At 64.9% G+C, this 57193-nt stretch carries 50 protein-coding genes and 2 pseudogenes (1 of these 52 cut by a window edge); 26 read left to right on the plus strand and 26 right to left on the minus strand.

Features of this window, described 5'->3' with window-relative positions; genetic code table 11:
• Positions 1-540: 540 nt before the first annotated feature.
• Positions 541-2166 carry an FMN-binding glutamate synthase family protein gene (locus tag H8B02_RS03885; RefSeq protein ID WP_229164948.1) on the plus strand — a complete coding sequence of 542 codons (1626 nt, stop codon included), beginning with the start codon at positions 541-543 and terminating at the stop codon, positions 2164-2166.
• A 177-nt stretch (positions 2167-2343) separates the two neighbouring features.
• Here the strand turns inward: H8B02_RS03885 and H8B02_RS03890 are convergent, their stop codons facing one another.
• From H8B02_RS03890 to H8B02_RS03910, 5 genes are all read right to left on the minus strand, one after another.
• On the minus strand, positions 2344-3819 hold the full coding sequence (locus H8B02_RS03890; RefSeq protein ID WP_229164949.1) for an FAD-dependent monooxygenase: 1476 nt from the start codon (positions 3817-3819) through the stop codon (positions 2344-2346).
• A gap of 314 nt (positions 3820-4133) precedes the next feature.
• Positions 4134-6128, minus strand: a complete 1995-nt coding sequence (locus H8B02_RS03895; RefSeq protein ID WP_229164950.1) for a carbohydrate porin — start codon at positions 6126-6128, stop codon at positions 4134-4136.
• Positions 6129-6436: 308 nt separating this feature from the next.
• A complete protein-coding gene (locus tag H8B02_RS03900) occupies positions 6437-6676 on the minus strand; it encodes a hypothetical protein (protein ID WP_229164951.1) in 240 nt (79 codons plus the stop codon).
• Complete coding sequence (locus H8B02_RS03905) at positions 6673-8316, minus strand: NRAMP family divalent metal transporter (RefSeq protein ID WP_229164952.1); 1644 nt, start codon at positions 8314-8316, stop codon at positions 6673-6675. The genes H8B02_RS03900 and H8B02_RS03905 overlap by 4 nt, the downstream gene beginning before the upstream one ends.
• A gap of 175 nt (positions 8317-8491) precedes the next feature.
• Positions 8492-8782, minus strand: a complete 291-nt coding sequence (locus H8B02_RS03910; protein WP_229164953.1) for a hypothetical protein — start codon at positions 8780-8782, stop codon at positions 8492-8494.
• 337 nt (positions 8783-9119) lie between these two features.
• On the opposite strand from H8B02_RS03910, the gene H8B02_RS03915 reads away from it, so the two are divergent.
• The gene (locus tag H8B02_RS03915; protein ID WP_050403822.1) at positions 9120-9389 is read left to right on the plus strand and encodes a metal-sensing transcriptional repressor; all 270 of its coding nucleotides are present in this window, start codon (positions 9120-9122) and stop codon (positions 9387-9389) included.
• A 118-nt stretch (positions 9390-9507) separates the two neighbouring features.
• Here the strand turns inward: H8B02_RS03915 and H8B02_RS03920 are convergent, their stop codons facing one another.
• Together H8B02_RS03920 and H8B02_RS03925 are read right to left on the minus strand one after the other, a co-directional pair.
• The gene (locus tag H8B02_RS03920; RefSeq protein ID WP_176528638.1) at positions 9508-9771 is read right to left on the minus strand and encodes a hypothetical protein; all 264 of its coding nucleotides are present in this window, start codon (positions 9769-9771) and stop codon (positions 9508-9510) included.
• Positions 9772-9919: 148 nt separating this feature from the next.
• Complete coding sequence (locus tag H8B02_RS03925) at positions 9920-10726, minus strand: creatininase family protein (RefSeq protein WP_229164954.1); 807 nt, start codon at positions 10724-10726, stop codon at positions 9920-9922.
• Positions 10727-10871: 145 nt separating this feature from the next.
• Between H8B02_RS03925 and H8B02_RS03930 the strand changes: the two genes are divergently transcribed.
• The 7 genes from H8B02_RS03930 to H8B02_RS03960 all read left to right on the plus strand — a co-directional run bounded on the left by H8B02_RS03930 (position 10872) and on the right by H8B02_RS03960 (position 17118).
• The gene (locus H8B02_RS03930) at positions 10872-11903 is read left to right on the plus strand and encodes an ABC transporter substrate-binding protein (protein ID WP_229164955.1); all 1032 of its coding nucleotides are present in this window, start codon (positions 10872-10874) and stop codon (positions 11901-11903) included.
• A 16-nt stretch (positions 11904-11919) separates the two neighbouring features.
• On the plus strand, positions 11920-12723 hold the full coding sequence (locus H8B02_RS03935) for an ABC transporter ATP-binding protein (RefSeq protein WP_229164956.1): 804 nt from the start codon (positions 11920-11922) through the stop codon (positions 12721-12723).
• Complete coding sequence (locus tag H8B02_RS03940; protein ID WP_229164957.1) at positions 12720-13508, plus strand: ABC transporter permease; 789 nt, start codon at positions 12720-12722, stop codon at positions 13506-13508. Before H8B02_RS03935 ends, H8B02_RS03940 begins: the two co-directional genes overlap by 4 nt.
• Positions 13508-14491 (plus strand): 2-hydroxyacid dehydrogenase, encoded by a 984-nt coding sequence (locus tag H8B02_RS03945; protein ID WP_229164958.1) that lies wholly within the window; start codon positions 13508-13510, stop codon positions 14489-14491. Before H8B02_RS03940 ends, H8B02_RS03945 begins: the two co-directional genes overlap by 1 nt.
• The gene (locus H8B02_RS03950) at positions 14491-15186 is read left to right on the plus strand and encodes an AprI/Inh family metalloprotease inhibitor (RefSeq protein ID WP_229164959.1); all 696 of its coding nucleotides are present in this window, start codon (positions 14491-14493) and stop codon (positions 15184-15186) included. The genes H8B02_RS03945 and H8B02_RS03950 overlap by 1 nt, the downstream gene beginning before the upstream one ends.
• A gap of 176 nt (positions 15187-15362) precedes the next feature.
• Positions 15363-15749 carry a YciI family protein gene (locus H8B02_RS03955; protein WP_229164960.1) on the plus strand — a complete coding sequence of 129 codons (387 nt, stop codon included), beginning with the start codon at positions 15363-15365 and terminating at the stop codon, positions 15747-15749.
• Positions 15750-15834: 85 nt separating this feature from the next.
• Positions 15835-17118, plus strand: coding sequence for an RNA polymerase sigma factor (locus H8B02_RS03960; RefSeq protein WP_229164961.1), 1284 nt, complete (start codon positions 15835-15837; stop codon positions 17116-17118).
• Between the two features lie 20 nt (positions 17119-17138).
• On the opposite strand, the gene H8B02_RS03965 is transcribed toward H8B02_RS03960, so the two are convergent.
• Complete coding sequence (locus tag H8B02_RS03965; protein WP_229164962.1) at positions 17139-17576, minus strand: styrene oxide isomerase; 438 nt, start codon at positions 17574-17576, stop codon at positions 17139-17141.
• Positions 17577-17825: 249 nt separating this feature from the next.
• On the opposite strand from H8B02_RS03965, the gene H8B02_RS03970 reads away from it, so the two are divergent.
• Together H8B02_RS03970 and H8B02_RS03975 are read left to right on the plus strand one after the other, a co-directional pair.
• Positions 17826-18854 carry a putative zinc-binding metallopeptidase gene (locus H8B02_RS03970; protein WP_229164963.1) on the plus strand — a complete coding sequence of 343 codons (1029 nt, stop codon included), beginning with the start codon at positions 17826-17828 and terminating at the stop codon, positions 18852-18854.
• On the plus strand, positions 18851-19885 hold the full coding sequence (locus H8B02_RS03975) for a D-alanine--D-alanine ligase family protein (RefSeq protein ID WP_229164964.1): 1035 nt from the start codon (positions 18851-18853) through the stop codon (positions 19883-19885). Before H8B02_RS03970 ends, H8B02_RS03975 begins: the two co-directional genes overlap by 4 nt.
• Positions 19886-20532: 647 nt before the next feature.
• Here H8B02_RS03975 and H8B02_RS03980 read toward each other — a convergent pair.
• Complete coding sequence (locus H8B02_RS03980) at positions 20533-21171, minus strand: Crp/Fnr family transcriptional regulator (protein ID WP_229164965.1); 639 nt, start codon at positions 21169-21171, stop codon at positions 20533-20535.
• Between the two features lie 263 nt (positions 21172-21434).
• A complete protein-coding gene (locus H8B02_RS03985) occupies positions 21435-22406 on the minus strand; it encodes a lytic transglycosylase domain-containing protein (protein ID WP_229164966.1) in 972 nt (323 codons plus the stop codon).
• A gap of 187 nt (positions 22407-22593) precedes the next feature.
• Between H8B02_RS03985 and H8B02_RS03990 the strand changes: the two genes are divergently transcribed.
• Both H8B02_RS03990 and H8B02_RS03995 read left to right on the plus strand, forming a co-directional pair.
• Positions 22594-23586, plus strand: a complete 993-nt coding sequence (locus H8B02_RS03990; protein ID WP_229164967.1) for a L,D-transpeptidase family protein — start codon at positions 22594-22596, stop codon at positions 23584-23586.
• A 130-nt stretch (positions 23587-23716) separates the two neighbouring features.
• On the plus strand, positions 23717-25273 hold the full coding sequence (locus H8B02_RS03995; protein WP_229164968.1) for a serine hydrolase domain-containing protein: 1557 nt from the start codon (positions 23717-23719) through the stop codon (positions 25271-25273).
• Between the two features lie 426 nt (positions 25274-25699).
• Here the strand turns inward: H8B02_RS03995 and H8B02_RS04000 are convergent, their stop codons facing one another.
• On the minus strand, positions 25700-25876 hold the full coding sequence (locus tag H8B02_RS04000) for a hypothetical protein (protein WP_229164969.1): 177 nt from the start codon (positions 25874-25876) through the stop codon (positions 25700-25702).
• Between the two features lie 284 nt (positions 25877-26160).
• On the opposite strand from H8B02_RS04000, the gene H8B02_RS04005 reads away from it, so the two are divergent.
• Complete coding sequence (locus tag H8B02_RS04005; protein WP_229164970.1) at positions 26161-26367, plus strand: hypothetical protein; 207 nt, start codon at positions 26161-26163, stop codon at positions 26365-26367.
• A gap of 59 nt (positions 26368-26426) precedes the next feature.
• Here the strand turns inward: H8B02_RS04005 and H8B02_RS04010 are convergent, their stop codons facing one another.
• The 6 genes and pseudogenes from H8B02_RS04010 to H8B02_RS04030 form a co-directional block, all read right to left on the minus strand.
• Positions 26427-27182 (minus strand): GntR family transcriptional regulator, encoded by a 756-nt coding sequence (locus H8B02_RS04010; RefSeq protein WP_229164971.1) that lies wholly within the window; start codon positions 27180-27182, stop codon positions 26427-26429.
• Positions 27183-27188: 6 nt separating this feature from the next.
• Positions 27189-28169: a Gfo/Idh/MocA family protein gene (locus H8B02_RS04015; protein WP_229164972.1), complete on the minus strand. Its 981-nt coding sequence runs from the start codon at positions 28167-28169 to the stop codon at positions 27189-27191.
• Entirely contained in the window at positions 28166-28630 is a 465-nt protein-coding gene (locus H8B02_RS04020) for an NAD(P)-dependent oxidoreductase (protein WP_229164973.1), read from the minus strand. The genes H8B02_RS04015 and H8B02_RS04020 overlap by 4 nt, the downstream gene beginning before the upstream one ends.
• Positions 28631-28651: 21 nt before the next feature.
• Positions 28652-28873: pseudogene (locus H8B02_RS48790) on the minus strand (NAD(P)-binding domain-containing protein); the annotation flags it as partial.
• Positions 28874-28878: 5 nt separating this feature from the next.
• Positions 28879-29052 (minus strand): annotated as a pseudogene (locus H8B02_RS48795) (NAD(P)-binding domain-containing protein); the annotation flags it as partial.
• Between the two features lie 19 nt (positions 29053-29071).
• On the minus strand, positions 29072-30031 hold the full coding sequence (locus H8B02_RS04030) for a Bug family tripartite tricarboxylate transporter substrate binding protein (protein WP_229164975.1): 960 nt from the start codon (positions 30029-30031) through the stop codon (positions 29072-29074).
• Positions 30032-30167: 136 nt separating this feature from the next.
• Here H8B02_RS04030 and H8B02_RS04035 point away from each other — a divergent pair, with 136 nt between their 5' ends.
• The 3 genes from H8B02_RS04035 to H8B02_RS04045 all read left to right on the plus strand — a co-directional run bounded on the left by H8B02_RS04035 (position 30168) and on the right by H8B02_RS04045 (position 33355).
• Positions 30168-30557, plus strand: a complete 390-nt coding sequence (locus tag H8B02_RS04035) for a carboxymuconolactone decarboxylase family protein (RefSeq protein WP_229164976.1) — start codon at positions 30168-30170, stop codon at positions 30555-30557.
• Positions 30558-30617: 60 nt separating this feature from the next.
• Positions 30618-31979, plus strand: coding sequence for a 3-carboxy-cis,cis-muconate cycloisomerase (gene pcaB, locus H8B02_RS04040; protein ID WP_229164977.1), 1362 nt, complete (start codon positions 30618-30620; stop codon positions 31977-31979).
• Between the two features lie 119 nt (positions 31980-32098).
• Complete coding sequence (locus H8B02_RS04045; protein ID WP_229164978.1) at positions 32099-33355, plus strand: aminopeptidase; 1257 nt, start codon at positions 32099-32101, stop codon at positions 33353-33355.
• 196 nt (positions 33356-33551) lie between these two features.
• Here the strand turns inward: H8B02_RS04045 and H8B02_RS04050 are convergent, their stop codons facing one another.
• The 6 genes from H8B02_RS04050 to H8B02_RS04075 all read right to left on the minus strand — a co-directional run bounded on the left by H8B02_RS04050 (position 33552) and on the right by H8B02_RS04075 (position 39441).
• Positions 33552-34484 (minus strand): GNAT family N-acetyltransferase, encoded by a 933-nt coding sequence (locus H8B02_RS04050; RefSeq protein ID WP_229164979.1) that lies wholly within the window; start codon positions 34482-34484, stop codon positions 33552-33554.
• A gap of 11 nt (positions 34485-34495) precedes the next feature.
• Positions 34496-35545, minus strand: a complete 1050-nt coding sequence (locus H8B02_RS04055) for an amidohydrolase family protein (protein ID WP_229164980.1) — start codon at positions 35543-35545, stop codon at positions 34496-34498.
• Between the two features lie 81 nt (positions 35546-35626).
• Complete coding sequence (locus tag H8B02_RS04060) at positions 35627-37015, minus strand: MFS transporter (protein WP_229164981.1); 1389 nt, start codon at positions 37013-37015, stop codon at positions 35627-35629.
• Positions 37016-37049: 34 nt separating this feature from the next.
• Positions 37050-37511 carry a MerR family transcriptional regulator gene (locus tag H8B02_RS04065; protein ID WP_212311799.1) on the minus strand — a complete coding sequence of 154 codons (462 nt, stop codon included), beginning with the start codon at positions 37509-37511 and terminating at the stop codon, positions 37050-37052.
• On the minus strand, positions 37511-38506 hold the full coding sequence (locus tag H8B02_RS04070) for an aldo/keto reductase (protein ID WP_229164982.1): 996 nt from the start codon (positions 38504-38506) through the stop codon (positions 37511-37513). Before H8B02_RS04070 ends, H8B02_RS04065 begins: the two co-directional genes overlap by 1 nt.
• A gap of 119 nt (positions 38507-38625) precedes the next feature.
• A complete protein-coding gene (locus H8B02_RS04075) occupies positions 38626-39441 on the minus strand; it encodes an MBL fold metallo-hydrolase (protein WP_229164983.1) in 816 nt (271 codons plus the stop codon).
• 174 nt (positions 39442-39615) lie between these two features.
• On the opposite strand from H8B02_RS04075, the gene H8B02_RS04080 reads away from it, so the two are divergent.
• Positions 39616-40554 (plus strand): alpha/beta fold hydrolase, encoded by a 939-nt coding sequence (locus H8B02_RS04080; RefSeq protein WP_229164984.1) that lies wholly within the window; start codon positions 39616-39618, stop codon positions 40552-40554.
• Positions 40555-40562: 8 nt separating this feature from the next.
• Here H8B02_RS04080 and H8B02_RS04085 read toward each other — a convergent pair whose 3' ends face one another.
• Positions 40563-42083: a permease gene (locus tag H8B02_RS04085; RefSeq protein WP_229164985.1), complete on the minus strand. Its 1521-nt coding sequence runs from the start codon at positions 42081-42083 to the stop codon at positions 40563-40565.
• The gene (locus H8B02_RS04090) at positions 42080-42832 is read right to left on the minus strand and encodes an ABC transporter ATP-binding protein (RefSeq protein ID WP_092119695.1); all 753 of its coding nucleotides are present in this window, start codon (positions 42830-42832) and stop codon (positions 42080-42082) included. The genes H8B02_RS04085 and H8B02_RS04090 overlap by 4 nt, the downstream gene beginning before the upstream one ends.
• 293 nt (positions 42833-43125) lie before the next feature.
• On the opposite strand from H8B02_RS04090, the gene H8B02_RS04095 reads away from it, so the two are divergent.
• The 6 genes from H8B02_RS04095 (at position 43126) to H8B02_RS04120 (ending at position 50040) form a co-directional block, all read left to right on the plus strand.
• Positions 43126-44001: a branched-chain amino acid ABC transporter permease gene (locus H8B02_RS04095; RefSeq protein WP_229164986.1), complete on the plus strand. Its 876-nt coding sequence runs from the start codon at positions 43126-43128 to the stop codon at positions 43999-44001.
• 10 nt (positions 44002-44011) lie between these two features.
• Positions 44012-45163 (plus strand): branched-chain amino acid ABC transporter permease, encoded by a 1152-nt coding sequence (locus H8B02_RS04100; protein ID WP_229164987.1) that lies wholly within the window; start codon positions 44012-44014, stop codon positions 45161-45163.
• Positions 45160-45918, plus strand: a complete 759-nt coding sequence (locus H8B02_RS04105; protein ID WP_092119690.1) for an ABC transporter ATP-binding protein — start codon at positions 45160-45162, stop codon at positions 45916-45918. Before H8B02_RS04100 ends, H8B02_RS04105 begins: the two co-directional genes overlap by 4 nt.
• A gap of 10 nt (positions 45919-45928) precedes the next feature.
• On the plus strand, positions 45929-46708 hold the full coding sequence (locus H8B02_RS04110; RefSeq protein WP_173640269.1) for an ABC transporter ATP-binding protein: 780 nt from the start codon (positions 45929-45931) through the stop codon (positions 46706-46708).
• A gap of 156 nt (positions 46709-46864) precedes the next feature.
• The gene (locus H8B02_RS04115) at positions 46865-48703 is read left to right on the plus strand and encodes an AMP-dependent synthetase/ligase (RefSeq protein WP_229164988.1); all 1839 of its coding nucleotides are present in this window, start codon (positions 46865-46867) and stop codon (positions 48701-48703) included.
• Between the two features lie 137 nt (positions 48704-48840).
• Entirely contained in the window at positions 48841-50040 is a 1200-nt protein-coding gene (locus tag H8B02_RS04120) for an ABC transporter substrate-binding protein (RefSeq protein WP_229164989.1), read from the plus strand.
• 123 nt (positions 50041-50163) lie between these two features.
• On the opposite strand, the gene H8B02_RS04125 is transcribed toward H8B02_RS04120, so the two are convergent.
• The gene (locus H8B02_RS04125) at positions 50164-50916 is read right to left on the minus strand and encodes a transglutaminase-like cysteine peptidase (protein WP_229164990.1); all 753 of its coding nucleotides are present in this window, start codon (positions 50914-50916) and stop codon (positions 50164-50166) included.
• Positions 50917-51510: 594 nt separating this feature from the next.
• Here H8B02_RS04125 and H8B02_RS04130 point away from each other — a divergent pair.
• Positions 51511-55665 carry a VCBS domain-containing protein gene (locus H8B02_RS04130; RefSeq protein WP_229164991.1) on the plus strand — a complete coding sequence of 1385 codons (4155 nt, stop codon included), beginning with the start codon at positions 51511-51513 and terminating at the stop codon, positions 55663-55665.
• A 93-nt stretch (positions 55666-55758) separates the two neighbouring features.
• On the plus strand, positions 55759-57193 hold the 5' portion of the coding sequence (locus tag H8B02_RS04135; protein ID WP_229164992.1) for a CHASE2 domain-containing protein. It continues 800 nt past the right edge of the window; the window shows 1435 of its 2235 coding nt (coding positions 1-1435); it begins with the start codon at positions 55759-55761; the stop codon falls past the right edge of the window.

Consider the following 57193-nt stretch of genomic DNA (forward strand, 5'->3'; position numbering starts at 1 on the left):
AACCACAAATGCCAATTATTGGGCGATCCTGGAACGACGAGTCCCTGCAACAAGGTCCGCCGCGGCGTATGGGTCGCTGCTCCCGTGCGCAATTGCGCACTAGGCAGGGACGACGTGTTGGAGGGGCCGCGGACTCAACGGCGGGCGTCTCGAAGGATGGCCGCAGGCAAGCGACGCAGCAGGGCTTTCCCATATGCGATAGCCGCAGGCGTCTGTACGATTTCTGGATAATGGAAGAATGCCGCTGATTTGCCCGACGAGTCAAGTTGCCGTGTCCGCCGGCTACTTTGCATGGGGTTGTTTTCGATATTTTGGCAGTGCGCCCTGCCCGCAGGCGGGGGAGGGGGCGCAGTCTTTGTGGAGCTCCACTGCGTTGCACTGCAAAAGGCGATTTCGTTTCAATTTGACTGGTGCCGTACCCGCCCATCCGGGCGGTTGTCACATCTGTGACTGCTCGGCCGTATAACCGTAGTGCACTTGTTCCGCGAGTTGGATTAGCTTACGGCCGACAGGGTATTCAAGGCAGACCGGAGGGATTTGATGGATACGATGCTGCTTCCGTTCTCGCCGCGCTTCATCGTGCTGACGATCTGCGCCGTCGTCACCGCGCTTCTGCTGCTGGTCGGGATTTTCGACCACAAGGTTTTCAAGATCGTTGTGATCCCGCTGGCGATCTTCGGCGCGCTGACATTGCTCGGCATCCGCGACCTGACGCAGAAGAACCATGCCGTGCTGCGCAACTACCCGATCTCGGCGCATGTCCGCTTCCTGCTCGAGGAAATCCGCCCGGAGATGCGGCAGTATTTCTTCGAGAGCGAGAAGGACGGCATGCCGTTCTCCCGCGACACCCGCGCGGTGGTCTATCAGCGCGCCAAGATGGTGCTGGACAAGCGGCCGTTCGGCACCCAGGAGGACGTCTATCGCGAGGGCTATGAGTGGATGCACCACTCTGTGGCGCCGAAGCCGCGTGCCGACCAGAAATTCCGCATCACCATCGGCGGCCCCGACTGCACCAAGCCGTATTCGGCCTCGGTCTTCAACATCTCGGCGATGAGCTTCGGCGCGCTCAGCCCGAACGCGGTGCGGGCGCTGAATGCCGGCGCCAAGAAGGGCGGCTTCGCCCATGACACCGGCGAGGGCGGCGTCAGCCCCTATCACCGCGAGATGGGCGGCGACATCATCTGGGAGGTCGGCTCCGGTTATTTCGGCTGCCGTAACCGCGACGGCACCTTCAATCCGGAGCTGTTCGCAAGCGTCGCCGGCGACGATCAGATCAAGATGGTCGAGCTCAAGATCAGCCAGGGCGCCAAGCCCGGCCATGGCGGCGTGCTGCCGGCCGCGAAGGTCTCCGAGGAGATTTCCAAGATTCGGGGCGTGCCGATGGGCGAGGACTGCATCTCGCCGGCCTATCACAAGGCGTTCTCGACGCCGCTGCAGATGATGGAATTCGTGGCGCAGATGCGCAAATTGTCCGGCGGCAAGCCGGCTGGTTTCAAGATGTGCATCGGCCATCCCTGGGAGTTCCTGGCGATCTGCAAGGCGATGAAGGAGAGCGGGCTCTATCCCGACTTCATCGTGGTCGACGGCAATGAAGGCGGCACCGGCGCCGCGCCGCTCGAGTTCATGGACCATCTGGGCATGCCGATGCGCGAGGGCGTCAGTTTCGTCCACAACGCGCTGATCGGCATCGGCGCGCGCGATCGCATCAAGATCGGCGCCTCCGGCAAGATCGCGACCGCCTTCGACCTGGCGCGCGCGATGGCGATCGGGGCCGACTGGTGCAATTCGGCGCGCGGCTTCATGTTCGCGCTCGGCTGCATCCAGTCCCTGAGCTGCCACACCGATCGCTGCCCGACCGGCGTCACCTCGCAGGACCCGATCCGCAACCGCGCGCTCTACGTGCCGGACAAGATCGAGCGCGTGTACAACTACCACCACTCGACCCTGCACGCGCTGACCGAGCTGCTGGCTGCCGCCGGCCTCGAGCACACCAAGGATCTGCGCCCGATCCACTTCTCGCAGCGGAGCTCGACCACCGACGTCCGCACCTTCGCACAGCTCTATCCGGCGCTGCGCCCGGGCGAGCTGCTCGAAGGCACCCAGGATCCCCGCTTCCGCGACGCCTGGGCGATGGCGCGCGCGGATTCGTTCCAGCCGGCGGGGTAGGGGCTACGAATGCTCCAACCTCCCCTTGAAAAGGGGAGGTCGCTTTGCTCGCAGAGCAAAGCGGGTGGGGATCAGCTCTCTCCACAAGCAGCGCCGCCTGTGGCTGACCCCCATGTCGACCTTCCCCCTTTCAGGGGGAAGGAGAAGACGGATCCGGTGGCTCCATCCGGGCTACGCTCACTCTGCACTGCCAGGCGCGCCGAACCATTTGGTCAGTGCCTCGGCGAGGCCTAACTGGCCTCGGTCTCCGACCCACGCCACGTAGCCGTCGGGCCGGACCAGCACCGCGCCGGGTGCCGCAACCGTTCCGAGCGCGGGAAGCTCCCACGTGCCGACATACTCGGCATCGACCAGCTGAACCCGGTCAGCCCATCCCGCGATGTCGAAGCCGCCGGGCTCGCCAAAGTTAAGCAGCACCGGCCGCGCGCCGTGCAGCAGCGCGAAGACCCGCAGCGGGCCGCTCGTCGTCACCAGATCGAGATCGGGCATGCGGCGTCCCAGCAGCGGATGGCCATCGCCGAGATCGTAGTGCAGGTCGAGGCCCGACATCATCGCGGCGAATTTTCGGCGCGGCTCATCCATGCGCAGCAGTTCGGAGACGATCTCATGCAGCGCCTTGCTGCGCGCGTCGGTCCGGCTGAGCGCGACGTGCGCCATGGTGTTGCGCAGCACGCGGGCCGCGACGGGATGCCGCTCGGCCTGATAGCTGTCGAGCAGGCCGTCCGGCGATGTCAGCTTGACCACCTGGGCGAGCTTCCAGCCCAGGTTCACCGCGTCCTGCACGCCGATATTGAGGCCCTGTCCGCCCATCGGTGGATGCACATGAGCTGCATCGCCGGCCAGCAGCACGCGCTGCTTGCGGTAGGTCACCGCCTGCCGGGTCATGTCGGTGAACCGTGATATCCAGACCGGGCTGTGGATGCCGAAATCGGTGCCGTACACGGCGGCCAGCCGCTCGCTGACGTCACCCAGGGTCGGCTCCCTGTCCGTGCCGAGTTGCCGCTCGGTCAGCACGAGCCGCACCCGTTCGCCGTCTTCCACCTTGCCGATGGCATAGATGCCGGCGTCGTCCTGGCGAAAGCCCCATTCCGGTTCGTCTGATATCTCGGCCTCGGCGATCAGCCAGCTCTTGGTCGGATCCCATCCGGCGAATTCGATGCCGGCCGCCTTGCGGACGATGCTGCGGCCGCCGTCGCAGCCGACCAGATACCGTGCCCGAAGCACCTGGCCATCCGACAGCGCGACGTCGACGCCATCGTCGTCCTCCGTGAAGCCGGTCACGTCGCGCCCCCGCTTGATCGGCACCGCCAGTTGTTCGGCCCATTCGCCGAGCACGCGCTCGATATGGTTCTGCCGCAGCCCCAGTGTGAAATTGCGCCGGGTCGGGAAGTCGCTGATCTCGAGCGGAACCAGATGGGAGTGGAACAGCACCGCCGGATGGCGCGTCCCCAGCGCGACGAAGCGGTCGCCGATGCCGCGCTGGTCGAGCACCTCGATGGTGCGCGCGTGCAGACCGCCCGCCCGCGCGCCGATCAGGTCCGGATTCTCGCGCCGCTCGACAATCGCAACGTCAACGCCGGCCAGCGCCAGCTCGCAAGCCAGCGTCAGCCCGGTCGGCCCTCCGCCGGCAATCACCACAGCATGTTCCCGCATCGCGCACTCCTCCGTTCGATTGGGCGCGCGTTCTACGGGATGACCCCGGGCTTGCGGCAAGCCCGGGGGGTCTACATATATTTGAGTGGGGAGAGGGCTTTTGTTGCCCGAACCAATTCAGCCGTTATTGCGAGGAGCGAAGCGACGAAGCAATCCATGCTTCTGCGTGCCCGGAGCTGTGGATTGCTTCGCTGCGCTCGCAATGACGGTGAGGCTTCGTAGCCCGGATGCAGCGAAGCGAAATCGGGGGCCGCTCTATCGACGAGAGAGCAGATCCCGGATTGCGCTGCGCTGCATCCGGGCTACGTGATCGCTCAAAACTCGCCGTGGATGCGGCCGGAGAAGATGTGCACCGGGCCGCGGTCGGCGTTGTAGGCGGGGTTGGTGATGAACTGATAGTCCGCGGTCAGCGTCAGGCTCTTGTTCACCTGGTAGGCATAGTAGGTCTCGAAGATCCGCTCCGGACTGTAGTTGAGCGCGCCGTCGCCGATCAGAAGACCCAGGCCGCCGGCGGCGAGGTAGTCGCGATGCGCTGACGACAGCCCGTTGACCGCGCCGCCGATGCCGATCGTGTCGTTCGCCCGGCCCCAATAGCTGCCCTTGATCGACACGCCGCCGGAGACGCTGCGGTCGACGTCGGTGAACGACAGGATCTCGTTCTGGCCGTCGTTCCAGCTCAGGCGGCCGAACAGTCCGACGTCGGTTGCGATCTGCTGCTCGCCGTTCAGGTAGAAGCCGTACTTGGTGTTGTCCTTGCGGATACCGGCCATCACGTCGTTGATGTCGAGCCCGGGGTTGGCGTCCTCGATCGCGAGCGCCTGGCGATAATTGCCGGTGTTGCCGCGGTTGCCGAACACGCCGACGCGCAGCTTGCCGGGTTGATCGAAGATCGAATAGCGGCCCTCGAATTCCACCACCGCGCCGCCATTGTTGGCGTTGGAGATCAGCACGTCGGTGTTTGGTGCATTCGGCACCTGGAATACGCCGGCGCGCACCGCCCAGTCCTTGCGGTTGAGCTCGACCACGGCGCCGCGGGTATAGCCGGGCAGGTCGGCCGGGAAGTCGTAGGCGGCCGAGGCCCACATCGCCCAGTTCATGAAGTCCGCGCGTGGGTCCTTGGCGTAGGAATTGCCGTCGAAGAAATCGCCGACCGCAAAGCGTCCGACGACGACCGTGAGGCGGTCGATGTCGCGCTTGCCCGCGATCTGGTTGGGACCGTCGGGGACGTCTTCTTGCTCGCCGCCGAAGCCGAAGGTCTGCTTGAAGTAGTAGCGCTGCGGCCGGATCTTCGGGAACGCCGCGCCGGCCTTCTGAGCCTCGCCGTTCGGGAAACCGGCGAGGCCGAGCGTGCCGTTGAGGCCGAAGCCCTGCGCGGTCTCCGGATTGAAATAGAGCTCGCCGCCTTCCCAGAGCCGCACGCCGAGAAACGCCGTCGTGGTCCAGGTTTGTTGCGCTTGCCCCGCGCCCGGAAGGCTGTTGGTGCCGCCATAGGGCGCGCGGAACGACGGATAGCCCTGACCGATCAGCGTGGTCTGCCCATGCACGCTCCAGTCGCTGGAGTCCGGCAGCACGGACCGCGTCGGCGTCGCCGACCAGGGCGAATCGCCGAGCTGGTAGTTCAGGCCCAATTTCAGCAGATGCAGCCGCGGGTCGATACTGACGCCGGGCATGCCGAAATCGTTGAGACCGAGCGTGCGGCGCGACAGGTCGACGTAGTCGTATTCGAGCTTGGCCGTCCAATTGCCGCTTAGCGCAAATTCGGCGCCGGCGCCGACAGTCCAGCCGGTCTGATACTGGCCGGGCTCCGAGATCACGTTGCCGGCGGCATCGTTGACCCTGACCTGGCTGCGTCCCCAAGCGAAGCCACCCGTGATGTACGGCATCCAGCTACCAAAGCTGTAACCGGCGCGGCCGCGCACGGTGCCGACATAGTCGATCGAGCTATTGAATGGGCCGAGCGTGCGCCGCGGCAGATCGACCGGGCCCACGAATGTCGCATCGGCCTCGACGCCGAGCACGAAGCGGTTTGCGAACTGGTGATTGTATCCGACCTGGAAGCCGCCGATCCCTCCCGTAACAGTGTGAGGAAAGAAGACGCCCTGCAAGGGAAGCGGATTGGTATCGGGACCGAGGCTGCCGTCGCCATAGCCGACATGGCCGCCGACGTAGAAGCCGGTCCAGCTGTAGACCGCCTTGGCGGCGGGGGACTTGACGGCCATATCGGCCGCGGACGCCGGCGTGCCGAATGCCGCCGCGCCGAGCGCTGCGCCGGCGGCGATCCGAACCCGGAAGAGACGGACGCAGGTCATGACGCGGCTTTCCGCGAACGGTTGGCGATTTTGCCCGGCATTGCAGATTTGGCGGCCACTTGCCACCCGAGATTTGAATTCATCGCCCGCCGTCCCCGGTCCGATCCGTGTCGTCCCATCCAAAGCCAGATCAGCACCTAGCATCCCCCACGGCTTGTTGCAAGTAATTCGCAATAGCAACTGAGGCGCGGGGGGATACCTCTCCGATTTGCACGCCACTATGACAGTCGCGTAACACCCCCAGCCTGTGAGCCTCATCCGCTGCGATCGACCGCGCATCTGTGGCAAATCGGTCGAGAACCGACCGTTCAATCGAGGCCACCATTGTCTTCGTCCCTTGTCTTGATGAATGCCTGCTGCGAGCTGCTGCCCAGCACGACCCTCGCGCCGGCCCGTTCGACGCATCGCGCCATCGACAGCGCCGTCCGCAGGTCGGCGCCTGAAATCACACGCCGCTGATAGAGCGCGCTTGCGCCGCGCAGGATGGCGCTTGCCAGCCTGAGCAACACGATCGCGCCCCATCTCCGGCCGCGGCCAAGCGCGGTCACGCCCCCACCGTGGCGAACTGGACGATGCGCAGCAGCACGAGGCCGGCAGCGACGACGAGGTAGCCGCGCAGCACCAGCATCCAGATCCGGCTCAACGGGCTGAGCCGCGCCGGTGGCAGCCAGTCGAGCGGCGGCATCCGCCAGGTGTCGCGGTCGAACAGCGGCGGCTTGTGCGTGAAGCGGGAGGACGCGCGACCGTGCGACAACATTTCGTACAGCTTGACGGCCGCGGTGACCGCGAGCGCAAGCAGGCTGCCGCCGGCCAGGATGCCGATGATCCATTGCTCGCTGAGGTCCGGGAACAGCACCGCGGCAGTCAGGATCACCGACAGCATCACGAGGCCCGCCACCACCGCGCCCGTGAACAGGTTCAGCCTGACAGAGTTGATCCAGGGCCCGAGGATGTGGCGGTCGTTGCACAGCAAGAGCAGGAACACGGTCGCGCTCGGCAGCAGCACGCCGGCCAGCGTCTGCACCGCGTTGGTGAACAGTCCGAGTGGCGTGCCCGGCGTCAGCACCAGTACGGCGGCGAGCATGATCAGCCCGCAATAGACGCCGTAGAAGCCCTTCGCATCCCACGGCTTGCGGTGCAGCGAGTGCTTGACCGCGAACACGTCACCGATCGCATAGGCAGTCGAGAGGGCGACCGCGGCCGCGCCGATGATGCAGGCATCCAGCAGTGCGAGGGCAAACAGCACCGCCGGCAGCCGGCCGGCATATTTCTCTAACCCGACCGCGGTTCCCAACGCGTCGGTGTAATTGCCGAATTCGGGCTTTCCGGCGAACACCTCGGCACAGAACGAGATCATCGCCACGGCGCCGACCACGACCAGCACGATGCCGATGCACAGATCCATCCGCTCATAGCGGATGAAGCGCGACGTGATCCGCTTGTCGACGATGTAGCTCTGCTGGAAGAACAATTGCCACGGCGCCACCGTGGTGCCGACGATAGCGACGATCAAAAGCATCACCTCGCTCAGCTTGGCGTCTTGCGGCATCTTCGGCACGAAGAAATCAGCCGCGATCTGCCCGACCGGCGGATGCACCATCAGGATCACAGGCAGCAGCAGCAGGCTGCCTGCGACCAGCACGATGCCGAAGCGCTCGAAACGGCGGAAGTCTCCGGTCGAGACCGCCAGCATCACGATAACAGCCGAGGCCAGCACGCCCCAGAACTGCGAGACGCCGAGAAAATGAAGCGCAAATGTGATGCCGATGAACTCGGTGACGATGGTCAGCGCGTTCAGCACCAGCAGATCGATCACGCTGAACGCGCCCCAGAACCTGCCGAAGCGCTCGAAGATCAGCCGCGCATGGCCGACGCCGGTGACGGCGCCGAGCCGTACCACCATCTCCTGGTTGACGTAGAGCACGGGGATCAAAAGCAGCAGCGTCCACAGCAGCGTGGTGCCGTAGTTCTGACCGGCCTGGGTATAGGTGCCGAACGCGCCGGCATCGTTGTCGCCGACCATCACGATCAGGCCGGGGCCGACGATCGCGAGCAGGGTCTTCAACCGGGCCAGCAATGTCGCGCGCGGTGCGGTGTCGTCCCGCGCGATGCTGCCGAGCGCGCCGTGGATGTCGCCGGCATGCGCGGTGTCGAGAATGGCGGTTTGGGTGGACTTGGTCTCGGTCATATCGCGTCTCCTCGCCGCCCTTTGGGCACGGCAAGAGGGACGCGGACCGTCAGGCGCGCACGTCTCCGCTACCGTGAGCAGCGGCGTTTCCAGGTGTGATGCAGGTCGAGAATCCCGCTGCCGCGCCGCAATGGCGCGCAACGGGACGACTAGGTCCTTCGTCCATATTGGCCTCCTAAGCGCACAGCCGCGGCTTTGCCGCGGCGCGACGCGCAGTTGTCGCGCGCGGGCCAAGATGCCGGCCCACGCGCCGCTGATGATCGAAATCACCGCTGGTGTCGTCGACGCTCCACCGGCACTCCAGGCGGCCGTCGATCAGGATCCAATGACAGGCCGGGGTTGGACGCCGGCGATCCGCCGGGCGGCGAAAACCCGGCAGGTTGTCATTGGAATAGGTGGCCGGAATCGTCCACGGCGCAACGCGCTGGAGCTGAAACGGCCGGAATTTTGCGAGCTTTTCGAACATCGCTCACCTCCACTTCCGCTGTCGCGCGGCAGGCCGGTGAGGAGCAGGCGGTTACGTGAGGCGTGACCACCCATCCACGCAGGCGAAATCTGCGCGATCAGTCTTGCTGTGTTGCGGCGTCAATAGTCCCGTCAGCGGTCTACTGTCGCCTGAGTTGCTACTGCCCATGTGCCTTCTGTGTTGGCTCGTGGTCGGGTTGATGTCCGGGGTCAGACCCCGGTGCGGAACGCATGTTCCAACAATTGGGCACTACGCCTGCCACAATGGCCTGTCAAGCCGATTCTGCTATCCTCCGGGGAGGATCACGATTATCCTCCAGGGAGGATAGGAGAACCGAATGTCAGACGACCATCCGCACGCAGCGATTGCCCGGCGCCTGAAGCGCGCCAACGGCCATCTCGAGACCATCGTCGAGATGATCGAGCAGGGCCGGCCCTGTGCGCAGATCGCCCAGCAATTGCAGGCGGTGGAGAGTGCGATCGAGAGCGCCAAGAAGGCGCTGATCCACGATCACATCGGCCACAGCCTGGAAGAGACGCTGAAGGCATCGGGCCCGAAGGGCCGCAACGTGCTGCGCGACTTCCGGCTGATCGCCAAGTATCTGTGATCGCCGCGTTCAAGAATTGACCCGCCCGGGGGATCACCGGACGGGTCGTGTGCGACACGGGGTGGATGAGGACCCGTGCCGAACGCAGGATCCGCAGCCTTTTAAAAAATCCCGTCGATCAGTAGCAGGAGCGCACGCGGCCGATGTAGTTGCCGTAGGCGTCGAACTGGCGCACCCAGGCGCAGCGCCGATAACCGCCGTCGTAATAGCCGTCACTGGCCGCGATCGCACTGCCGACGATGGCGGCGCCGACGAGGCCCGCGCCAACGCCCCAGCCCCAGCCATACGGCTTGGCTTCGGCCTGCGACGTCGTGGACGCGATGGTGCCGGTCACGGCGAGCGCGGTGAGGGCGAGGGCGGCAAACTTGGTCTTGATCGACATGGGATACTCCATCCTGTTTGAGCGCGGCGCCGGTGTGGTCCGCATGCCCGTTGGACGGAGGCTTTTCGGTTCCGGTTCGAAGGCCGTGCCGGAAATATGGTTTCGTGGATTGTTTCGTCGGCCTCTCGCCGGACGAAGGAATTCCGGGTCAGCTGGCGCGAAATACGCCCGGATCGAACCTGTCGACGTCGGCCAGCAGCTCGCAGAACGCGCGCGCACCGTGCTCGAGCAGCTTCTCGCCCTTCTCGGCCGAGGCCTTGGTTGCATCGCCGATCGCGCCGCTCGGATTGAGGTCCTGCGTCTGCCAGGCGAACGGCGCCGGCCGCTGGGTCGACAGGAAGCGGTGGTCCTTCTCGATCTGCACGCTCGCGGGCTTGAAATCCGCGATCGCATCGTTGCGCACATGTCGCGGATACTTCGCCAGCATGATCGAGGTCTCGACCGCACCGCCATGGATGCCATGACGCAATTCGTCGGCATCGAACAGCCCGTCGGGCGTGCCGAAGCGCGACCAGCTCGTGGTCACCACCAGCATGCCATGTTGCGCGCGCAGGTCCTGCGCCACGAGCTGCATCGCGGCGGAATTGCCGCCATGGCTCGTCACCAACACGAGCTTCTTGATTCCGGCGCGCGCCACGCTTTCGCCGAGCGCCATCCAGCTGTTCAGCGCGACTTTGGTCGGCAGGGTCAGCGTGCCCGGAAAATCGATGTGCTCGGTGGAGATGCCGACCGGCTGCAGGGGCAGGAACGTCGCCGGGATGGCCGCCGGCAGCAGCTCCTGAACCCGCGCCAGATACGCCTCGCCAATCATGACGTCGGTTCCAACAGGCAGATGCGGCCCGTGCTGCTCGGTCGCGCCCAGCGGCAGCACCGCGATCCAGCGCGCGGCCGCACCCTCGGCGAGGTCGGGCCAGTGGATGGCGGTCCAGTCACGGGGCGGTAGCTGAGAAGTCATCAAGGCAGTCGTTTCAATACAAGCGTTTCATGGGATGGATTTGCGGGCTAGTTTGTTTAACATCAGTGAGGCGTTCGCGTCTCCGGGCGCGGTCCACGTCTTCCCGCCTTCCATCATGGGCCATAATGATCGACGGAGTCCAACCATGATCCCGGCCTTTTTGCCGCGAGCGTTAACCACGGCCCTTCTGGCCGCCACCCTCGGCGTTTCCGCAGGCCTCCTCCCGGCGCGGGCGCAGACTCTGGACAAGGTCTCGTTCGGCACCAATTGGGTCGCCGAGGGCGAGCATGGCGGGTTCTTCCAGGCGCTCGCCGACGGCACCTACAAGAAATACGGCCTCGACGTGTCAATCGTGCCCGGCGGTCCCAACGAGAACAACCGCATGCTCTTGATCGCGGGCAAGCTCGACTTCTTCATGAGCGCGAACTCGTTGCAGACCTTCGACGCCGTCACCAACAACGTGCCGCTGGTCGCCGTCGCGGCGATGTTCCAGAAGGACCCGCAGGTCTTCCTGACCCATCCCGAGGTCAAGGTCAGCAAGATCGAGGATCTGAAGCCGCTGACGCTTTTGATCTCGAAGGAAGGCATCACCAGCTACTTCCAGTGGCTGAAATCCGAATACGGCTTCGACGAGAACAAGGTGAAGCCCTACACCTTCAACCCGCAGCCCTTCATCGTGAACAAGCAGACCGCGATGCAGGGCTATGTCACGTCGGAGCCCTTTGCGGTGGAGAAAGCCGCCGGCTTCAAGCCGAACGTGCTGCTGATTGCCGACTACGGCTTCAACTCCTATTCGACCTTGATCGAGACCCGCCGCGACCTGGTCGACAAGAAGCCGGACCTCGTGCAGCGCTTCGTCGATGCCTCTGTTGTCGGCTGGTACACTTACGTCTACGGCGACAACTCGGCCGGCAATGCAATGATCAAGAAGCTCAATCCCGAGATGAACGACGAGCTGCTGGCCTATTGTGTCGCCAAGATGCGCGAGCACGGCATCGTCGATTCCGGTGATTCCATCAAGAACGGCATCGGCGCGATGACCGACGAGCGGATGGCGAGCTTCTTCGACAAGATGGTGCGCGCCGGCGTGGTCAAGAGCACCATCGACTATCGCCAGGGCTACACGCTGCGCTTCGTCAACAAGGCGGTCGGCGTCGAGCTCAGGCCGAAGAACTGACGGGTGCGGACGCGCGATGGCGGAGTCTGCGTTGTCTGGGCCTGATGCCGGATGGGCCGTGCGCCTGCGCGGCGTCACCAAGACCTATGACAGCGGGGTGATGGCGCTAGGGCCGCTGGATCTCGACGTGAGACACGGCGAGTTCGTCTCGCTGCTCGGCCCCTCCGGCTGCGGCAAATCCACCGCGCTGCGCCTCATTGCGGGGCTTGCCACCCCAAGCGCCGGTACGGTCGAGCTTGCCCATCACGGCGTTGAGCCGCGCGGCAGCCACAGGATCGGCTTCGTGTTTCAGGAGCCGACGCTGATGCCGTGGGCCAATGTGCGCGACAATGTCCGCCTGCCGCTGAAGCTCGCCCGCGCGCCGGCGACTGACGCCGAAGCGCGCATCGAGGCGGCGCTCGATCAGGTCGGGCTGGCGGAGTTCGCGGCCGCCTATCCGCGCGAATTGTCCGGCGGCATGAAGATGCGGGTATCGCTGGCGCGCGCGCTGGTCACCGATCCCGATATCCTGCTGATGGACGAGCCGTTCGCGGCGCTCGACGAGATCACGCGCTTTCGTCTCAACAACGACCTGCTGTCGCTGTGGCGCAATTTGCACAAGACCGTCATCTTCGTGACGCACTCGGTGTTCGAGTCGGTCTATCTCTCGCAGCGCGTGATCGTGATGACGGCGCGTCCGGGCCGGATCGGCGCCGAATTTCGTATCACCTCGCCCGAGCCGCGCAGCGAGGAGTTCCGCACCTCGGCCGAATATGCCGCGTTCTGCCGCGAGGTCTCGGCCGCGCTGGCGCCGTCTTACGCGGGGCAGGTGGGCGCATGAAGTCTCCGCAGGACCTTGTCCGCTTTCTGCTTCCGCTTGCGGTGTTTGCCGCGGGCCTCGTGCTCTGGGAAGCCGTCGTCCGCGCCTATGGCATCCAGCCCTATGTGCTGCCGAGCCCGCTTTTGGTGCTGAAGACGCTGGTTGCGGACTGGCCGGTGCTGTCGCAATCGCTCGGCGTCACGCTCCTGACCACGCTGGAAGGCTTCGTCGCCGCCGCGGTCGGCGGCGTCGTGCTGGCGCTGTTGTTCAACCAGTCGAAATGGCTGGAATATTCGTTGTTCCCTTACGCGGTGGTGCTGCAGGTCACGCCCGTGATCGCGATCGCGCCGCTGCTCCTGATCTATCTGCAGCAGCAGACCGCGGTGATCGTCTGCGCCTGGATCGTGGCGTTCTTTCCGGTGCTGTCGAACACGACGCTCGGCCTCAACTCGGTCGATCGCAACCTCGCCGGATTGTTTCAACTTTATGGCGCCTCGAGACTGCAGACGCTGCTGCTCCTGAAGCTGCCCGCGGCGCTGCCCTATATCCTCGGCGGCCTGCGCATCGCCGGTGGCCTGTCGCTGATCGGCGCCGTGGTGGCGGAGATCGCGGCGGGCAGCGCCGGCGCCGGCTCGGGTCTTGCCTTCCGGATCGCTGAATCGGGCTACCGGCTGAATATTCCCCGCATGTTCGCAGCACTTCTGCTGCTATCGCTGGCCGGGATTGTCATCTATGGGGTGCTGGCGCTAGTTTCGCACCTTCTGTTGCGGCGTTGGCATGAAAGCGCGTTAGGAAAGGACAATTGATGGCCCCGATTTCTTCCGAAAAGATCGATCTGTTGGTTTATGGACCGATCCGGCCAATCCTCGAAAACGGCTTTTCCGATCAATACGTGCTGCACCGGGCCGAGAGCCGCGGCGACCTCGAGCGCCTGACGCCCGACGCGATGGCCAAGGTCCGCGGCATCGCCGTCACCTATCACACGATGGCGACCGACAAGACCGCGATGGCGATGTTTCCCAAGCTCGAGATCGTCGGCAGCTTCGGCGTCGGCTACGACCATGTCGATTCCGGCTATGCGCGGGATCACAATATCGTCGTCACCAACACGCCCGACGTGCTGACCGAGGAGGTCGCCGACGTCGCGATGGGGCTGTTGATCGCGACGCTGCGTGAATTCGTCAAGGCCGACCGCTACGTGCGCTCCGGCCTGTGGCAGACCCAGAATTATCCGCTCAGCGTCGGCTCGTTGCGCGACCGCAAGATCGGCATCGTCGGCATGGGCCGCATCGGCCAGGCGATCGGGCGGCGGCTCGAGGCCTCGCGCGTGCCGGTGTCCTATCATTCGCGCAATCCGTCCAAGGACGTCGCCTACAAGCACTATCCCGATCTGATCGAGATGGCGAAGGCGGTCGACACCCTGATCGTCATTGTGCCGGGCGGCGCCTCGACGGCGAAGATGATCAACGCCGACGTCCTGAAGGCGCTCGGCCCGCGCGGCGTGCTGATCAATGTCGCGCGCGGCTCCGTGGTCGACGAGCCGGCGCTGGTCGCGGCGCTGAAATCCGGCACCATCCTGGCCGCCGGCCTCGACGTGTTCGCGGCCGAGCCGAACGTGCCGGACGAATTGAAGGCGATGCAGAACGTCGTGCTGCTGCCGCATATCGGCTCGGCCTCGGTGGTGACGCGCAATGCGATGGACCAGCTCGTGGTCGACAACATCAAGAACTGGTTCGCCGGCAAGCCGCCGCTGACGCCGGTTGCCGAAACGCCGGTGAAGGGGCGCTGATGTCCCTGTCCCGCTTCAATGTCGTGCTGCTTGTGCTGCTGGCCGCCTGCGGCCCGGCAGCCGCGCAGGACGCCTCGACGTTGAAGAAGGACATGATCGGTCAGTGGGAGCTCGCCACCACCGAGCGCAGCAAGACCTGCGTCGTGACGCTGAAGAGCGATGCGACGTCGCAAGGTTTCAAGCTCGAGCTCGAGCCGGCCTGCGCCGCCGCGTTGCCTTTCACCAAGGACATCACGGGCTGGAGCATCAAAGGCCTCGGCGACATCGTGCGGCTGCAGAATGCGGCCGGCGACGCCGTGATCGATTTCACCGAGGTCGAGACCGGCATCTTCGAGGGCATGCGCACCAACGAGGGCGTCTACATCCTGCAAAACCTCGCAGCTGCCCGCGCGCTCGCCAAGTCGATGGACCAGATGATCGGCGACTGGTCGATGGTCCGCGGCAATGGCCAGGCGATCTGCGCCCTGGTGCTGACCAACACCGACGCCGGCAACGACAATTTCCAGCTGTTCCTGAAAGGCAAATGCGATCCCGCGGTCGTAGCCTTCAATCCGACGCTGTGGCGGCTCGACCACGGCCAGATGATCCTGATGTCGCCCAAGGGCGAGACCTGGCAGTTCGAGGCCGACGACAACGCCCAATGGCGACGCGTCCCCGACAGCGCCGACCCGCTGATCATGCTGCGGGAGCAGTAATTCGCGGCGTCCCGGCGGGAACAAGCCGGAGCATGGCAAATTTCGGCGAATACCTCCAAAATAATTCCCGACCCCATGTCGATCCGGCCGCCGCCGGATCGTCGTCCCCCATAGCGAGCCGATTTTGCGGCGATCATCGCCGCTTCTCGCCCTATAGGAGTTTTCCGATGCGATTCATGTATATCGTCACCTCCTCCCAGCCACCGCGCCCGCCGACGCCGGCCCTGATGGAGGCGATGGGCAAGCTCGCCGAGCGGGAAATCAAGGCGGGCCGCATGATCGACACCGGCGGTCTGCTGCCGGTCGCGATGGGCGCCCAGGTACGCATCACCGATGGCAAGCTCAATGTCATCGACGGGCCGTTCGTCGAGACCAAGGAGATGATCGGCGGCTACGCCATCTTCGAGCTGCGCAGCAAGGAGGAGGCCGTCGCGGCCGCCGTCGAGTTCATGCAACTGCACAAGGAGCATATGCCAGGCTGGGACGGCACCTGCGAGGTGCGCCCCTTCGCCACCCCGGGCGTCGACGGCGCCTGCCAGGTCGATGTGTCCGCCTGCGCCTGATGCGCAGACCGGAGCGTTTTCGAGCGAAGCGGACACCGGTTCGCGTGAGGAAAACGCGACAGGATAAGACCTCAGGTCGGCGGCGATGACGGTCGCCGACATCCAGGCAACCATTCTTGCTGTGTGGCGCATCGAGCAGCCGCGGCTGATCACCAGCCTGTCGCGGATGCTGCGCGACGTGCCGCTCGCCGAGGATCTGACCCAGGAAGCGCTGATCGCGGCGCTTGAGCACTGGCCGCTCAGTGGCGTGCCGGAGAAGCCGGGTGCCTGGCTGATGGCGACCGCCAAGCGGCGTGCGCTCGATCATATCAGGCGAAACCGCATGCTGACCGAAAAGCACGGCATGCTTGCGCATGATCTGGTGCGGGAGCAGGAGACCATGCCCGACTTCGATTCCGCGCTCGACGACGATATCGGCGACGAATTGCTGCGGCTGATCTTCACCGCCTGCCATCCGCTGCTGTCGCGCGAGGTCCGCGCCGCGTTAGCGCTTCGGATGATCTGCGGTCTTACCACCGAGGAGATCGCGCGCGCCTTCCTGCAGGCGGAGGCGACCATCGCCCAGCGCATCGTGCGCGCCAAGCGCACGCTGTCCGAATCCGGTCTTGCCTACGAGACGCCGCGCGGCGAGGCGCTGTCGGAGCGGCTCGCCTCCGTGCTCGAGGTCGTCTACCTGATCTTCAACGAGGGCTATACCGCGGCAAGCGGCGGCGAATGGCTGCGGCCGCAGCTCTGCAACGAGGCGCTGCGCATCGGCCGTGTGCTGAGCTCGATCGCACCGCAGGAGCCGGAGGCGCACGGCCTGCTGGCGCTGATGGAACTCAACGCCTCGCGGATGGCGGCGCGCACCGACGCGGCCGGTGAGCCGATCCTGTTGATGGACCAGAACCGCGCGCTGTGGGATCGTCTGCAGATCCGCCGCGGGCAATTGGCGCTGGCGCGTGCCTGCGAGCTCGGCGGCGCCGGCGGCTTCTACGCGCTGCAGGCCGCGATCGCCGCATGCCACGCCGAGGCCGACACGCCTGACGCGACCGACTGGCGCCGCATCGCCGCGCTGTACGGCGACCTCGCCGCGCTGCTGGATTCGCCGGTGATCGAGCTCAACCGCGCGGTCGCGATCGGCATGGCCGAAGGACCGCTTGCGGCGCTTGCGATCGTCGACGGTCTCGCGGACGAGCCGGCGCTGAAAGCCTATCATCTGCTGCCGAGCGTGCGCGGCGATCTGCTGCAACGGCTGAGCCGTTTCGCGGAGGCGCACACCGCGTTCGAGGCCGCCGCCGCATTGGCCGGCAACGCACGCGAGCGCGAGTTCCTCAAGCGGCGCGCCGCGGTCGCGGCACGCGCCGCGCAGGATCACGGCCAGCGCTGACGACGGAAAGTCAGGAGGAGCTATCTCGCGTCATGGGCAAGGGCAGCCTTGCCGCGCAGCCCCCACAACAGCAGGATCGATGCTGCGATGATCGCAAGACCGATTGAGATGAACCCGGCGGTCACCAGCGTTTCCTGCCACGGCGCGGCACCACGGTCGGCCGCAGTGACCGGCGAAAGTGCGCCGGTTCCGAGCACGGCGGCGAGCGTCGTCACGGCCCAGTTGCCGTATGTCCCGCACAGCAGCGCCCAGTAGGCTGCGACGCTCGCGCGGGGTGACAGCCTGATCTCGCTCCAGATCGCGCCGACCGCGAGCAGGAACGTACCGTTCATCACGCCTTCGAGATGCGCTGCGAGCGCCATCCGCACATTGCTGAAGTGCTGCTCGAGAAGGCCGGTCAACAGCCCGATCAGGAACAGGGCCATGCCATGAAAAAGCAGACGCCGCCGATAATCCATTCTCGCCTCTCAAATAGCTTGCCTGAAAATCGGCCGATCATAGCAGAAAGTACGAAGGCGCCCGCCGGCGATCCGGACCCGTGGCCTGGGCTCTCGGTGTCCCGCCGACCCTGCCGCGGACGCGCGCGGGCCGGGCCAGCGCAAGGCTGCGCGGACCGGGGCTCGCCATCCGCGAAGGCTCGGCGGTTGTTGCCGGCGGCAACCTATGACACCATCCCGATTCCGGTTTGTTTTTGACTTTGGAAGCCTATGCCGCGTCGCAAATATGCCTGGGCGAAGCTCACGGATGCGCAGTTGCTCGAGCAGCGCCTCAGCAGTCTGAGGGTTGCGGTCGAAGGCACCTGGCTCGCGGATTGTGTCAGTACGCTCTACGAAGAGCTCGAAGAGCGCGGCATCCGGCTGCGGCCGCACACATGGATCTCGAGCGAATGGTTCAGCCCGGCCGATGTGCCCGGCATCGCCATTCCCTTCTATCTCGCCCATCCCCGCCTGATGAAGCTCGAGAAGAAGATGATGCTCGACGTCGAGGGCGCCTCGTGGTCCGAGTGCATGGCCATTCTCCGCCACGAGGCGGGGCACGCCATACAGCACGGCTACCAGCTGCAGCGCCGCCGGCGCTGGCAGCAGCTGTTCGGCCCGTCGTCGCAACACTATCCGCGCTACTATCGGCCCAATCCGGCCAGCCGCAACTATGTCCAGCATCTCAGGCTGTGGTACGCGCAGAGCCATCCGGACGAGGATTTCGCCGAGACCTTCGCGGTGTGGCTGCGGCCGCGCTCGAACTGGCGGACGCGGTATGCCGGATGGCCGGCGCTGAAGAAGCTCGAATATGTCGACGAGCTGATGGGCGAGATTGCCGGCGAGCGGCCGCTGCTGACGACGCGCGAGCGGGTCGATCCGCTGCATACGCTCAAGCAGACGCTCGGCGAGCACTACAAGAAGAAGCAGGCGTTCTACGCCTTCACGCCGCCGAAGACCTACGACCGCGATCTGTCCAAGCTGTTCTCTGCCGATCCGCGGCATCACCGGCATCCGCCGGCTGCGTCCTTCATCAGGCGGCACCGCGCCCAGATCAGGCAGCTGGTCGCACGGTGGACGGGCGAGAACCAGTTGACGCTCGATGCCGTGCTCGACGACATGATCTTGCGCTGCCGCGAGCTCAACCTGCGTGCCGTCGGCCCCGAGCAGAAGCTGGTGACCAATTTCACCATCCTGCTGACAGCCAAGACCATGCACGCGCTGTTCGGCCCGTCGCGCCGCAAATGGATCGCGCTATGAAACACTTTCGCATTCTGGTGCTGATGCACCCGGACTGTGTGCCGCCGGACTCCAGCGACGGATACTCCGCGCGGGAAATCAACGAGTGGAAAACCGAATACGACGTGGTGAGTACCCTGCGCGCCGCCGGCCATGTGGTGCGTCCGCTCGGCGTGCAGGAGGAAATCAAGCCGGTGCGCGACGAGATCGAGGGCTTCAAGCCGCACGTGGTGTTCACGCTGCTGGAGGAGTTTCACTACGACGTCGTGTATGACCAGCACATCGCGAGCTATCTCGAGTTGATGAAGATCCCCTATACCGGGTGCAATCCGCGCGGCCTGATCCTGGCGCGCGGCAAGGATCTGTCCAAGACGCTGGTGCATCACCGCCGCATCCCGGTGCCGGCCTTCGCCGTGTTCCCGATGCGCCGCAAGGTCAAGCGGCCGCCGCGGCTCGCGCTGCCGCTGATCGTCAAGAGCCTGAGCAGCGATGGATCGCTCGGCATCTCGCAGGCGTCGATCGTCGATACCGACGAGAAGCTCGCGGAGCGCGTCGCCTTCATCCATGAGCGGATCGGAACGGCCGCGATCGCCGAGCAGTTCATCGAGGGACGCGAGCTCTATGTCGGCGTGATCGGCAACAACAGGCTGCGGGTCCTGCCGGTTTGGGAGTTGAAGTTCGGCAGCATGGGCGGCCCCGCTGCGCGCCAGATCGCCACCGAAAAGGTCAAGCACGATACCAGCTATCAGGAGCGCATCGGAATTGTGGACGGGCCGGCCGAGGATCTTACGCCGGAACTGTCCGCCCATATTCAACGGCTGGCGAAACGCATCTACCGGACCCTGGGGCTCGATGGCTACGCACGCATCGACTTCCGCCTGTCCACCAACGGCGTTCCGTATTTCATTGAAGCCAATCCCAACCCCGAAATCGCGAAGAGCCAGGAGTTCGCGACAGCCGCCGGGCATGACGGACTGGACTATCCGGTTCTGTTGAATCGCATTGTGGCGCTCGGGATCAGCCGCGCTAAGGCCGGCGTATCCTTGGGCTGAATCGGAGCGTTAAAGGCTGCGCTGCAGCGCGTGGCGTCGCGCGTCCCTGGGGATGAACATCGCAAACGTTTCCCTAACGCGCGCCGCCGGCGTCGCTGCGGCCGTGGTTGCGGGAGCGGGTGCCGCCTCCGGACGAAACGCATCCGATTCCGGCCAGCGCCGTGCAATCACGTCGCTCACGGGAGTCGCCCTGAGCAAGCCGTCGCTGCGGCAGGCATCGTAGACGTACAAAACGGCAAGAAAAATCGATGCGACAACAAGGATCGTCCTGAAAATCGGCATTATGATTGTGCCTTCTTGATTGAGGCGAACAATGCCCGGTCTCGGTGAACCGCGCGTTTAGCGCGCTGGCCGATCGGCCGATACGGTTCCCAACTCATGAACGGAAGCTTGCGTAAACGGCTCGCTTACCAATGCCTTCAAGGTTGCGGCAACCAGCTTTCCTCACCGGCGGGAAAGAAGTCTCTGGCATCAAGAGACCAACAAGAAGACTGAGGAGGCACCATGTTCGTCGCCATTCGAGTCATGATCCTGATCGCCAGTGCTTACGCCGGCTCGGCCGTTGCAGAGATGCAGTTCGCACCGCTGCCGAGCCTTGCGGCGTCGTCCGCGCCGTAGCACCGGCAACCGACGAGTGCCCCGGCGCTTTACGCCGGATTGGGTGTTGCCGCGGCAACCCCGATTGCGTGGGCTGCGTTTTCCGTCATCCGGGTCGCCGTCAGCCGCAGGAAATACAGCGACAGTCCTGGATTGCGTTCGCACAGCTTCCGCAGCGCGCCGTCGCTGATCCACAGCAGATCCACGTCGGTCGCTGCGAGCGCCGTCTGCGTGCGCCGGCGCTCGAGCGAAAACAGCCCGATCTCGCCGAACAATTCGCCGGCCGAGACGGCGCGAGCGATCTCGGGAAACCTGACCTCGCCGGACACGACCATGTACAGCAGGTCGGCGTCGTCGCCCTTCCGGAAAATCGTTTCTCCCGCCTTGACGTGCTTCGGCCGCATGAACGGTTGCAGCCAGTTCGGAGACAGGTCGGTCGCTGCAGCACGCCTGGCCTTCCGAAGCAGCCGGACCATCTGGAACAGCAACACCACGTTCAGCGGCAGCAGAATGATGTGCAGGATGAGCACCGGGTAGATCCGGTCGCCCAATCCATAGCTGATGAATGCCACATTGCTGAATATCGCGACGGCGCGCAGGCTCAGCATCGTGCTCATGCAGAACGTCAGCAGCACAAGAGCCGACGCCAAGTAACCCAAGCCATCAATGAATGTCATGACGGCGCCCATTGGAAAATGAACTGCAAGCAACGTGATCTAAAAGACGACGACCAACCTATATCAGAGCGCTCATCTTCTTAAGTGGAAATGAGGTTTCCCGCGCGTCACGCGGAACGCGACGCATCGATAGGTCGATGGCGGGAGATATCGGCGGCGTTGTGGGCCACTTTCGGCACCCTTCCGCTGCCTGACGCGGTGCAGCGAAAGACGTGTGACTGAACGCAGCCAGCGCTCGGGACCATGCCGCCCGAGGTCGCCGGCAGTCCCTGGCTTCAGCTCGACGAGCGCGACCGTGAGGCCACGCGAATGGCACGGCCCTTCGCCGATTTTACCTTGGCGGAGACGATGGCCGGGCGTGCCTTGCCGAGCCGGGCTGCACCGGGCGAACCCTTCCTGAGCAGGAGTGCGAGTCGTTTACGTGTGTGGCTGGCGACGGACCTTGCCGCCTGCTGGGCCGCCTCCGCTTTGCGAATGAGCGTGGTCACGGCAGACGCCGGTGATGCCGAGACGAGAGCGACATCCTTCGACTTCGACAGGCCGCCGGTTCCTTCGCAAGGCGCTTCGCTTGGTAGATCGATGCGAATGGCGAGCGTGTCGACGTTCGCGATCCAATCCTCAGCCTTGGTTCCGGTGATGATCCGGACATAGTCGCGGGTCTCACGCGGCAACTCGCCTTGCCTGGCGAGCCACTTCTGGACGCGGCCGCTGCCGGCGTTGTAGGCGGCAGCTGCAAGGCCGAGATTGCCGAAATCGTCGCGCAACTTGCGCAGCAGCTTGGCTGAAGCAGGCAATGCCTTGAGCGGATCGAAGGGATCGTCGAGCCCGACTTCCGCGGCCGTCTCGGGCATGAATTGCGCAACGCCCTGCGCGCCGGCGTGGCTGACTTCGTTCGAACGAAAGTGGCTCTCCTGCCAAATCAGGCGCGCAAAGAACGCGACGGGGATTTCGCTCGCCTGGGCAGCGTCCTTCAATGAGTGGCAGAACGTGCCGATCGCGGACGCTTGCGGCTCGGCACCGGCATCGCGAGGCTCGATCGTCGGCGCCTCATCCTCGACCGTCGCTCCGGGTACTTCGCTGGCATCGGCGCTTTCGATGAAGCGGGCGGCGAACGGAACGGCGTCCGTTGCGGTGTCGTGCGAGAACGTGGGGGCTTGGACCGTGGGGGTGTTGATTGAACTTGGCGAACGATCGACGTCGAGCATCAAGACAAGAAACGCGGCAAGCGCCGCGATAATGAATCGCATTTGCTTCGAGAGACCTGAACTGTGATGTGAACTGCGCGGAAATGCGTTTCGGATAACGACTTTTTAACGGGTCGATTGCGGCGATGCCGCGATATCAGCTGTTCCACCGCAAAACTCGGCTGCCGTTTGCATTGGAACTTCGAGGCTTTCCGTAACTTTACGGAATGCAGCCACGTTGGGATACGCGATGTTTCGACATTGTTTCGTTGCGACTTTTGCTTTTGTACTTTTGCTTGTCTCCGCCCCGGCGATGGCGGCGGGCCTCGATGCTGCCGCGATCAACGACGCGGCGGCGCCAACGGGAAAATTGTCGGGCCGTCACCAGGCCAGCGCCTCCGTTGCCAAGCTCGAGATTCTGCTCGATCGCGCGCATTTCTCTCCCGGCGAGATCGACGGCCAGCTCGGCGAGAATGCGCAGAAGGCGCTCACGGCGTTTGCCGGCGCGAATGGATTGTCGTTCGACAAGGCTGTGACGCCGGATATCTGGAGCAAACTCGCCGCCAGCGAAGGGCCCGCGGTCGTCAACTACACCATCGTCGATGCCGACGTGAAAGGCCCCTTCCTGAAGCAGGTCCCTGCGAAGATGGAGAGCATGAAAGACTTGCCCGCGCTGAATTACACCGGCCCGCGCGAAGCGCTCGCCGAGAAATTCCACATGAGTGAGGCGCTCCTTCAGGCGCTCAATCCAGGACAGAAGTTCGACAAGGCCGGTGACAGCATTGCGGTCGCGAACGTTATCGACGCCGGAGGTTCAGCGTCGGTTGCACGCGTCGAAGTCGACAAGACGCGGCAGACGCTCAGCACATTCGACGCCGCAGGGAAGCTCATCGCCTTCTATCCCGCAACGGTCGGCAGCACTGAGAAGCCGACGCCGAGCGGCACGTTGAAGGTGACGGCGATCAACAAGGACCCGACCTATCACTACAATCCCAAATACAAGTTCAAGGGTGTCAAATCGAAGAGGCCGTTCACGATCAAGCCCGGCCCGAACAATCCGGTCGGCTCGGTCTGGATCAACCTCTCGGCAGAAGGCTACGGCATCCACGGCACACCCGAACCCGGCAAGGTCTCCAAGGCCGCGTCCCATGGTTGTGTTCGACTCACGAACTGGGATGCGCAGCGAGTCGCGGCCGGTGTCGCGAAGGGGACGCCGGTTACGTTCGTGGAGAGCACGCGATAATGCGATTGACACCGGAGGGACCGAGCCGCGCCGTCGTCGCAATCGCTGCCGCCACGGCGGCACCGAGATTAGACAGGTATGCCGGGGATCGCGGATGGTGCGGTGACAGCCGCATCCTGATGGGGCGCCGATGCATTTCAGACGTTTGGCCGTGTCGGCGCTACGGGGGTTGTCGCTTGCTGCGCTGATCTGGTCAGGCGCAGCCCGCGCAGAGGGGGCCGCCGATCCGGTGTGGCCGACCCGGCAATGGCAGACGACGACGCCAGAAGAGCAGGGGATGGATTCCGCTGCGCTGGCGCGGCTCGTCAACTTTGGCGCGGCTCACAGTTTCGATAGTCTCCTGATTGCGCGTCATGGCCGGATCGTGCTCGACGCCTACTATGCCCCGTACACGCCGGAGATCTCGCATCTGATCAATTCCGCCACCAAGGCGGTGACCGGCACGCTGGTCGCGATGCTGCTTAGGGATAATTTGCTCGACAGCCTCGACCACCGCATGGTGGAATTCTTTGGCGACCGCACCATCGCCAATCTTGATGACCGCAAGCGGGCGATCACGATCCAGACCATGCTCGACATGACCTCGGGGATGGCCTGGACGGAGGGCGTCGAGGGCGGCAGGCCGGACTCGCTGATCGAATGGGGGCGTAGCCCCGATGCGATCCAGTTCATCCTGGACCGTCCGATGGCGAAGGCGCCGGGCGAGGCGTTCTACTACAACACCGGCAATCCGCAGCTATTGGCCGCGATCATCAACAAGCTCACCGGTGTGAGTGCGCGGGACTATGCGGTGACGAAACTGTTTCGTCCGCTGGGAATTGCCGCGCCGTACTGGCACAGTATCGGGCCGGGGCTGACGCAAGGCGGCGGCGGGCTTCTGCTCGCGCCGCGCGACGCCGCCAAGATCGGGCTGCTCTATCTGCATGACGGCGAATGGGAGGGGCAGCGGCTGCTGCCGTCCGGCTGGGTCGATCGCATCAGGCACGCGACGACAGAGTTGCACGCTTCGTTCGATCCGTCCCTGCACTACGCGAATTTCTTCTGGGTGATGCCGAAGCAGCCGGCCTTCATGGCGGTCGGCGACCGCTGCCAGCTGATCATGATCTTTCCCGCGCTCGACATCGTCACGGTCGTGACCGCGCGCGACTACTGCTCATTCGGCAGGATGGCCGACGACATTTCCGGCGCCGTCAAGTCCGACACGGCGCTGCCGGTGAACTCCGCCGGCGGCAATCAGCTTGCCGCGGCGCTGCGCGATAGCGCGACGGAAAAGCCGTCGGCGGTTGGTGCGGTGCCCGAGACCGCGGCGGCCATCTCGGGCAAGACCTGGCCCTTCCCGGCCAACGGTCTCAATCTGCGGGCGCTGACGCTGTATCTGACCGATTCGTCCGCGCACTACGAGTTGGAAACAGCGACGCCGGATGCGGCGAGGCCGGTAGTCAAATTGGCGGGACCGATCGGGCTCGACGGCACCTATCGTCTCGGCCAGCCAACGCCGCTCGGCGTGATGGCGCTGAAGGGGTCGTGGCAGACCGGTGAGACGTTTGCGATCGACCTGCGTCTGGTCGGCGGCGATACCGACCGCAGATGGCTGCTCACGTTCGACGGCGGCAAGGCCAGGCTCAGCGGCAAGGATCGCTTCGGCCATGATGTGCAGGTCGACGCGGAAGCGCAGGCCGCGCAATAACCCGGCGAGACTGCTTGCCTGTTTTTTCGGGACGGCCTGATCGCCTCCTTCGTCATTCCGGGGCGCGCCTCTTGGCGCGAGCCCGGAATCCATTCGTCAGCAGAACGTGTGGCTCACCGACGACGCAACAAACTCGGTGTCATCCCGGCGAAAGCCGGACCCATAACCACAGACGCTCATTATTGAAAGATAGTGGAACGACGAGTCCCGCTCACTACGGCCGCCGCGGCGTATGGGGGTGCCGGCTTTCGCAGGGACGACGCCCGGAAGAAGCCGCGGCTCTCGGCTTAAGCACAGACGTCTCTGGAGTTCTGGATCACCCGCATGCACTCGCGGGTGATGACACCGGACAAGCTGTTTTACAGTTGAATCGGGACTTGCGGTCGCGCCGGTGCAGTGTCCGCGAGTCGAGGCGCGGCAGCGCGCCTAGTGGTCGGTCTTCGGCGTCTTGGATGCAAAGTCGAGGCCGAGCTGAACGGCGCGCTCCTGGCGCTCTTCCGTCAGGAACTGCAGCTCCCGTTCCAGCGACCGCGCGACCTCGTCCTGCGTTTCCTGGGAGTGGCGGCGGGAGCCGCCGTGCGGTTTGGCCGATTGGGCAGTCACGGGAGAATCCCTGTCATCGCAGTGTCACAGGCCCTGATGCCACGGCCGGAGTCCGGCGGACAATCAAAAAGAATTCAGCGGGGCCGCTTTGGAATGTTTGTTGTGCATCTGACTCAAATTTAAGCAGGAAATTCTCCCGGCCTTGTCGCGAACGCCGAAGCCGTAGACCCGCGGTCTCATCAATTCGGATGAGACGGCCCGGTTCCCACGAAATCATTTCCGGATTCGCACGAAGGCGTCCCGAAACCGACAAGGTCTAACCTTAGTAGCGTTGTGAAGGACGGGTGCCTGGTGAGACGCTGACGATTGAGGTCGTAAGATTCATCGGTGCTCCTGAGACGTTGGGGATGATCTCGGAAATGAAGAAGCCGAATGCTGTGCCATATGTCTGGGCGGCCGCGCTGATCGCGGTCGTGATCTGGGGCGTGAGCGGAACCCCGCAGATGGCACATACCTCTGCCAGCAGCACGCATCTGGCTCGGGCGCGCTAGCGCGATTTCAAGCGAGGTGGCTTCCGGCTCGTGTCAAGACAACGCGTCTCCACAAAAGCCTAGAGCTTCGGCCGCAGCGAGCGCTGCATATCCATCGTGTAGGTGTAGCGCCCTTCCGGGTGCGTGGTGATGGTGACCTCGAACAGTTCCTCGCGCAGGCCGTAGTAGCGGCGTACCACGGTGAGTGCCGGCGATCCGGTCTTGACGCCGAGTGCCTTGGCGATCGGCGCCGGCATGCCCCGCACGAAGATTTCCATCTGCGCGCGCTCGGTGACCTGGCCGTACATCTTGGCGATCTGCTCATGCACCGGGGTGCGGCCGTGGTCGCTGCGGGCCACGACATCTGCGAACCGGCGCAGCACGTAGATTTCGGTCCAGCCGAGCGGTGCGGCGAATTGGTCGGAGCGGCGCACGGCCTCGATCAGGAACCAGCTCTTGCCGGGCTCGCATTTCAGGAGCGCAGCGAGCTTGCGGTCGGCGACGATGTCGCTGCTGCCGACCACGTCGCGATAGGTCTCGTTGGAATAGCGCAGCCACTCGCCGAGCGACTTGACGCTGTGGGTGAACAGCACCGGCGGCTCGGAGGCGATCACCACCGAACCGAGGCCGGCGCGGCGCACGATCAGGCCCTGGTCGATCAGGATGCGCAGCGCCTCGCGCACGGTCTGGCGGCTTGCCTGATAGCTCGCCATCAACTCGGTTTCGGTCGGCAGCAGATTGCCGACCGCGTAGGTGCCGAGACGGATGTCCTTCTGCAGCCCGGTGGCGATGTCGCGGTAGCGGGACGATCTCGCCCTCTCCGGTTGTTCAGACATGGCGGATCACTGGTATGCCGTATGGCAGGCAACCGGATGTCCAGACTGCATCGACTGCAACGCGGCCTCGAACGCGGCGAGCGTCGCCAGCACATCTGCTTCGGGCACCGGGAACGGCAGCTTGCGTTCGACCGCGTCGGCAAAGGCCGCAAGTTCCGCGGTGAGCGCGTTAACCGCCGGATAGCGCGTCGTCGCAGGCGCCTCGCCGGATTTCCGTACCACCATCGTCCCCTCGTCGAGCACCTCTGCGGATCCCTTCGTCCCGAACACATGCACGCGCCAATAGAACGGTGTTGCGCGGACCGTAGCAAGGGTTGCACTCACGCCATTCACAAATTCAATCGCTAAAGTTGCAGTGTCGAGCGGCGGCGGTCCGGCCTCGCGTTCACTCAACCGGGCATAAACCTGTCGGGCAGGACCAAGGAGGCTGACGAAGCCGTCGAGCACATGCAGTCCCGCGCCGGTCAGCCCGCCGCCCGGCGACTCCTCGGGCGACAGCCGCCAGCCCTGCGTGATGCCTTGCGAGTTCTCGTTGCTGTTGTGGCCCTCGACATGCAGGATCGTGCCGAGCTCGCCGCTGGCGACCATCGCGCGCAGCGCCTGCATCGACGGCCAGAACCGGCGGTTATGCCCGACCGCGAGCAGCACGCCGGCGTTGCGGCAGGCTGCGAACATCTCGACCGCATCGCTGCGCTTGAGCGCCAGCGGCTTCTCGCAAAACACCTGCTTACCGGCGGCGGCGGCCGCAATCACCTGGCTCCTGTGCAGCGAATGCGGCGTTGCCAGCAGCACGGCATCGATGGCGGGCTCGGCCAGCACGGCCTCGAGGCTGGCCGCAGGGGACAGACCGTGCGCTGCGCAAAAGCTCGCGGCGGCGCTCATGTCGGGTTCCACCGCGCGGACGATCCTCAGCCGCGGCTCGCTCTGCGCAGCCTCGACCAGCGCGCGGCCCCAGCGGCCGAGGCCCGCGATCGCACAATTGATCATGAGTGGTCCTTGTCCTGATCGCGTCCGGCCCGGATCGCCTCGATGACAGCGGCGCTGTCGCTGTCCGGGCCTTGCAGCGCGATCGCCGCGCGCAGCAGCTTGGCCTGCACCGAGGTCAGCGGCAGAGGCAGGCCGTGCCGACCGGCCTCCTGCAGGATCAGCTCGGCGTCCTTCAAGGTCTGCGCGATATGCGATTGCGGCGAGAAGTCCCGCGCCAGCATCTTCGGTCCCTTGCTGTCCATCACTCTGGAATATGCCGCCGATTGCCGCGCCGTCGCAAGGAACGTCGCCCCGTCGAGGCCGAGGCTCTCGGCAAAGGCCATGCCCTCGGCGAGCGCGGCGCGGTTGTTCTGCAGGATTAGGTTGATGGCGAGCTTGGTGCGGCTGGCATTGCCGATCGGGCCGACATGGATCCGCTGCGGGCAGACGATGTCGAGCGTCGCCGCGGCGGCTGCGATCACGTCGCGATCGCCGGCGACCAGCGCGGTGGCCGTGCCTGCGCGGACCTCGGCGCTGGTGCCCGAGATCGGCGCTTCGATGAAGGAGAGGCGCGAGCGCGTCGCGAACTCGGCGATCGCCGTGATCTCGCCCGGTGCGCAGGTGGTGGTGCAGATGACGAGCGGCGGCGGTTCGGCGTTCGCGAGTCCGGCAGCAAGCCCGTGACCTGGGCCGCGTCGTACACCGCAATGACGATGGTCCGGCAGCGCGCCGCCACGTCGGCGGCGAAGGCCGCGAACTCGGCGCCGCTGGCCCGCAACCCGTCCGTCTTCGCCGCATCGATGTCGAAGCCGATCAGCCCGACGCCGGCGTCGATCAGCCGCGCGGAAAGCGCCGATCCCATCAGCCCCAGGCCAATTATGCCGACAGGTGTTTCGCGAGCCATGATGCGACGGAGCTCTGGTCTATTGCGGCTGGATGCCGGCCGCCTTCACCTCCGCCGACCAGCGCACGACCTCGCTCTTGACGAAGGTGCCGAACTCGGCCGGGGCGAGCGGCGCCACGATCACGCCGACATCGGCGAGCTTCTTCTTGGTCTCCGGCATCGCGAGGTATTTGGCGCACTCGGCGTAGATCTTGTTGACCACCGGTTCCGGCGTGCCGGCCGGCGCGAACAGCCCGTACCAGATGGTGGCCTCGAAGCCGGGCATTGCTTCCGAGAGCGCGGGCAGGCCGGGCGTCAGCTCGTTGCGGGTCGCCGATGTCACGGCGATCCCGCGCAAGGTGCCGCCCTGCATCTGCGGGATCGCGACCGAGAAATCGCCGAAGGTCAGGTCGACGACGCCGGCCATCACGTCGGTCATCGCTTGCGGCACGCCGCGGTAGGACGCCGCGATCAGCGACAGGCCGCCGCGCGACTGCAGCTGCGCGATCGAGATCTGCGATGCGCCGGAGCCGTAGCCGGCAGTCAGATTGGGAGTGGCCTTGGCGTAGCTGAGGAACTGCGGCAGGTCCTTGGCCGCGAGCTTCGGGTTGACCAGCAGCACCATCGCCGTCGTGGTGGTGCGGATCACGGGCGCGAAATCCTTCACCGGGTCGTAGGGCAGGCTCTTGAGCGTCGCGACGTTGCTGGCATGGGTGGTGTTGGTGCCCATCAACAGCGTGTAGCCGTCGGGCGCGCTGCGGGCGACTTCCTGGGCGCCGATGCTGCCGAGCGCGCCGGCGCGGTTCTCGATCAGCACGGTCTGGCCGAACGCGTCCTGCAGATGCTGGCCGACCAGCCGCGCGACGTTGTCGGGCCCGGCGCCGGCCGGAAAGGGCACGATGATCCTGAGCGGCCGTTGCGGGAATTCATCCGCCGCCCGCACCGTTAGGGCCGGAAGCGCAGCGAGCAGCACGACGAGGAGCCCCAGCCGTAACTTCATCCCGGTCCCCTCCGCCTCCGCTTTTGGCAGATTTATACGGACAAATAGATCGGAAATGCAAGCATCGACCCTATCGGAATATTGAGGTGCGGCATATTTATCCGTATAAATAGCCCATACAGGGAGCCAGACGACGATGGTGGACATCAGCGATCTCCATGCCCGCGGGCTGCGCCGGCGCCAGAAGATGTTCGGCGAGGTCGATGTCGCCAAGCGGATGGCGGCTGCGGGCAATTTTGGCACGCCGCTGCAAAACATCATCAATGCTTACGTCTATGGCGACGTCTGGGAGCGCAGCGGGCTGTCCGACCAGATTCGCAGCCTCGTGATGCTCGGCATCACCGCGGCGAGCAGCAAGCCGACCGAGTTCCGCGTTCACGCCAGGGGCGCGCTGGCCAATGGCTGCACCGCCGCGCAGGTGCAGGACGTGCTGCTCCTGGTCGCGATGTATTGCGGCATTCCGGCCGCGATCGAGACCAGCAAGATTGCAGCCGAGGTGTTCGGCGAGGCGCCTGCGGAGGGGTAGGGCGCGGGCCTGCGCCGTGATAGGCACGTTGCCGACTTCGAACGGCAACAGGATGCGTCCATGTCCGGCTTCCCGACCTCGACCACCGTGCTCGATTCCGTGCTGTTTCGCGATGCCTTCGGCACAAGCGCGATGCGTGAGGTGTTTTCCGACCTGCGGCTGCTCCAGCGCTATGCCGAGGTCGAAGTCGCGCTCGCCAAGGCCGAAGCGCGCTGCGGCGTGATTCCTGCGGAAGCGGCCGAGGAGATCGCAAGGCGCACCGACGTCGCTGCGTTCGATTTCGACCTGCTGCGGCAGGAAACCGACATCGTCGGCTACCCGATCCTGCCGCTGGTGCATCAGATGACGAAGCAGTGCGGCGAGGCCGGCCGCTATGTCCATTGGGGCGCCACCACGCAGGACATCATGGACACCGCCGTGGTGCTGCAACTGCGCGATGGCCTGACAATCATCGAGGATGACATCGCTGCGTTGCGCGGCATCCTTGCCGATCTCTCGAAGAAATACCGCGACACGCCGATGGCCGGCCGCACCCATCTGCAGCAGGCGCTGCCGGTGACCTTCGGCTACAAGACCGCGATCTGGCTCGCCGCCTTCGATCGCCACGCCGCGCGGCTGGCGGAGCTGAAGCCGCGCGTGCTGGTCGGCCAATTCGCCGGCGCCGCCGGCACGCTGGCCTCGCTGGGCGACAAGGGCTTCGAGGTCCAGAACGCGCTGTGCGAGGAACTCGGCCTCGGCATTCCCGTCTCCACCTGGCATGTCGCGCGCGACGGTCTGGCGGAGGCGGTGAATTTCCTCGCGCTGGTGACGGGAACGCTCGGCAAGATCGCGCTCGACATCATGATCATGGCGTCGACCGAATTCGGCGAGGTCTACGAACCCTTCGTGAAGGGACGCGGCGCCTCCTCGACCATGCCGCAGAAGCGCAACCCGATCTCGTCGGAGCTGATGCTCGCCGCTTCCAAGGCAGTGCGTCAGCATGCCGGCCTGATGCTGGACGCGATGGTGCAGGATTTCGAACGCGCGACCGGCCCGTGGCACGCCGAATGGATGGCGATCCCGGAAAGCTTCGTGCTGACCGCCGGCGCGCTGCACCAGGCCAGGTTCGCGCTCGGCGGCTTGATCGTCGACGAGAAGCGGATGGCCGGCAATCTCGACATCAGCCGCGGGTTGATCGTTGCCGAAGCCGTGATGATGGGCCTTGCGCCCGCGATCGGCCGGCAGGAGGCCCATGATGTGGTCTACGACGCCTGCCGTGTCGCCAACGACAAGGGTCTGACGTTGGCTGAGGCGCTGGCCGCGGATGATCGCGTCGCGAGCCGGATCGATCGGGCGACGATCGACCGCCTCACCGCGCCGAAAAACTACCTCGGACTCGCGCCCGAGATGGTCGATCGGGTGCTGGCTTCAGTGAAGCGGTAAAGTTCGACGCAATTGCTCGCCGTCGCGTGATCGGGCGCGGCGGGCGGGAACCTTGCGGATGCGGATCGAATTGGACTACGAATCCTCAAAACTCCTCAAACGACACGGCCGGACACTTCATGACCGCACATCAACGCAACCTTTCCGCCTCGATCGATCCTGTAAAACTCGATCGGCTCGCCGAAGTCGCGATCAAGGTCGGCCTGCAGCTGCAGCCGGGGCAGGATCTGCTGCTGACGGCGCCTGCGGCGGCAATGCCGCTGGTGCGGCGGGTGGCGGAGCATGCCTACAAGGCCGGCGCGGGTCTCGTGACCCCGTTCTTCTCGGACGAAGAACTCACGCTGGCGCGCTACCGCTACGCCAACGATGCGAGCTTCGATCGCGCCGCGAGTTGGCTTTACGAGGGCATGGCGAAGGCGTTCGGCGCCAACACCGCGCGGCTTGCGATCGTCGGCGACAATCCGATGCTGCTGTCGGGCGAAGACCCGACCAAGGTGGCGCGCGCCAGCAAGGCCAATTCGATCGCCTACCAGCCGGCGCTGGAGAAGATCGTCAATTTCGACACCAACTGGAACATCATCGCCTATCCCAGCACGTCCTGGGCGAAGCAGGTATTCCCCGGCGATGCCGAGGATGTCGCGGTGGCGAAACTCGCGGACGCGATCTTCTCCGCGTCCCGGGTCGATCAGGACGGCGCCGTCGCCAACTGGGAACAGCACAATGCCAGGCTGCGCGAGCGTACCGAATGGCTGAACGGCCAGCGCTTCCACGCGCTGAAATATTCCGGTCCCGGCATGGACCTCACCATTGGCCTTGCCGACGGTCATGAATGGGAAGGCGGCGCGTCGACCGCCAAGAACGGCATTGTCTGCAATGCCAACATTCCGACCGAGGAGGTCTTCACCACGCCGCACTGCCGGCGCGTCAGCGGCCACGTCGTCAGCTCCAAGCCGCTGTCCTATCAGGGTACGCTGATCGACAATATTTCGGTCAAGTTCGAGGACGGCCGCATCGTCGAGGCCAAGGCCTCGCGCGGCGAGGAAGTGTTGAACAAGGTGCTCGACACCGACGAGGGCGCGCGCCGCCTCGGTGAGGTCGCGCTGGTGCCGCATTCATCGCCGATCTCGAAGAGCGGGCTGTTGTTCTTCAACACGCTGTTCGATGAGAATGCCGCCTCGCACATCGCGCTCGGCCAGTGCTACTCGAAATGCTTCGTCAATGGCGACAAGCTGACGCCGCAGCAGATCGCCGAGCAGGGCGGCAACAAGAGCCTGATCCATATCGACTGGATGATCGGCTCCGCCCACACCGACATCGACGGCATCCACACCGACGGCCGCAGCGTGCCGGTGTTCCGCAAAGGCGAGTGGGCGTAGAGGGCCCGCTTAATCCCGTCCTCTGGAGCCTAGTTCCGTCATCCTGAGGTGCGCGCTCTTGCGCGCCTCGAAGGATGGACGGCCCGGATATCGCGTGCGCGGAAAGACTTCGGCCGTTCGCCCTTCGAGGCTGGCTTCGCTCGCACCTCAGGGTGACGGGGATAGATCGGGGCTGCCGGACTAATGCTGCAGGTGACTAGCGAAACCGCCGCTCACGCGCCGCGATCAGCTCGCCGCGCGGCGCGCTGAAGCGGCAGGTCTCGTGCTGGGGCCGGAAGCCGAGCCGGCGGTAGATCTTCAGCGCGGGTGCGTTGCGGCTCGAGACGTTGAGCCAGCAGGGATGTTCGACCGACACGTCGTGTGCGGCCAGCACGCGATAGACCAGCAGCTGGCCGAGCCCGCGTCCCTGCCGTGCCGGGTCGACGGCGACCGACTCGATCCACATCGAGTTCCGCTCCGGCTCGGTCAGGCAGAAGCCCGACATCTGGCCATCTTCCGACGCGATCCAGACTTCGCTCTCGGTCAGGACCTGCGCCATCTCCTCCGGCGAATACCGGCGGAACGCGGAGTCCGAGGCATAGGCGGCGTTGTGGAGGCGCGCCACCTCGCCGGCGCAGGCGGTGACGTCGCTAACCTGTTCGATGGTGGCGCGGGCCGCCGCGAGCGTGCGTGCCGGCTGCAACGGCTCGACGCATTTCATCCCGATTTCGGACTCGACATGAACAAAGCCGAAGGCGGCCACGAAGGCCATTCCCGCCGGCCAATCGCCGCTCACCAGCGTCTGGACGGTGAGATCGGGATCGGTGTCGATCGCAAGTACGTCGTCGAACAGCGCGAGGCCAATCCGGCGGCGCCGGACCTCGGGCGCGACGACGATCTTGAGGAACCGGGAATGATGCGCGCCCTGATCGCGCAACGATGACTCAGCGAGGCCAAGGAGTCGGCCGTTCCGCTCGGCAATGCGGAAGTCGCGACCGCCACGGTTCTGCGGCAGCTTCAGGAACTGGTCCCACTGCGGCAGCGTGACAGGGCCCAGCCGCGGTTCCACCGCAGCCGCCTTTGCGTAGAGTTCGACCACCGCTTCTGCATCAGCCTCACGAAGCGGCCGGATGGTGATGCTGTCATCCATGAGTCGCAAGTTTACCCGATATCGAGCCGATAGACATCCTTTGCCGTCTGCAAGAACAACGCCGTCTTCTCGGCTTCGCTATATTGTGATGCAAGTCGTTTAAAGGTGTTGAAGATCACCTGATAGCTGCACTGTCCCTTATCAGGTGGGAAGTTGCTTTCGAACATGCAACGGCTCGGGCCGAAGGCCTCGATGCAGGTCTCCACATAGGGCCGCCAGGCGGCGGCGAGTTCCTCCGACGAGGGCGGCCTGGGGCGGAGGTGGAAGTCGTAGCCGAGCAGGCACATCGCCAGCCCGCCGAGCTTGACCACGACGTTCGGGCATTTAGCGATCTCCTGGATCGACGCCTTCCAGACCGGAAAGGTCTCCTCGCGCTTCCCGGCGAAGCGGCCGGTGCCGACCGGGCCACCGCAATGGTCGAGCACGATCCGGGTGTCGGGAAAGGCACGGGCGAGGTCGGTCAGCTCGCCGATCTGCGGGTGGAACAGCCAGGCATCGAAGCTGAGGCCGAGCGGCGCCAGGCAGGCGAACCCCCTACGAAAGGTGGCATCCAGCAAGATGCCCTTCGGGCGGTTGGCATACATGTGGGCGACGTTGGGGTCCTCGTCCCAGGCCGAGGAGTGGCGGATGCCGCGGAACCGGCCGTTGCCGGCGGCGATTTCCGCCTCGAGCACCGCCTTGGCCTGGTCGCCGATCAGAAGGTTAACGTGGCTGACGATGCCGGCGCAGATCGCCGCCTTGCCGTAGCCGCCGCTCGCCGCCATCGCGGCGACGCCGTTGGCGAACTCGACCTCGCCGACCGGGCGGAACGCCTCCGGCCCGTCGGCGCGATACATCGACCGGCAGTCGACATAGACGGTCGCCACGATGTTGTGGCCCGAAGCGATGTCGTCGCGCATCTCCTCGATCAGGTAGCGCAGGCCGCCGCGATCCCAGAGATGATGGTGCGGATCGACGATCGGCCTGTTCGGATCGATGATCTCCTCGGTGTATTGGGCGAGCCAGTCTTCGCGCGGATTGGCATAGAGCCCGCTCGCAGAGGCGGGCAGAGTGCTGGCCATGGATGATGCTCCCTGTTCTTGCTCTTGTCGGCCGCCGATCCGGTGTCGGCAGTGCGGAGGATAACGAGCCGCGCGAGCTGGTCAAATGCGCAGGCGCGGCAGCTCGCGCCCTGTCACCATCCACGCCACGCCGGCGCCGGCGAACTGGACGAGGCTTCCGGCAATCATCGCGAGCAGCAGGCCGTGGCTGCCGCCGCCGGTTGCCGCGTAGCACGCGCCGAGCACCGCAACCCCGATCGTCGCACCGCTGATGCGGGCCACGTTGATCAGCGCCGCAGCCGTACCGGCCCGCGCAGCGGCAACGTCGCCGACGGCCATTGCCGAGAGCGGCCCCGCGGCGAGGCCGAGCCCGAGGCCGGTGATGGCCAGTCCGAACTTGGCCAGGGCGATGTCCGGTCGCAGGCCACCGAGGCCAATCATCAGGAGGCCGACACCCATCAGCGTCACGCCGCCCGAGGTGGCCGCGCGCAGCCCGAGCTTTTCCGACAGCATGCCGGAGAACGGTGAGACCATCACGAAGACCAGCGACATCGGCAGCAGCGCGGCGGCGCTTGCCGCGGCATCGAGCCGTCCGCTCGACTGCCACGCCAGCGGCAGCACGAAGACCATGCCGTACCCGCCGAATGTCATGCCCGTGGTGGCGATCATGGCGGCGCGGAACCGGCGTGCGCTGAAAATCTCCGGCGACAGCAACGCCTCCGAGCCATTTCTCCTTTCGACCGCGATCAACAGGGTCGCCGAAAGCGCAGCAACGAGCAGCGCGGCAGTCATCGCGCCCGGCGCCGATTGTGCGGCGATGGCGGCATAGGTCAGGCTTCCAAGCGCCAATGCACCGCAGAGCTGGGCCGGAATGTCGACCGCGCGCCGCTGCGGGTTCACCGATTCCGGGATCGTCGACCCAGCCATCAGTACGACGAGCAGGCCGAACGGCACGATCACCAGGAAGATGCTGCGCCAGCCCAACCACGGGATCAGCAGCCCGCCAAGGCTCGGTCCCAGTGCCATGGCGACGCCGTTGCAGGCGGCCCAGATACCAAGCGCACGGGCGCGCTCCTCCGGCCGGTCCCAGACCACCCGGATGATCGCAAGCGAGGCCGGAATCATCAACGCACCTCCGGCGCCGGTGAGGGCACGACCGCCGATCAGCACCAGCGCGGATGGCGCGGCCGCGCACAGCAGCGACGCGAAAGTGAAGATCAGTGCGCCGCAGACCAGGATGCGACGCCTGCCATATCTGTCCGCGAGCATCCCGCCGGTCGGCAGCGAGACCGCGTAGACCAGATTGTAGCTGTCGACGATCCATTGCAACTCATCGACACCCGCACCGAAATGATCGCCGATCGCGCGCGCGCCGAGATTGACGATGAATGTATCGATATGCGCGATCGTGACGGCGAGGCACAGCGTCAGCAGCGTCAGCCGCTGCGATGCGCGCATGGCAAAGGGTTTACGCCGAAGCATATCGTCCATCGCGGATCCTGCTATTCGATGTCGGGCCGGGCGTTCAGGCCCTGGTGGCGGACCGCTTGGCGCGGGCGCGCTGCTGTGGCGAGACCTTGGGTCGCGTGCCTGCCGCGACCCACTCGTCGTAGAACTCGATCTTGGCGTCGACCAGCGCGAGCGCTTCGGTCCATTTGGCGATCATGGCCCGGACGCGGAGCTGGTGCTCGGCGAGCAGCGCGCGGCGCTTGCGCAAGGTCGCGCTGCCCTGCTTCACGAGCGTGGTATAGTCGCGAAGCTGCTTGATCGACATCCCGGTCAAGCGCAGCCGCTCCATCAGATCGAGCCAACCGATGTGATAGTCGTTGTAGACGCGGCGCCTGCCGCGGTCTCTGACGACGCCGGGCATCAGGCCCTGCGCTTCATACCAGCGGATGGTATGCACGCTTCGGCCGGAGCGCCGCGCGATGTCGCCGATGTAGAGTGCGTTCGGCGTCGCCTGCAAATTGGGTGTCCGGGCGTCCATCACAGATAGACCGCCTTCATCGCGCCGGCCGGATAGCGCTCACCTGCCGCGGCGCCGGCCGGGATGGCTGCTGAGATCCGTGCCAGCTCGTCCGGCGAAAGCACCACGTCGAGGGCGTCGATGTTCTCGTCCAGCCGGCTGCGCTGCTTGGTGCCGGGAATCGGCACGATGTCCTGTCCCTGCGCCAGCAGCCAGGCGAGCACGAGCTGAGCCGGTGTGCAATTCTTCTCGCGTGCGATCGTCACGATGCCGCTGACGAGATCGCGGTTGCGGGCAAAATTATCGCCGGCGAAGCGCGGATGGTCGCCGCGGCGATCGCCCGCGATGTCGGCCTGCGACTGGATCTGGCCGGTCAGGAAGCCGCGGCCGAGCGGCGAATAGGCGACGAAGGCGATGCCGAGCGCCCGCGTCGTCTGCAGGGTCTCCTCGGCCTCGCTGCGGTACAGCACGGAATATTCGGTCTGCACCGCGGCCAGTCTGTGCACCTTGTGCGCGCGGCGAATGGTTTCAGGGCGCGCCTCGCACAGGCCGAGATGGCGAACCTTGCCTTGCTCGACGAGGCGCGCCATGGCGCCGACCGTATCCTCGATCGGAACGTTCGGATCGATGCGGTGCTGGTAGTAGAGATCAATGGTTTCGATGTTGAGCCGCTTCAGGCTCGCCTCGCAGGCTTGCTGGACATAGGCGGGCCGTCCGTCCACGCCCTGTCCGGTCGCGGTCTTCACCTGACCGAATTTGGTCGCGATCACGACCCTGTCGCGCAGGCCCTTCAGCGCGCGGCCCAGCAATTCCTCGTTGTGGCCCCAGCCATAGAGATCGGCGCTGTCGAGGAAGTCGATGCCCCGGTCGATGGCGTAGCGGATGAAGTCGGGCGTCGCCGTATCGTCGTTGGCGCCGTAGACGCCGGACAGTGACATGCAGCCGAGCCCGACGGCGGAAACCTGCGGGCCGTCATTGCCGAGCCTGCGGTGCGGGAGCTTGCTTGAAGGTGTCATGCGGTTGGTCCTCGTGGCCGGGTGTTGCCGGACAATCCCGAGTGAACAAGCTAGAGTATACTCTAGGTCAAGCGCGAAAGTGCCGGCGCACGAAATCGTGTCAGGGGCACTCGGGCGCCTTATACGCCGTCGAGGATGATCACCGTTGGCGTCGCCGGCAGCGTGTCGCGCGAGGCCCGCAAGGTGCGCTCGCCGCCGCGGCGGTCGATCTCGAATTGCTGGCCGATCAGGCGCATGAACTCGTCGAGCGGGGTGGCGAAGCGGTGCATCGGCAGCACGACGGCGGCGCGCAACCGTTTGGTGATCTCGGAGATGCCGTCGAGCGACATCGTATAGGTGCCGTCGATCGGTACCATCACGATGTCGAGCCGGCCGATCGCCGCGAAATGGCTGTCGTCGAGCTTGACGTGGAGGTGGCCGAGATGGCCGATGCAGAGGCCGGCGACCTCGAAGATGAAGATCGAGTTGCCGTCCCTGATCATCTCGCCGCCGGAATCTTCGCCCCAATAGCGGCGGATGTCGGTGGTGACGTTGCGGATATAGACGTCGCCGATCCGCATCCCGTAATGCGCGGCCTGGCCGTTCTCGCCCCAGCCATGCAGCACGTGCGGAATCCTGGGATCGGGAAACAGCGTGTAATGCGTCGCGTGGGCCCGGTTCATGGTCGCGACGTCGGGCAATCGCCCGGTCTGATAGACGCCGTTGTAATCGGTCGCGATCCTGATGCCGCGGGGCGTGTCGATGTAATAGGTCGAATGGCCGGCATAGGTGATCGCAACCTCGTCGGCTTTGGCCGCGACGCGCCGGTAGTTCACCGGGACGGCGCGGGGCGGCGCATTGGCCATCGCCAGGCACTCGCTGCGCTGGGCATCCTGCGCCAGGGTGTGGCTGGTGAACGTTCCCAGCAAGACGAGCGCGGCGAGCAATCTCAGCATGACCTGTTCCGCCTTCGGCGATATCCGCCGGCGTCAGACTATCGCGCAATTGGCGTGCCGTCATGATGAGGCGGGCGCATCGCTCCATGGCGTAGGCTGCAATACGATCCGGGCGATTATTTCGTTGGCAGGCGCTATCATGCCGCGCAGATCACAGCGATCAGGGAGTTTTGCGTGACTGACAATAGCTCCGCGCCGCGCGCACCATCCACCAAACGGCTCGAGCCATTGCGCCATGTCGACGCAGGCGTGCTCGACATCGCCTATTACGAGGCGGGCCCGGCCGACGGGCCGGCCGTGATGCTGATGCACGGCTTTCCCTACGACATCCACTCCTATGTGGACGTCGCCCCACTGCTGGCGGCGCAGGGCTGCCGGGTCATCGTGCCCTATCTGCGTGGCTACGGCCCGACGGTGTTCCGTGACAAGGCGACGCCGCGCTCGGGCGAGCAGGCGGCGGTCGGGGCCGACCTGATCGCGCTGATGGATGCGCTCGGCATCAAGCGCGCGGTATTCGCCGGCTATGACTGGGGCGGCCGCGCCGCCTCGATCGGTGCGGCGCTGTGGCCGGAACGATGCATTGGGCTCGTCTGCACAAACGGCTACATGATCCAGGACATCGCGCATGCGATGGTGCCGGCGCGCCCGGAGCGCGAGGTGCCGCTGTGGTATCAGTACTACTTTCAGCTCGAGCGGGGGCGGGCGGGGCTTGTCGCCAGCCGGGCCGGCATTGCACGGATATTGTGGTCGCAATGGTCGCCGAGCTGGGCGTTCGACGATGCGTGCTTCGAGCGCACCGCGGTTGCATTCGACAATCCCGATTATGTCGACGTGGTAATCCACAGCTACCGGCACCGCTTCGGCGTTGTCGCCGGGGATCCGCAATATGCGGATTTGCAGCGGCGGCTGGACTCGCTGCCGGTGATTGCGATCCCCACCATCACGCTCGACGGTGCCGATGACGGGGTTACGGCTGCCGCCGACGGCAGCGCCAGCGCGGCCAAGTACACTGCCCGCCGGGCGCATCGCGTGATCCCGGGCGCCGGCCACAATCTGCCGCAGGAAGCGCCGGAGGCGTTCGCCGCGGCGGTGATGGAGCTGGCGAACGGCTAGCGTGGTTCCTACGCGCGCCGCGGGCTGATCTTCCAGGCTGTCGCAAGCGTCAGCAGCGTCAGAATGCCGCTGATGAGCGCGGCCATCGGGATCGTCAGGGCCAGCGCCGCGGTTGCGGCCCAGCCGATCGAGGAGAAGGCCTCCGCGAAGGTGGCGATGCGGGAGGAGGTCTGGCGCCGGCGGAACTGGCTGCGCTTGGCCTGCGCGCGGAACCAGAGCTGGACCGCGGCGGCGGATGCTGTCGCGATGACGATCGCGATCGCCGTCACCGCGGCCTGCCCCGGCGAGGCGAACGCCAGCGCGGCCACCAGCGGCGCGAAAACCGCGGCGATCGCGAGCAGGACGACCTCGACCTTGGCGCGGGTCACGCGCGACGGCGGCAGCGGCGCGGTTGCCACCAGATCGGGCGCGTCCTCGCCCGAGATGGTCAGCCAGGCCAGTCCGCCGGCGAGCTGGCCTGCGGCCATCACGATGACAGGCGTGATCAGCACGATCGCGGTCGACGTGCCGGAGAAGGTTCGCCACAGCATCAGCGCCGGCGGCAGCAAATAGAGCATCTGCATCAGGCTCTGCGACAGCAGCCACGGATCGCGGCGCAGCAGCAGGAATTCCTTGCGCCGCAGCGCCTGCTGCCGCGAGCCGGTCCGGAACGCGCGGGCGCGTCCTTGCGTGACCGTGGCCGGATTGGCGGCGACGCGCGCGACGGTGTCGGCAAACCGCGGCGCGAACACCGCCATCACGCCGCCGAGCAGCACGAGCGCGGTGGCAAGCAGCAGCATCATGATGTCGAGGTCGCCGAGCGATGCGCGCGCCGGCCACCAGACGAGGCTGTCGAGGGCCGGGGCAATTCGTGCCGCGGTATCCGAGGTCAGAAAGGCAAAGCGCGACAGGGTGCCGTAGGACAGCACGGCGACGACCTGCAACGCGATGACGAAGCCGGCGCCGATGACGGCGGAGACGATCTGTGCCACCAGCCGCGTCCGGCCTGGTCCGATCAGGCGAAACAGCAACGCGGTGACGGCGATCGCCGCGGCCGCCGCCGACAGCCCGATCGCAAGGACGACGCCGAAGCCGGCAAGCCAGCGTGCACCGCCGAGATACACCAGTACGTCGATGAACGGCGTCGACAGCAAGAGCGCCATGCTGCTCACCGTCAGCGCGATCGCGGCGATCCGGATCGAGAAGATGTTGGTGAGCTTTGCCGGCGACGACATGATCAGGTCGAGATCGGCGCGGGCGTAGAACACCCGCGTCACCGACTCGATCGCCTGCGAGAGCATCAGCGCCCAGGACAGGAAGATCGTCGCGGTCAGCACGATCAGCGAGGACGGATCGAGCGGAAACCGCAGGTCGACATAGCGGACGACCACGGCATAGGCCGGCAGATGCAGGATCGCCGCGAAGATCAGCAGGCCGATGACGGCGCGGTTGCGCCGGCGCTGGCCGCCGGTCATCATCGCCAGCCATTCGCGCCACGCTAGGCGGAATTCGTGGCGGGCGAACCAGGTGAGATGGGCGGTCGAGCTCACGCGGCGGCCGCCTCGGTATCGACCAGCGCGATGAACATGTCCTCGAGGGTGGTGTCGTTGCGGCCGTTCTGCTCGCGCAGCTCGGCCAGCGTGCCCTCGGCGATCAGCCTGCCGGCCGCGATCACGCCGATGCGGTCGGCCATGCGCTCGGCGACCTCGAGAATGTGAGTGGTCATGATCACGGTGCAGCCGGCGCGGACGCGCTCCTGAAGCAGTCCCTTGACGTGACGCGCCGACAACGCGTCGAGGCCGGTCAGCGGCTCATCGAGAATGATCAGGCGGGGATCGTGCACCAGCGCACCGGCGAGCGCCACCTTCTGGCGCATGCCCTTGGAGAAGCCCTCGCAGCGCGCGTTGAGATGCGGCTCGAGCCCGAGCGACACCAGGAGATTGCGCGCCGACTTCTCCGACGTGCGGGGATCGATGCCCCACAGGCCGGCGACGAATTCGAGATATTCCAGCGGCGTCAGCTTGTCGTAGATCATCGGCTCGTCGGACACCCAGGCCATGATCTGCTTGGCTGAGACCGGGTCGGCCAGTGCATCGATGCCGAGGATCGACACCGAGCCGGCATCGGGCCGCAATAGCCCTGCCACCATGCGCAGCGTCGTGGTCTTGCCGGCGCCGTTCGGCCCGAGCAGCGCATAGAATTCACCGACACGGACGGTGAGATCGAGCGCGTCGACCGCCGGGCGGTCAAAACGCTTGGTTAACCCTCGCACGGCGAGTGCGGACAGTTCCGAAGTCATGGTGCGTTGGCGATCCGGGAGTTCGCTCGTCGGTTGCGTAAGCTTGGACAAAAACCGTTTCGGTGCAGTGAATCGCACGGGGCAAATCGAACGCGATATCCGTATTAGTCCGTGCTGCGGCATATCTCCGCAAATGTGATGATACAGCCGGATCAGCGGTTTGTTGACAGGGATCGGGCCTTTTGGCTCAATCCGAGCGGACATAGGCAGCTTTCAGCGCTTCCGACACAAGGGCGTGAAGGCGGGATGCAACGAGCGATCGGGAAGAATCGCCGGGCATCGGGGAGGGAACGATGCTGGACTTTGTTCAGCAGCTCGTCAGCGGCATCGCGCTCGGCTGCGTTTACGGCCTGATCGCGCTCGGCTTCGTGCTGGTCTACAAGGCAACCGAGGTCGTCAATTTCGCGCAAGGCGATTTGATGATGCTGGGCGGCTTTTTCGCCTTCACCTTCATCGGCATGCTCGGACTGAATTACTGGGTCGGCTTCGCCGGCGCGGTGATCTGCATGGCGCTGTTCGGCATGCTGGCCGAGCGGGTCGTGGTACGGCCGATCCTCGGCTATCCGCAGTTCTCCATCATCATGGCGACGATCGGGCTCGGCTATTTCCTGCGCTCGGTCTCCGGCATGATCTGGGGCACCGACGACTTCAAGATCGAGACGCCGTTCAGCCAGGGCGTCGTGAGGATCGGCAGCCTGGTGCTCGCCTATGACAAATTGTCGGTGATCGCGGCGACCATCATCCTGTGCGCGCTGCTCTATCTGTTCTTCAACCGCACCACGCTCGGCACCGCGATGCGCGCCAGCTCCGAGAACATGCTGGCTGCCTATTACATGGGCATCCCGGTCAAGCGCGTGGTCTCGATCGTCTGGGCGATCTCGGCGGCGGTGGCGACCTGCGCCGGCGTGCTGCTGGCGCCGATCACCTTCATCCATTCCAATGTCGGCCTGGTGCTGGGGCTGAAGGCGTTTCCGGCAGCCGTGCTCGGCGGTTTCGGCTCGATCCCGGGTGCGGTGGTCGGCGGCGTCCTGATCGGTGTGATCGAGAGCATGGCCGGCTTCTATCTGCCGCAGGGCTGGAAGGACGTCGCGCCCTACATCGTGCTGCTCGCGGTGCTGCTGCTCAAGCCCGAGGGCCTGTTCGGCCTTCATGTTCGAAAAAAGGTTTGAGGAGCGACGTATGCGGTTTCTCTTCAAGACCGACTATGAAGACGACATCAGGCTGTTCCCGCATTCCGGCTATATCTATTCCTACGGCCTGCTGCTGGCGGTGCTGTTGGTCGCGCCCTACGTGCTCTCAAGCTATCTGATGAGCCAGCTGGTCTTCGTCTGCATCTATGCGACCGTCGGCGTCGGGCTGTTGATCCTGACCGGCTTCACCGGACAGGCCTCGCTCGGCCATGCCGCATTTCTGGCGATCGGCGCCTACACCGCGGCCTATCTGCAGCAATTCAACGTGCCGTTTCCGGTCTATTTCCTCGCCGCGGGGCTGTTGACCGGCGTGGTCGGCGCGCTGGTCGGATTTCCGGCGTTGCGGCTACAGGGCATCTATCTGGTGATCGCGACGATCTCGTTTGCCTTCATCGTCGAGGAAATCCTGGCGCGCTGGGAAAGCGTGACCCACGGCAATGAGGGCATGCGGGTCAAGACCATTCAGCTGTTCGGCACCACGGTGTCGCGCGACGGCCCGACCTTCTACTATCTGTGTCTTGCGGTGCTGGTGCTGACCATCGTCGGCACACTCAATCTGCTGCGCTCGCCGACCGGGCGCGCCTTTGTCGCGATCCGCGACAGCGAGACCGCGGCGCGCAGCATGGGCATCAACGTCGCGCTCTACAAGGTGAAGTCGTTCGCGATCTCGGCGGCGATCACCGGCTTTGCCGGCGTGCTGTTCGCCCACAAGCTGTCCTTCATCTCGCCCGAGATGTTCACTTTGCAGCTCTCGATCGAGTTCATCATCGTGATCCTGATCGGCGGCACCTTCAGCCTGCATGGCGCGGTGCTGGGTGCGATCTTCCTGGTCATGATCGATCCGTTCCTGACCTACCTGAAGGACGACATGCCCGGCGTGATCAGCGGCGTCGCAGCCACTCTGGGCGCCGGCACGGAACGCGCGGGCCACATCCAGGACGCGGTCGCGGCGTTTGCCTCGGCCAACGGGCTGAAGGGCGCGATCTACGGCATCATCATCGTGGTGTTCGTACTCTTTGAACCCCTGGGGCTCTATGGCCGCTGGCTCAAGATCAAGCTCTTCTTCCAGCTGTTCCCGCTGTACAAGCGCGCGACCTTCAAGCGGCAGAAGATCTACGTGAAATCGGAGCGGAACCGATGAGCTATTTCCGCGCCGAGAACCTGTCCCTGCATTTCGGCGGCCTCAAGGCGGTCGATGCCGTCAGCTTCGCGGTCGAGAAGGGCGAGATCCTCTCGATCATCGGGCCCAATGGCGCCGGCAAGAGCTCGATCTTCAACCTGATCTCGCGGATCTATCCGCCGACCTCGGGCAAGATCTTCTTCGAGGACCAGGACATCACCCAGCAGCCCGCCTACGATATCGCCAGGCTCGGCATCGCGCGGACCTTCCAGAATATCGAGCTGTTCGAGAATGCGACCGTGCTGAGCAATCTGCTGGTCGGCCGCCATCGCCATTCCACAACCCAGCTCTGGCAGGAGCTCTTGTTCCTGCCGAGCGTCCGCGCCGGCGAGAAGGCACATCGCCGCCGGGTCGAGCAGGTGATCGAATTCCTCGATCTCGAGCCGTACCGCGACAAGCTGATCTCGGGGTTGCCCTACGGGGTGCGCAAGGTGATCGAGCTGGCGCGCGCACTGTGCTCGGAGCCGAAGCTGATCCTGCTCGACGAACCGTCATCCGGCCTCAACGTCGAGGAGACCGACGACATGTCGTTCTGGATCCGCGATATGAAGAGCGAGCTCGGCATCACGGTCTTGATGGTCGAGCACGACATGACGCTGGTCAACCGGGTCTCCGACCGCGTCATCGCGCTGAACTACGGCCGTGTGCTGGCGATGGGCTCGCCGTCCGAGGTGCAGCACCATCCCGACGTCGTCGCAGCGTATCTCGGCGCATGAGGATGATGCCATGAGCGCAGCAGACATCATCCTGAAACTCTCCAACATCGAGAGCTATTACGGGCCGATCATGGCGATCCGCGGCATCAGCCTCGAGGTGCCGCGCGGCCGGATCGTGACGCTGCTCGGCGCCAACGGCGCCGGCAAGACCACGGTCTTGAAGACGATCTCCGGCATCCTCGATCCGCAGAAGGGCTCGATCGAATTCCTGGGCAAGCCGATCCAGCGCATGGAGGCCGACCGGATCGTGCGGCTCGGCCTCAGCCACGTGCCGGAGGGACGGGAGGTGTTTCCGTTCCTGTCGGTGCGCGAGAACCTGATGATGGGCGCCTATCTGCGCAAGGACCGCGACGGTGTGGCGCAGGACCTCGAACGCGTCTACGGCTATTTTCCACGGCTGAAGGAGCGGCTCGGCCAGCCGGCCGGACAGCTTTCGGGCGGCGAGCAGCAGATGCTTGCGATCGGGCGGGCGCTGATGAACCGGCCGACGCTGCTGCTGCTGGACGAGCCGTCGCTTGGGCTGTCGCCGATCCTGGTGAAGGAGATCTTCACCATCATCCGCCGCGTCAATGAGGAGCAGGGCATGTCGATCCTGCTGGTCGAGCAGAATGCCAAGATCGCGTTGGAGACGGCGCATTACGGCTATGTGCTGGAGATCGGCCGCGTCGTCATGAACGACACCTGCGAACGGCTGTTGAATTCGCCCGATATCCAGGAGTTCTACCTCGGTGCCAAGGAAGCCGGCGCGCGGGGCGAGCGGCGCTGGAAAAAGAAGAAGACCTGGCGCTGAGCTCAGATCGGCGTTGACGAAGGTTGGCGTCGACTAAAGTTTGCCGAGGAAGGTTTGGCGCTGAGAGCCAGTTGGAGCTAGATTTCAGGCCTGCTTCGCGAACAAGACCGGCATTCGAGCCGGCGGGTGGGGCAAGCGGCAGAGGAGGGAGCGCGCATGGCAGGACCAGCGGTGCTGACGGTTGCCGACACGATCGCGAGGAGCTTTCTGCTCGCGGTGCAAACGCGTGGCGACAGGCCCGCGATCCGCGAGAAGAAGTTCGGCATCTGGCAGCCGACCAGCTGGCGCGAATGGCTGCAGATCTCCAAGGACATCGCCTTCGGCCTGCATGCGACCGGCTTCCGTCCCGGCGACGTCGCCTCGATCATCGCCAACGCGGTGCCGGAATGGGTCTATGCCGACATGGGCATCCTGTGCGCCGGCGGTGTGTCTTCCGGCATCTATCCGACCGATTCGGCGGCGCAGGTCGAATACCTCGTCAATGATTCCCGCACGCGGGTGATGTTCGTCGAGGACGAGGAGCAGCTCGACAAGGTGCTGACCTGCCGGTCACGCTGTCCGACGCTGGAAAAGATCGTCGTGTTCGACATGGAGGGCCTCTCCGGCTTCTCCGATCCGATGGTGCTGTCGCTTGCCGAATTCACCGCGCTCGGCCGCAATCATGCGCAGGGCAATAACGCCTTGTGGGACGAAATGACCGGCAGCCGCACCGCCTCCGATCTCGCGATCCTGGTCTATACGTCGGGCACGACAGGCCCGCCCAAGGGGGCGATGCATTCCAACCGCAGCGTGACGCACCAGATGCGCCACGCCAACGATCTCTATCCCTCGACCGACAGCGAGGAGCGGCTGGTGTTCCTGCCGCTCTGTCATGTCGCCGAGCGGGTCGGCGGCTACTACATCTCGCTCGGGCTGGGTTCGGTGATGAATTTTGCCGAGAGCCCGGAGACGGTGCCGGACAATCTGCGCGAGGTGCAGCCGACCGCATTCCTCGCGGTGCCCAGGATCTGGGAGAAGTTCTATTCCGGTATCACCATCGCGCTGAAGGACGCGACCCCGTTCCAGAACTGGATGTATGCCCGGGCGCTTGCGATCGGCAACCGGATGACCGAGTGCCGGCTGGAGGGCGAGACGCCGTCGCTGTCGCTGCGGCTCGCCAACCGCGCGGCCTATTGGCTGGTGTTCCGCAACATCCGCCGCATGCTCGGGCTCGACCGCTGCCGGATCGCCCTGACCGGCGCGGCGCCGATCTCGCCGGATCTGATCCGCTGGTATCTCGCGCTCGGCATCGACATGCGCGAGGTCTACGGCCAGACCGAGAATTGCGGCGTCGCGACCATGATGCCGGCGGACCGCATCAAGCTCGGCTCGGTGGGCAAGGCCGCGCCCTGGGGCGAGGTGATGATCTGCCCGAAAGGCGAGATCCTGATCAAGGGCGACTTCCTGTTCATGGGCTACCTCAACCAGCCGGAGAAGACCGCCGAAACGATCGACGCGAGAGGCTGGCTGCACACCGGCGACGTCGGTGCGATCGACAATGAAGGCTATGTGAAGATCACCGACCGGATGAAGGACATCATCATCACCTCCGGCGGCAAGAACATCACACCGTCCGAGATCGAGAACCAGCTGAAATTCTCGCCCTACGTCTCCGATGCGGTCGTGATCGGCGACAAGCGGCCGTATCTCACCTGCCTGATCATGATCGATCAGGAGAATGTCGAGAAATACGCCCAGGACCAGGATATCCCCTTCACCAACTACGCGAGCTTGTGCCGTGCCCGCGAGATCCAGGACCTGATCCAGCGTGAGATTGAGGCGGTCAACGCGAAGTTCGCGCGCGTCGAGACCATCAAGAGATTCTACCTGATCGAGCGCCAGCTCACGCCCGAGGACGAGGAGCTGACGCCGACCATGAAGCTGAAGCGCAATTTCGTAAACAAGCGCTACGCGGCCGAGATCGATGCCATGTATGGCGCGCGGGCGGTTGCGTAGAGCGTGATCCGGAAAAGTGTGAAGCGGTTTTCCGAATAGATCATGCTCAAGGAGAGAGTCGACGATGACGGACGCGGCGAAGGAGCGAGCAGGCCCGACCCTTCGCTCAACATGGGCCATGTAAGGAGGAGACTGCAATGTCGAAATCGCTGAAGGCGCTGGGCCTTGCGGTGAGCGCGCTGGCGCTGACCTGTCTGCCGGCCGCAGCCCAGACCAAGGTCACCAATGAAGGCATCTCGCCGACCGAGATCGTGATCGGAACGCATCAGGATTTGTCCGGCCCGATCAAGGTCTGGGGCGTTCCGGTGTCCAACGGCATGAAGATGGCGGTTGAGGAAATCAACGCCAGCGGCGGCATCAACGGCCGCAAGATCAAGATGATCCTGGAGGACAATGGTTACGACCCGAAGAAGGCCGTGCTGGCCTCGCAAAAGATGGTCGAGCGCGACAAGGTCTTCGCGATGATCGGCCCGATGGGCTCGCCGACCGTGCTCGCCGCGCAGGACATCCTGTTCGATGCCGGCGTGCTGCAGCTGTTCCCGCTGACCGCCGCCGAATTCACCTTCAAGTTCGATCCCGCCAAGCCGCAGGAGCGGCTGAAGTTCAACAATCTGCTGCCCTATGTCGAGAGCACGCGCGCCGCGATCAAATACATGATGGAGTGGAAGAACTTCAAGAAGCCCTGCATCATGCACCAGGACGACGAGTACGGTAAGAACGTGCTCGACGGCTTCACCCAGCAGCTCGGCGCGATGAAGGTGCAGCCGGCCTCGGTCACGAGCTACAAGCGCGGCGCCTCCGACTTCTCGGCGCAGGTCGCCAAGATGAAGTCCGACGGCTGCGATCTCGTCGTGCTCGGCACCGTGATCCGCGAGACCATCGGCGCGATGAACGAGGCGAAGAAGCTCGGCTGGGACGTCACCTTCCTCGGCGCCACGCCGACCAACGTGCTCGAAGTGCCGGCGCTCGGCAAGGAGGCCGTCGAAGGCCTCTACGCCGCGTCGGGCTTCGAGATTCCCTACGAGGACACGGCCAAGGGCAAGGTGAAGGACTGGCTCATCAACTACAAGAAGATGTTCAACAGCGAGGCCAACACGCAGGCGATCATCGGCTACAACGCGGTGATGACCTTCGCCTTCTACGCGCAGAAGGCGGGCAAGGATCTCACCGGCCAGAAGATGCTCGACGCGCTGGAGTCAGGCGACAAGTTCCTCGACATCTTCAGCTCGCCGCCGACCAAGTTCTCCAAGACCGATCATCTCGCCAACACCATCACCCAGGTGCAGCAGGTCAAGGGCGGCCGCTGGGTGTTGGTGAAGGACAATTTGATGTTCTGAGAGGCATTCCTCGGGACCGTCGTTCCGGGATGGTGCGTAGCACCAGACCACAGGTGCGCAGTTGCGCACCGGGGAACTCGAGATTCCGGGTTCGATGCTCCGCATCGCCCCGGAATGACCCAGTCAATTCACCGCCGCTGTCGGCCGCCACGCGGCCTCGATGACGAGCGACGCATCGACATAACGGCTGACGCCGTTCTGGTCGATCACGAAGGTCGGCCGAAAGCGCCTGATGTCGGCATCCTCGATCATCGCCATGCGGCGGTTGTCGAGCGTCAGCCAGTGGCCGTCGAGTCGCGCCGCGACCACGGCATGGTCCTCGCCGCCGAGCAGGTCATGCATCACGACGATGCGCAAATCTTCCGGCGCGACGCCGGCCTTGCCGAGCGCCACGAATTTCGCGATTGCATAGTCCTCGCAATCGCCGCTTCCTCGAGCAAACGTGGCGAGCGGCGTAGCCCAGACGTCGGGCTCGCCATAAGTCGCGAGATCGCTGCCGGGGCGGATCGCCAGATTGATCGCGCGGTTGATCTCGCCGAGACGGGCGCGACCGGTGCGCGCGCGTCCCGCATCGACGATCGCCAGGAACCGCAGCGCCTCCGGCGACGTACACCCCGCGCGGTTGCTCTCGCAGGCTGCGAGCTGCACCAATTCGTCGGCAAGCTGGCGCTGCACGCCGAGCCATTTGTCGCGCAGGCCGCCGTCGGCAAGCAGGCTAGTCGACAGGCCGAACGGCTCGGTCGACTTTCTGAGCAGTGTCGCCGGGCCGGGCGAGAGCACCGAGGCGGCCTTGAGCTCGGCAATCGGCGCGGCCAGGGCCAGGCCGAAGCCCAGCATGACGGCGCGCAGCGCAAACGAGCGAAGCGAGTTACCCATGTGACACCCCCTGTCCGCTCATCGACGGGTGGATACTGCACCGCGCACGCGACCGGATCGTTTCATGCCGACAGCATGGCCAACGATCCCTTCGAATCGACTTAAGATGTGGGGAAACCGGGCAGGAGGCTAAAGGGCGTCTGCTCCGGGTCCCGAAAACTTTACCGGTTTGTGAAACGAACCGGCGAACCTTTTTCCACCGCAAAACGCCTCATCCTTGCCTTCTGGTTAACCCGGCCGGTCCGCGCACGGGATAGCTGCGATTTGTAAGCCAGGTCACAGCTTTAGCCGGAAAAATGGGGTCAAATGCCCTCTCGGGGCTGCGGGGAAATAAAGGCAAGTAGAGAAATGCCAGTCAATACCACGAATACGTGGCTCACTACCCATCTTGGCTCAAATCCCATCTCATGGTACCGTCAGGTCAGTCCGAACTACACGAATCATGAGAGAGTGAGCCAAGTCACACCCGCTCAAACCGCGCAATCAGAGCACCTTGCGAAAGCACAGGATGGTTTCGCGAAGCTTTATCCGATGATATGCAGGCGTAATCATTCGGATATTCTACCAATATTAACCTTCGTGCGGTGATCCGCAGTGAACTTTGTCGAGAAATTCGACGGCTATTTGCCGAGCACGGACGCTTATGCCCGTGGATCGGTGCATGTCGACAGCGTTTCCACGCACGCTCCGCCCGGCGCGATCACCGTCGACGACGGGCAATTGCTGTTCACCGGCGACTTCAAGCGGACCGGGCTCGATCTCGTCATCTCGAAGGACGACCGGGAACTCGTCCTGCACGACTACTTCAAGGGCGAGAAACACGCGGCCCTGGCGTCGCCTGAAGGCGCGCATCTCACCGGCGACCTCGTCAAGGCGCTCACCGGCTACACCCAATATGCCCAGGCCGGCGGCGCGGTGGAACCGGCGAAGGTCATCGGTCACGTCACCAAGCTGGCGGGCAACGCCACCGCGATCCGCAATGGTGTCGCGATCGTCCTCAACCAGGGCGACAACGTCAACAAGGGTGACGTGGTGCAGTCCGGCGGCGACTCGACGCTCGGCATCACCTTCATCGACGGCACCGTGTTCGGTCTTGGGCCGAATGCCAAGATGGTGCTGAACGAGATGATCTACGACCCGAACGGGTCGAGCAATTCGTCGCTGATGAGCCTCGTCTCGGGCACGATCTCGTTCGTTGCCGGCGCGACCGCCAAGCATGGCGACATGAAGGTCGATACGCCGGTCGCGACCATGGGCATTCGCGGCACCGCAGTGCTGGTCGAGATCGATTTCGACGTGCAGGGCACGGGTGGCGTGCCGCCGGCCAAATTCCAGGTGCTGGTCGAGCCCGACGGCACCACCGGCTCCTACATTCTGTTCGACAAGACGACGCTCAATCCGATCGCGACCGTCGATCAGGCCGGCACCCAGACCATCGTCAACGGCCAGGGCAGCGTCAGCTTCGTCTCGTCGGCGCAACTGTCGACCGATGCGCAGAAGCTGATTTCCGATGTCTTCGCGCTGAAGTTCACCGACAATTCGAATCCCAACACCAAGCTCACGACGAACTTCACGGACAGCGTCGTCCCGGTCACGATCGGCCTGAAACTCGCGACCGGCGACGCCTTCGTGCCGATCAACTTTCTGCTGGGTTTGACCAACAGTTCCGGATCGCAGGCCGCTGCCCCCAAGTCCGACCACATCGCCGGGCCGCCGCATGTCGTGACACAGAATGCGGCGTTCACCGAACAGGCCGGACAGACCCACAGCACGCTGTTCGACACGGTGAACGGCCAGATCACATGGGTGGACGTCAACCTCGGCGACAAGCCGACTGCAACCATCAACTTCAGCACGTTCAGCTACCACGATGCCGGCGGCAACGACGTCACCTCGTCGCTGACGGCGGCGGAACAGGCGGCCATCGCGGCCGTCGAGGTCCCGGTGCTGCTCGAACCCAATCCGCTGAACAACAACATCGGCTCGGCGACCTGGACTTACAGCCTTGCCGACGGCGCCTTCGACTTCCTCGCCGCCGGAGAAACGCTGACGCTCACCTACATGGTGCGCGTCGATAACAACTACGCGCTGAGCAACGAGACCGCGTTCAAGACCATCACCATCACCATCACCGGCACCAACGACACTCCGGTCGTGACGTCCTCGGCACAGGTCGGTTCGATCACCGAACTGCCATGGACGACGAATTCCGCCGTGCCCGATACGGCACATGGCACGGTGACGTTTACCGATGCGGATTTGACCGACACGCACACGGTCGCCATCACCGGCGTCGCCGCGACCGGCTTCACTGGCGGAATCCCCAACCAGGCCACCATGCTGAGCTGGCTGTCGCTGGGCACACTGACCGATTCGACCGACGGCGTGACGGGATCGCGCTCCTGGACGTTCTCGGCCGCCGACAAGAGTTTCGATTATCTCGCCGCCGGCGAGACGCTGACGCTGATCTACACGGTCCAGATCGACGACCATCATGGTGGCGTCGTCACGGTCCCCGTCACGATCACGATCGTCGGCACCGACGACAAGCCGGTGATCACCTCGCCGACCCAGGCAGCCGCCATCACCGAGGCCGAGGGCGTAACTGGTTCGGCGAATCCCGATACCGCATCCGGCACCGTGACCTTCACCGACGCCGATCTCAGCGACACCCACAGCATCACCGTGGCCGGTGTCACCGAAACGGGCGTGACCACCGGGCTTCCCGATCAGGCGACGATCCTGAGCTGGCTGTCGCTCGGCACGCTGAAGGATACGACCGGCGGCGTGGCCGGATCCAATGCCTGGACGTTCTCGGCCGCCGACAAGAATTTCGACTATCTGGCGGCCGGCGAGAAGCTGACGCTGACCTACCTGATCCAGGTCGACGACCACCATGGCGGCGTCGTCACCCAGCCGGTCACGATCACCATCACCGGCACCAATGACACCCCGACATTCACGTCGGAGCCGTCGACCACCTCGGTGCCCGAGGCGATCGGCGAGACCGGCTCGACCAAGCCGGACGTGGCTCAAGGCGTGGTGGCGTTTGCCGACGTCGATCTCAGCGACACCCATACCGTGTCCATCACCGGCGTCGCGGAATCCGGCACGACCAGCGGCCTGCCTGAGGACAAGTCCACGGTCCTGAACTGGCTGTCGCTGGGGACGCTGACGGATTCGACCGCCCATGTGAATGGATTGCAGGCCTGGACCTTCTCGGCCGCGGACCAGAATTTCGACTATCTCGCCGTCGGCGAGACGCTGACGCTGACCTACACAGTCAAGATCGACGACCATCATGGCGGCGTGATCAGCCAACCGGTGACGATCACGATCGTCGGCAGCAATGACGCGCCAACCGTCACGTCGGCGCCGCAGACCGCCATCATCCCCGAGCAGCCCGACGCGACGGGTTCATCCAAGCCGGACGTCGCATCGGGCGTGGTGGGATTTGCCGATGTCGATCTCAGCGATGCTCACACCATATCCATCACCGGCGTGACCGAATCCGGGGCGACCGCGGGCCTGCCCGAGGACCAGTCCACCATCCTGAACTGGCTGTCGCTGGGGACGCTGACGGATTCGACCGGCCATGTGAACGGATCGCAGACCTGGGCCTTCTCGGCCGCGGACCAGTATTTCGACTATCTCGCCGCCGGCGAGACGCTGACGCTGACCTACACGATCCAGATCGACGGCGGCGTCATCACTCAGCCCGTGACGATCACGATCAACGGCGCCAACGACGCGCCGACACTGGCCGACGTGAATGCCGGCACGCTCACCGATACCGCTGCTGACGACACGTTCAGCCCGCTCGCCGGCACGCTGCACGGCCATGACGTCGACGACGGCGAGACCGCGACGCTGACCTATGCCGCCCTCAATTCGGACCATGTCGCGGTCAACTCGTCGATCGCGGGCCTTTACGGCTCGCTCACGGTTAACCAGGACGGCACTTACAGCTACGTTCCCGCTGCCGCCGCGATCAACGCGCTGGCCAAGGGCACCTATGCCGACACGTTCACCGTCGAGACCATCGATGCGCATGGCGCGACCGGGACTGCGACGCTGACGGTCGATGTCGTCGGCGCCAACGACGCGCCGGTGATCCATACCGACAACATCAGCATCACCGACAATCCCAACGGGACCGAAACGATCTCCGGCCTGACCGTTACGGATGTCGATGCCGGCGCCAACGAGAACTTCACCCTGGCGGCCGCGACGAACCCCGGTTCGGGCAGCAGCGTCGCGCCGCCAGTGCTGCTCGGCCATCTCCCGGATCTCAACACCGCGCTCGGGTCGCCGGGCCTTGTCTACGACCCGGGCCTGACCCCGCCGGCGACCGACAAGATCGCGCTCTCCGTGACCGACGGCCATGGCGCGAGCGATACGGTCAACCTGATCTTCAACGTCCGGCAAAATCCGTCTCAGCCGGTGACACTGACGGGCACCAGCGACAAGGACGTGTTCTTCGGATCGGGTTATCAGGACAAGTTCGTGTTTGCGCCGAACTTCAATCACGACACGATCCTGAACTTTACGCCGGGCCAGGACCAGATCGACCTGTCCACGGTCGTCTCGACAGGCACCTTCAGCAGCTGGTTCGATCAGAATGTGACGACGTCGCCGACGAATTCGGCCGATACGCTGATCACGGTCGACAGTGCAGACACGATCACGTTGCACAATGTCGCGAAGGCGAGTTTGCATCAGAGCGACTTCATCATTCATTATACGTGATGGGCGTCGGCCTCCTGAAAGGGCCGACCGGATCCTGCATTGCGCAACGTCTGCTCGATTGGAACAACTCTCCGCGCGTGATATCCAGACGGCATGAGACGGCTGAAGGCGATACGAAGGTGGTTCGGACGGCGCTTCGGCTATGCGCGGCTGGCCTGCGTGGCGCTTTTGATCGGCATTGCCGCGCTGCGGATCGCGGATCCGGCTCCGGTTCAGGAGCTTCGCGTCAGGACGTTCGACACATTCCAGGTGATCGAACCCCGCCAGAAGACCGCGCGGCCCGTCACCATCGTCGATATCGACGAAAAGAGCCTCGCCGATCCCCGGCTCGGGCAATGGCCGTGGCCGCGGACTCGGCTTGCCGACATCGTCATCAACCTCACCCGGCTTGGCGCCGTGGTGATCGCGTTCGACGCGGTGTTCTCCGAGCCCGACCGCCTCAACCCCGATATCGCGGCCGATACGTTCAGCAGCCTTGATGAGGAGATGCGCGCCAGGCTGCGGCAGCTGCCGAGCAACGACAGCATCCTGGCTGACGCCATCAAGAACTCGCGTGTGGTGCTCGGCGAATCCGGCGGCCCCAACGTGCGCGCCGACCTCAACGAAAAGCTGCCGGTCACCGGGCTTGCGATGCTCGGCGAGGAACCGCAGCGCTTCATGTTCCAGTTTCCGGGACTGTTGCGCAACGTGCCGGTGCTCGAGGAGGCCGCGGCCGGGCGAGGCCTGTTCACGATCAGGCCGGAACGCGACGGCATCGTCAGGCGGGTGCCGATGATGATGGTCGCGCAGGGCATCACCATGCCGTCGCTGACCTTCGAAATGCTGCGGGTGGCGGGCGGCTCGGGCACCATCCTGATCAAGGCCGACAAGGCCGGCATCCAGAGCCTCGGTATCAAGGGCTTTGCGATCCCGACCGATCTCTACGGCCAGCTCTGGATCCACTACGCACGCCGGGACCCCTCGATCTACGTCTCGGCCGTCGACGTGCTGGATGGGCGGGTGCCGCCCGACAGGATCGCCGGCAAGCTGATCCTGATCGGCACCTCCTCGGTCGGGCTCAACGACATCAAGACCACGCCGGTGACGCCGGCGATGCCTGGGGTCGAGGTTCACGCCCAGGTGCTGGAGAGCGCGCTGACCGGCGACGTGGTTTCGCAACCGAACTACGGCATCGGCATCGAGTTCTTCGCGGCGCTGATCATGGGGCTGCTGGTCATCGCCTTCGCGCCGAAGTTCGGTCCGGTCACGCTGGTGGTTGTCGGCGGGATGTTCGCCTCGGTGCTGACCGGCACATCCTGGTATTTCTATTCCCAGCACCGGCTCCTGATCGATTTCACTTATCCGCTGATGTCGACCACGGCGATCTATCTCACGCTGATCTTCTCCGCCTTCGTGCGCGAACAGCAGCAGCGCCGGCAGATCAGGTCGCAATTCGTGCAATACATGTCGCCCGCGCTGGTCGAGCAGCTGGCGCAATCGCCGGAGCGGCTCGTGCTCGGCGGCGAGGAGCGCGAGATGACCATCATGT

This window comes from Bradyrhizobium altum (assembly GCF_020889705.1).
Taxonomy (GTDB): Bacteria; Pseudomonadota; Alphaproteobacteria; order Rhizobiales; family Xanthobacteraceae; genus Bradyrhizobium; species Bradyrhizobium altum.

Excerpts from the sequence above, each read along its gene's own strand:
- H8B02_RS04050 (WP_229164979.1), bottom strand. The coding sequence starts at position 34,484 with ATGGATGACAGCATCACCATCCGGCCGCTTCGTGAGGCTGATGCAGAA.
- H8B02_RS04105 (WP_092119690.1), top strand. The coding sequence starts at position 45,160 with ATGAGCTATTTCCGCGCCGAGAACCTGTCCCTGCATTTCGGCGGCCTC.
- H8B02_RS03930 (WP_229164955.1), top strand. The coding sequence starts at position 10,872 with ATGATCCCGGCCTTTTTGCCGCGAGCGTTAACCACGGCCCTTCTGGCC.
- H8B02_RS04045 (WP_229164978.1), top strand. The coding sequence starts at position 32,099 with ATGACCGCACATCAACGCAACCTTTCCGCCTCGATCGATCCTGTAAAA.
- H8B02_RS03965 (WP_229164962.1), bottom strand. The coding sequence starts at position 17,576 with ATGGATTATCGGCGGCGTCTGCTTTTTCATGGCATGGCCCTGTTCCTG.
- H8B02_RS04110 (WP_173640269.1), top strand. The coding sequence starts at position 45,929 with ATGAGCGCAGCAGACATCATCCTGAAACTCTCCAACATCGAGAGCTAT.
- H8B02_RS04060 (WP_229164981.1), bottom strand. The coding sequence starts at position 37,015 with ATGGACGATATGCTTCGGCGTAAACCCTTTGCCATGCGCGCATCGCAG.
- H8B02_RS04055 (WP_229164980.1), bottom strand. The coding sequence starts at position 35,545 with ATGGCCAGCACTCTGCCCGCCTCTGCGAGCGGGCTCTATGCCAATCCG.
- H8B02_RS04075 (WP_229164983.1), bottom strand. The coding sequence starts at position 39,441 with ATGCTGAGATTGCTCGCCGCGCTCGTCTTGCTGGGAACGTTCACCAGC.
- H8B02_RS03935 (WP_229164956.1), top strand. The coding sequence starts at position 11,920 with ATGGCGGAGTCTGCGTTGTCTGGGCCTGATGCCGGATGGGCCGTGCGC.
- H8B02_RS04065 (WP_212311799.1), bottom strand. The coding sequence starts at position 37,511 with ATGGACGCCCGGACACCCAATTTGCAGGCGACGCCGAACGCACTCTAC.
- H8B02_RS04095 (WP_229164986.1), top strand. The coding sequence starts at position 43,126 with ATGCTGGACTTTGTTCAGCAGCTCGTCAGCGGCATCGCGCTCGGCTGC.
- H8B02_RS03890 (WP_229164949.1), bottom strand. The coding sequence starts at position 3,819 with ATGCGGGAACATGCTGTGGTGATTGCCGGCGGAGGGCCGACCGGGCTG.
- pcaB (WP_229164977.1), top strand. The coding sequence starts at position 30,618 with ATGTCCGGCTTCCCGACCTCGACCACCGTGCTCGATTCCGTGCTGTTT.
- H8B02_RS04100 (WP_229164987.1), top strand. The coding sequence starts at position 44,012 with ATGCGGTTTCTCTTCAAGACCGACTATGAAGACGACATCAGGCTGTTC.
- H8B02_RS03970 (WP_229164963.1), top strand. The coding sequence starts at position 17,826 with ATGCCGCGTCGCAAATATGCCTGGGCGAAGCTCACGGATGCGCAGTTG.
- H8B02_RS03990 (WP_229164967.1), top strand. The coding sequence starts at position 22,594 with ATGTTTCGACATTGTTTCGTTGCGACTTTTGCTTTTGTACTTTTGCTT.
- H8B02_RS04120 (WP_229164989.1), top strand. The coding sequence starts at position 48,841 with ATGTCGAAATCGCTGAAGGCGCTGGGCCTTGCGGTGAGCGCGCTGGCG.
- H8B02_RS03925 (WP_229164954.1), bottom strand. The coding sequence starts at position 10,726 with ATGACTTCTCAGCTACCGCCCCGTGACTGGACCGCCATCCACTGGCCC.
- H8B02_RS04035 (WP_229164976.1), top strand. The coding sequence starts at position 30,168 with ATGGTGGACATCAGCGATCTCCATGCCCGCGGGCTGCGCCGGCGCCAG.
- H8B02_RS03905 (WP_229164952.1), bottom strand. The coding sequence starts at position 8,316 with ATGACCGAGACCAAGTCCACCCAAACCGCCATTCTCGACACCGCGCAT.
- H8B02_RS03975 (WP_229164964.1), top strand. The coding sequence starts at position 18,851 with ATGAAACACTTTCGCATTCTGGTGCTGATGCACCCGGACTGTGTGCCG.
- H8B02_RS03955 (WP_229164960.1), top strand. The coding sequence starts at position 15,363 with ATGTATATCGTCACCTCCTCCCAGCCACCGCGCCCGCCGACGCCGGCC.
- H8B02_RS03915 (WP_050403822.1), top strand. The coding sequence starts at position 9,120 with ATGTCAGACGACCATCCGCACGCAGCGATTGCCCGGCGCCTGAAGCGC.
- H8B02_RS03980 (WP_229164965.1), bottom strand. The coding sequence starts at position 21,171 with ATGGGCGCCGTCATGACATTCATTGATGGCTTGGGTTACTTGGCGTCG.
- H8B02_RS03950 (WP_229164959.1), top strand. The coding sequence starts at position 14,491 with ATGTCCCTGTCCCGCTTCAATGTCGTGCTGCTTGTGCTGCTGGCCGCC.
- H8B02_RS03885 (WP_229164948.1), top strand. The coding sequence starts at position 541 with ATGGATACGATGCTGCTTCCGTTCTCGCCGCGCTTCATCGTGCTGACG.
- H8B02_RS03895 (WP_229164950.1), bottom strand. The coding sequence starts at position 6,128 with ATGACCTGCGTCCGTCTCTTCCGGGTTCGGATCGCCGCCGGCGCAGCG.
- H8B02_RS03940 (WP_229164957.1), top strand. The coding sequence starts at position 12,720 with ATGAAGTCTCCGCAGGACCTTGTCCGCTTTCTGCTTCCGCTTGCGGTG.
- H8B02_RS03945 (WP_229164958.1), top strand. The coding sequence starts at position 13,508 with ATGGCCCCGATTTCTTCCGAAAAGATCGATCTGTTGGTTTATGGACCG.
- H8B02_RS03920 (WP_176528638.1), bottom strand. The coding sequence starts at position 9,771 with ATGTCGATCAAGACCAAGTTTGCCGCCCTCGCCCTCACCGCGCTCGCC.
- H8B02_RS04010 (WP_229164971.1), bottom strand. The coding sequence starts at position 27,182 with ATGTCTGAACAACCGGAGAGGGCGAGATCGTCCCGCTACCGCGACATC.
- H8B02_RS03985 (WP_229164966.1), bottom strand. The coding sequence starts at position 22,406 with ATGCGATTCATTATCGCGGCGCTTGCCGCGTTTCTTGTCTTGATGCTC.
- H8B02_RS04030 (WP_229164975.1), bottom strand. The coding sequence starts at position 30,031 with ATGAAGTTACGGCTGGGGCTCCTCGTCGTGCTGCTCGCTGCGCTTCCG.
- H8B02_RS03995 (WP_229164968.1), top strand. The coding sequence starts at position 23,717 with ATGCATTTCAGACGTTTGGCCGTGTCGGCGCTACGGGGGTTGTCGCTT.
- H8B02_RS04115 (WP_229164988.1), top strand. The coding sequence starts at position 46,865 with ATGGCAGGACCAGCGGTGCTGACGGTTGCCGACACGATCGCGAGGAGC.
- H8B02_RS03910 (WP_229164953.1), bottom strand. The coding sequence starts at position 8,782 with ATGTTCGAAAAGCTCGCAAAATTCCGGCCGTTTCAGCTCCAGCGCGTT.
- H8B02_RS04125 (WP_229164990.1), bottom strand. The coding sequence starts at position 50,916 with ATGGGTAACTCGCTTCGCTCGTTTGCGCTGCGCGCCGTCATGCTGGGC.
- H8B02_RS03960 (WP_229164961.1), top strand. The coding sequence starts at position 15,835 with ATGACGGTCGCCGACATCCAGGCAACCATTCTTGCTGTGTGGCGCATC.
- H8B02_RS04070 (WP_229164982.1), bottom strand. The coding sequence starts at position 38,506 with ATGACACCTTCAAGCAAGCTCCCGCACCGCAGGCTCGGCAATGACGGC.
- H8B02_RS04090 (WP_092119695.1), bottom strand. The coding sequence starts at position 42,832 with ATGACTTCGGAACTGTCCGCACTCGCCGTGCGAGGGTTAACCAAGCGT.
- H8B02_RS04015 (WP_229164972.1), bottom strand. The coding sequence starts at position 28,169 with ATGATCAATTGTGCGATCGCGGGCCTCGGCCGCTGGGGCCGCGCGCTG.